This window comes from Helicobacter pylori NQ4053, from assembly GCF_000274605.1.
Lineage (GTDB): Bacteria > Campylobacterota > Campylobacteria > Campylobacterales > Helicobacteraceae > Helicobacter > Helicobacter pylori_CV.
The window spans coordinates 1-57,671 of record NZ_AKNV01000004.1 but is presented as its reverse complement, the minus strand read 5'-3'; the positions used below and the strand labels follow the sequence as shown (position 1 = coordinate 57,671).

At 38.7% G+C, this 57,671-nt stretch carries 55 protein-coding genes, 1 tRNA gene and 4 pseudogenes (1 of these 60 running past the window's edge); 29 read left to right on the top strand and 31 right to left on the bottom strand.

From position 1 onward, the window contains the following. A protein-coding gene (locus AYS37_RS03425) for a hypothetical protein (RefSeq protein WP_001012464.1) crosses the window boundary here: on the top strand, positions 1-174 show its end. Its footprint begins 564 nt before the window's first position; 174 of the gene's 738 nt are visible here — the last part of the coding sequence; the start codon falls outside the window, past its left edge; it ends in the stop codon at positions 172-174. A gap of 98 nt (positions 175-272) precedes the next feature. Here AYS37_RS03425 and flhB read toward each other — a convergent pair whose 3' ends face one another. Continuing rightward, on the bottom strand, positions 273-1,349 hold the full coding sequence (gene flhB / locus AYS37_RS03420) for a flagellar biosynthesis protein FlhB (protein WP_000796905.1): 1,077 nt from the start codon (positions 1,347-1,349) through the stop codon (positions 273-275). Next, positions 1,342-1,947, bottom strand: coding sequence for a molybdenum cofactor guanylyltransferase MobA (gene mobA / locus AYS37_RS03415; RefSeq protein WP_000795316.1), 606 nt, complete (start codon positions 1,945-1,947; stop codon positions 1,342-1,344). The genes flhB and mobA overlap by 8 nt, the downstream gene beginning before the upstream one ends. Positions 1,948-2,033: 86 nt before the next feature. Between mobA and moaA the strand changes: the two genes are divergently transcribed. From moaA to AYS37_RS08605, 5 genes are all read left to right on the top strand, one after another. After that, a complete protein-coding gene (gene moaA, locus AYS37_RS03410; RefSeq protein WP_033608202.1) occupies positions 2,034-2,999 on the top strand; it encodes a GTP 3',8-cyclase MoaA in 966 nt (321 codons plus the stop codon). Between the two features lie 256 nt (positions 3,000-3,255). Continuing rightward, positions 3,256-4,080: a hypothetical protein gene (locus AYS37_RS03405; protein ID WP_000892388.1), complete on the top strand. Its 825-nt coding sequence runs from the start codon at positions 3,256-3,258 to the stop codon at positions 4,078-4,080. Between the two features lie 10 nt (positions 4,081-4,090). After that, positions 4,091-4,399, top strand: a complete 309-nt coding sequence (locus AYS37_RS03400; protein ID WP_000392453.1) for a hypothetical protein — start codon at positions 4,091-4,093, stop codon at positions 4,397-4,399. Between the two features lie 140 nt (positions 4,400-4,539). Beyond that, positions 4,540-5,409 (top strand): hypothetical protein, encoded by an 870-nt coding sequence (locus tag AYS37_RS03395; RefSeq protein WP_000888866.1) that lies wholly within the window; start codon positions 4,540-4,542, stop codon positions 5,407-5,409. Next, positions 5,378-5,698, top strand: coding sequence for a YkgJ family cysteine cluster protein (locus AYS37_RS08605; protein ID WP_000392894.1), 321 nt, complete (start codon positions 5,378-5,380; stop codon positions 5,696-5,698). Before AYS37_RS03395 ends, AYS37_RS08605 begins: the two co-directional genes overlap by 32 nt. A gap of 8 nt (positions 5,699-5,706) precedes the next feature. Here the strand turns inward: AYS37_RS08605 and ftsY are convergent, their stop codons facing one another. Both ftsY and AYS37_RS03380 read right to left on the bottom strand, forming a co-directional pair. After that, positions 5,707-6,588, bottom strand: coding sequence for a signal recognition particle-docking protein FtsY (gene ftsY / locus AYS37_RS03385; RefSeq protein WP_000481550.1), 882 nt, complete (start codon positions 6,586-6,588; stop codon positions 5,707-5,709). Between the two features lie 6 nt (positions 6,589-6,594). Next, positions 6,595-7,152 (bottom strand): hypothetical protein, encoded by a 558-nt coding sequence (locus tag AYS37_RS03380; protein WP_001220410.1) that lies wholly within the window; start codon positions 7,150-7,152, stop codon positions 6,595-6,597. A gap of 97 nt (positions 7,153-7,249) precedes the next feature. On the opposite strand from AYS37_RS03380, the gene AYS37_RS03375 reads away from it, so the two are divergent. Continuing rightward, a complete protein-coding gene (locus AYS37_RS03375; RefSeq protein ID WP_080023662.1) occupies positions 7,250-7,924 on the top strand; it encodes a 5-formyltetrahydrofolate cyclo-ligase in 675 nt (224 codons plus the stop codon). Further along, positions 7,902-9,413: a ribonuclease Y gene (gene rny, locus AYS37_RS03370; protein ID WP_001874577.1), complete on the top strand. Its 1,512-nt coding sequence runs from the start codon at positions 7,902-7,904 to the stop codon at positions 9,411-9,413. The genes AYS37_RS03375 and rny overlap by 23 nt, the downstream gene beginning before the upstream one ends. Here the strand turns inward: rny and AYS37_RS03365 are convergent, their stop codons facing one another. The 15 genes and pseudogenes from AYS37_RS03365 to AYS37_RS03295 form a co-directional block, all read right to left on the bottom strand. Continuing rightward, positions 9,414-10,730, bottom strand: coding sequence for an MATE family efflux transporter (locus tag AYS37_RS03365; protein ID WP_241209038.1), 1,317 nt, complete (start codon positions 10,728-10,730; stop codon positions 9,414-9,416). After that, a complete protein-coding gene (locus AYS37_RS03360) occupies positions 10,730-12,043 on the bottom strand; it encodes a Na+/H+ antiporter family protein (protein ID WP_000892271.1) in 1,314 nt (437 codons plus the stop codon). The genes AYS37_RS03365 and AYS37_RS03360 overlap by 1 nt, the downstream gene beginning before the upstream one ends. 122 nt (positions 12,044-12,165) lie before the next feature. After that, on the bottom strand, positions 12,166-13,047 hold the full coding sequence (locus AYS37_RS03355; protein WP_000638540.1) for a carbon-nitrogen hydrolase: 882 nt from the start codon (positions 13,045-13,047) through the stop codon (positions 12,166-12,168). A 3-nt stretch (positions 13,048-13,050) separates the two neighbouring features. Further along, entirely contained in the window at positions 13,051-13,197 is a 147-nt protein-coding gene (locus tag AYS37_RS03350) for a hypothetical protein (RefSeq protein ID WP_000656207.1), read from the bottom strand. Next, entirely contained in the window at positions 13,163-13,870 is a 708-nt protein-coding gene (locus tag AYS37_RS03345; RefSeq protein WP_001294096.1) for a tRNA threonylcarbamoyladenosine dehydratase, read from the bottom strand. The genes AYS37_RS03350 and AYS37_RS03345 overlap by 35 nt, the downstream gene beginning before the upstream one ends. Positions 13,871-13,923: 53 nt before the next feature. After that, positions 13,924-14,163, bottom strand: a complete 240-nt coding sequence (locus tag AYS37_RS03340; protein ID WP_001087899.1) for a hypothetical protein — start codon at positions 14,161-14,163, stop codon at positions 13,924-13,926. Beyond that, the gene (gene fliS, locus AYS37_RS03335; RefSeq protein WP_001199081.1) at positions 14,150-14,530 is read right to left on the bottom strand and encodes a flagellar export chaperone FliS; all 381 of its coding nucleotides are present in this window, start codon (positions 14,528-14,530) and stop codon (positions 14,150-14,152) included. Before fliS ends, AYS37_RS03340 begins: the two co-directional genes overlap by 14 nt. A 41-nt stretch (positions 14,531-14,571) precedes the next feature. Beyond that, the gene (gene fliD / locus AYS37_RS03330; protein ID WP_001874576.1) at positions 14,572-16,629 is read right to left on the bottom strand and encodes a flagellar filament capping protein FliD; all 2,058 of its coding nucleotides are present in this window, start codon (positions 16,627-16,629) and stop codon (positions 14,572-14,574) included. Between the two features lie 39 nt (positions 16,630-16,668). Continuing rightward, positions 16,669-17,028, bottom strand: coding sequence for a flagella length regulator FlaG (flaG, locus tag AYS37_RS03325; RefSeq protein WP_000245949.1), 360 nt, complete (start codon positions 17,026-17,028; stop codon positions 16,669-16,671). 92 nt (positions 17,029-17,120) lie between these two features. Then, positions 17,121-18,323 carry a murein hydrolase activator EnvC family protein gene (locus AYS37_RS03320; RefSeq protein WP_000277354.1) on the bottom strand — a complete coding sequence of 401 codons (1,203 nt, stop codon included), beginning with the start codon at positions 18,321-18,323 and terminating at the stop codon, positions 17,121-17,123. Further along, positions 18,316-19,121, bottom strand: a pseudogene (locus tag AYS37_RS03315) (FtsX-like permease family protein). Before AYS37_RS03315 ends, AYS37_RS03320 begins: the two are co-directional and overlap by 8 nt. Further along, positions 19,108-19,779: an ABC transporter ATP-binding protein gene (locus AYS37_RS03310; protein ID WP_000111079.1), complete on the bottom strand. Its 672-nt coding sequence runs from the start codon at positions 19,777-19,779 to the stop codon at positions 19,108-19,110. Before AYS37_RS03310 ends, AYS37_RS03315 begins: the two are co-directional and overlap by 14 nt. After that, positions 19,776-20,957: a tRNA (guanosine(46)-N7)-methyltransferase TrmB gene (gene trmB, locus AYS37_RS03305; RefSeq protein WP_001119895.1), complete on the bottom strand. Its 1,182-nt coding sequence runs from the start codon at positions 20,955-20,957 to the stop codon at positions 19,776-19,778. Before trmB ends, AYS37_RS03310 begins: the two co-directional genes overlap by 4 nt. A 10-nt stretch (positions 20,958-20,967) precedes the next feature. Further along, entirely contained in the window at positions 20,968-22,215 is a 1,248-nt protein-coding gene (locus tag AYS37_RS03300) for a fibronectin type III domain-containing protein (protein WP_000731283.1), read from the bottom strand. Beyond that, on the bottom strand, positions 22,178-23,161 hold the full coding sequence (locus AYS37_RS03295; protein WP_001174372.1) for an RluA family pseudouridine synthase: 984 nt from the start codon (positions 23,159-23,161) through the stop codon (positions 22,178-22,180). The genes AYS37_RS03300 and AYS37_RS03295 overlap by 38 nt, the downstream gene beginning before the upstream one ends. 133 nt (positions 23,162-23,294) lie before the next feature. Here AYS37_RS03295 and AYS37_RS03290 point away from each other — a divergent pair, with 133 nt between their 5' ends. The 4 genes from AYS37_RS03290 to AYS37_RS03275 all read left to right on the top strand — a co-directional run bounded on the left by AYS37_RS03290 (position 23,295) and on the right by AYS37_RS03275 (position 25,700). Then, entirely contained in the window at positions 23,295-23,747 is a 453-nt protein-coding gene (locus AYS37_RS03290) for a GTPase (RefSeq protein WP_000400722.1), read from the top strand. A gap of 3 nt (positions 23,748-23,750) precedes the next feature. Continuing rightward, complete coding sequence (locus AYS37_RS03285; protein WP_001874573.1) at positions 23,751-24,494, top strand: YcjF family protein; 744 nt, start codon at positions 23,751-23,753, stop codon at positions 24,492-24,494. 22 nt (positions 24,495-24,516) lie between these two features. After that, positions 24,517-25,662, top strand: a complete 1,146-nt coding sequence (locus AYS37_RS03280; protein WP_080023677.1) for an FtsW/RodA/SpoVE family cell cycle protein — start codon at positions 24,517-24,519, stop codon at positions 25,660-25,662. Next, positions 25,624-25,700, top strand: a tRNA-Ile gene (locus tag AYS37_RS03275). Before AYS37_RS03280 ends, AYS37_RS03275 begins: the two co-directional genes overlap by 39 nt. Before the next feature lie 12 nt (positions 25,701-25,712). On the opposite strand, the gene AYS37_RS03270 is transcribed toward AYS37_RS03275, so the two are convergent. The 6 genes from AYS37_RS03270 to AYS37_RS03245 all read right to left on the bottom strand — a co-directional run bounded on the left by AYS37_RS03270 (position 25,713) and on the right by AYS37_RS03245 (position 31,019). Beyond that, the gene (locus AYS37_RS03270; RefSeq protein ID WP_000647445.1) at positions 25,713-26,669 is read right to left on the bottom strand and encodes a ribose-phosphate pyrophosphokinase; all 957 of its coding nucleotides are present in this window, start codon (positions 26,667-26,669) and stop codon (positions 25,713-25,715) included. 64 nt (positions 26,670-26,733) lie between these two features. Continuing rightward, on the bottom strand, positions 26,734-27,219 hold the full coding sequence (locus AYS37_RS03265) for an HIT family protein (protein WP_001164413.1): 486 nt from the start codon (positions 27,217-27,219) through the stop codon (positions 26,734-26,736). A 9-nt stretch (positions 27,220-27,228) separates the two neighbouring features. Next, on the bottom strand, positions 27,229-28,710 hold the full coding sequence (locus AYS37_RS03260; RefSeq protein ID WP_001191239.1) for a Mur ligase family protein: 1,482 nt from the start codon (positions 28,708-28,710) through the stop codon (positions 27,229-27,231). Further along, positions 28,697-29,422, bottom strand: coding sequence for a lipase EstV (gene estV, locus AYS37_RS03255; protein WP_001129442.1), 726 nt, complete (start codon positions 29,420-29,422; stop codon positions 28,697-28,699). Before estV ends, AYS37_RS03260 begins: the two co-directional genes overlap by 14 nt. Next, on the bottom strand, positions 29,423-30,466 hold the full coding sequence (locus AYS37_RS03250) for a D-alanine--D-alanine ligase (RefSeq protein WP_000393656.1): 1,044 nt from the start codon (positions 30,464-30,466) through the stop codon (positions 29,423-29,425). Between the two features lie 76 nt (positions 30,467-30,542). Beyond that, on the bottom strand, positions 30,543-31,019 hold the full coding sequence (locus AYS37_RS03245) for a phosphatidylglycerophosphatase A family protein (protein ID WP_000357238.1): 477 nt from the start codon (positions 31,017-31,019) through the stop codon (positions 30,543-30,545). A 148-nt stretch (positions 31,020-31,167) separates the two neighbouring features. Between AYS37_RS03245 and AYS37_RS03240 the strand changes: the two genes are divergently transcribed. The 11 genes and pseudogenes from AYS37_RS03240 (at position 31,168) to sabA (AYS37_RS03180) (ending at position 44,424) form a co-directional block, all read left to right on the top strand. Continuing rightward, complete coding sequence (locus AYS37_RS03240; protein ID WP_001874571.1) at positions 31,168-32,277, top strand: pyridoxal-phosphate-dependent aminotransferase family protein; 1,110 nt, start codon at positions 31,168-31,170, stop codon at positions 32,275-32,277. An 8-nt stretch (positions 32,278-32,285) separates the two neighbouring features. Further along, positions 32,286-32,747, top strand: a complete 462-nt coding sequence (locus AYS37_RS03235; RefSeq protein WP_000559398.1) for a phosphoribosyltransferase — start codon at positions 32,286-32,288, stop codon at positions 32,745-32,747. 1 nt (position 32,748) lies between these two features. After that, complete coding sequence (gene rimO, locus AYS37_RS03230; protein ID WP_001197316.1) at positions 32,749-34,068, top strand: 30S ribosomal protein S12 methylthiotransferase RimO; 1,320 nt, start codon at positions 32,749-32,751, stop codon at positions 34,066-34,068. 111 nt (positions 34,069-34,179) lie between these two features. Continuing rightward, a pseudogene (locus AYS37_RS08750) lies at positions 34,180-36,044 on the top strand (GTPase). Beyond that, a pseudogene (locus tag AYS37_RS03210) lies at positions 36,041-37,747 on the top strand (LeoA/HP0731 family dynamin-like GTPase). The pseudogenes AYS37_RS08750 and AYS37_RS03210 overlap by 4 nt, the downstream one beginning before the upstream one ends. 115 nt (positions 37,748-37,862) lie before the next feature. Then, complete coding sequence (locus AYS37_RS03205; protein WP_000491653.1) at positions 37,863-38,168, top strand: radical SAM protein; 306 nt, start codon at positions 37,863-37,865, stop codon at positions 38,166-38,168. Between the two features lie 8 nt (positions 38,169-38,176). Next, positions 38,177-39,244, top strand: coding sequence for an HP0729 family protein (locus AYS37_RS03200; protein WP_001016035.1), 1,068 nt, complete (start codon positions 38,177-38,179; stop codon positions 39,242-39,244). 35 nt (positions 39,245-39,279) lie between these two features. Next, positions 39,280-40,296, top strand: a complete 1,017-nt coding sequence (gene tilS, locus AYS37_RS03195) for a tRNA lysidine(34) synthetase TilS (RefSeq protein WP_000126891.1) — start codon at positions 39,280-39,282, stop codon at positions 40,294-40,296. Positions 40,297-40,387: 91 nt separating this feature from the next. Then, positions 40,388-41,374 (top strand): tRNA dihydrouridine synthase, encoded by a 987-nt coding sequence (locus tag AYS37_RS03190; protein WP_000346150.1) that lies wholly within the window; start codon positions 40,388-40,390, stop codon positions 41,372-41,374. Continuing rightward, positions 41,344-42,261, top strand: a complete 918-nt coding sequence (locus AYS37_RS03185) for an outer membrane beta-barrel protein (protein WP_000532481.1) — start codon at positions 41,344-41,346, stop codon at positions 42,259-42,261. Before AYS37_RS03190 ends, AYS37_RS03185 begins: the two co-directional genes overlap by 31 nt. A 225-nt stretch (positions 42,262-42,486) precedes the next feature. Further along, positions 42,487-44,424: a Hop family adhesin SabA/HopD gene (gene sabA, locus AYS37_RS03180; protein ID WP_206536010.1), complete on the top strand. Its 1,938-nt coding sequence runs from the start codon at positions 42,487-42,489 to the stop codon at positions 44,422-44,424. 139 nt (positions 44,425-44,563) lie between these two features. On the opposite strand, the gene AYS37_RS03175 is transcribed toward sabA (AYS37_RS03180), so the two are convergent. Continuing rightward, on the bottom strand, positions 44,564-45,610 hold the full coding sequence (locus AYS37_RS03175; RefSeq protein ID WP_001263517.1) for an asparaginase: 1,047 nt from the start codon (positions 45,608-45,610) through the stop codon (positions 44,564-44,566). Positions 45,611-45,685: 75 nt separating this feature from the next. Between AYS37_RS03175 and AYS37_RS03170 the strand changes: the two genes are divergently transcribed. Then, positions 45,686-47,017, top strand: coding sequence for an anaerobic C4-dicarboxylate transporter (locus AYS37_RS03170; RefSeq protein WP_000227251.1), 1,332 nt, complete (start codon positions 45,686-45,688; stop codon positions 47,015-47,017). 70 nt (positions 47,018-47,087) lie between these two features. On the opposite strand, the gene sabA (AYS37_RS03165) is transcribed toward AYS37_RS03170, so the two are convergent. The 3 genes from sabA (AYS37_RS03165) to AYS37_RS03155 form a co-directional block, all read right to left on the bottom strand. Next, positions 47,088-48,959, bottom strand: coding sequence for a Hop family adhesin SabA/HopD (gene sabA / locus AYS37_RS03165; protein WP_000542809.1), 1,872 nt, complete (start codon positions 48,957-48,959; stop codon positions 47,088-47,090). Positions 48,960-49,320: 361 nt separating this feature from the next. After that, entirely contained in the window at positions 49,321-49,779 is a 459-nt protein-coding gene (locus AYS37_RS03160) for a sialic acid-binding protein (protein WP_000709625.1), read from the bottom strand. Positions 49,780-49,807: 28 nt separating this feature from the next. Then, positions 49,808-50,230, bottom strand: a complete 423-nt coding sequence (locus tag AYS37_RS03155) for a DUF1104 domain-containing protein (RefSeq protein ID WP_001232177.1) — start codon at positions 50,228-50,230, stop codon at positions 49,808-49,810. 257 nt (positions 50,231-50,487) lie between these two features. Here AYS37_RS03155 and AYS37_RS03150 point away from each other — a divergent pair, with 257 nt between their 5' ends. The 5 genes from AYS37_RS03150 to AYS37_RS03130 all read left to right on the top strand — a co-directional run bounded on the left by AYS37_RS03150 (position 50,488) and on the right by AYS37_RS03130 (position 55,354). Then, on the top strand, positions 50,488-51,120 hold the full coding sequence (locus AYS37_RS03150; RefSeq protein ID WP_000498318.1) for a LysE family transporter: 633 nt from the start codon (positions 50,488-50,490) through the stop codon (positions 51,118-51,120). 66 nt (positions 51,121-51,186) lie between these two features. Continuing rightward, positions 51,187-52,974, top strand: coding sequence for a DNA polymerase III subunit gamma/tau (locus AYS37_RS03145; RefSeq protein ID WP_001197574.1), 1,788 nt, complete (start codon positions 51,187-51,189; stop codon positions 52,972-52,974). Beyond that, positions 52,971-53,372 carry a tRNA (adenosine(37)-N6)-threonylcarbamoyltransferase complex ATPase subunit type 1 TsaE gene (gene tsaE, locus AYS37_RS03140; protein WP_001202516.1) on the top strand — a complete coding sequence of 134 codons (402 nt, stop codon included), beginning with the start codon at positions 52,971-52,973 and terminating at the stop codon, positions 53,370-53,372. Before AYS37_RS03145 ends, tsaE begins: the two co-directional genes overlap by 4 nt. A gap of 12 nt (positions 53,373-53,384) precedes the next feature. After that, positions 53,385-54,107, top strand: coding sequence for an LPS export ABC transporter ATP-binding protein (gene lptB / locus AYS37_RS03135; RefSeq protein WP_000353245.1), 723 nt, complete (start codon positions 53,385-53,387; stop codon positions 54,105-54,107). A gap of 2 nt (positions 54,108-54,109) precedes the next feature. Next, positions 54,110-55,354: an RNA polymerase factor sigma-54 gene (locus tag AYS37_RS03130; RefSeq protein WP_000996446.1), complete on the top strand. Its 1,245-nt coding sequence runs from the start codon at positions 54,110-54,112 to the stop codon at positions 55,352-55,354. An 11-nt stretch (positions 55,355-55,365) separates the two neighbouring features. Here the strand turns inward: AYS37_RS03130 and AYS37_RS03125 are convergent. Together AYS37_RS03125 and AYS37_RS03120 are read right to left on the bottom strand one after the other, a co-directional pair. Next, positions 55,366-56,071: pseudogene (locus AYS37_RS03125) on the bottom strand (Fic family protein). Further along, positions 56,071-57,291 carry an HD domain-containing protein gene (locus AYS37_RS03120; RefSeq protein ID WP_000270612.1) on the bottom strand — a complete coding sequence of 407 codons (1,221 nt, stop codon included), beginning with the start codon at positions 57,289-57,291 and terminating at the stop codon, positions 56,071-56,073. Before AYS37_RS03120 ends, AYS37_RS03125 begins: the two are co-directional and overlap by 1 nt. Between the last annotated feature and the right edge of the window lie 380 nt (positions 57,292-57,671).

Here is a 57,671-nt window from a genome sequence, read left to right as displayed (position 1 = left end):
GCTAACACGCTTATTTTGATTGTGGGGCTTAGCGTGGTGGTGCTGTGCTCTAGCATGTTCATTCAAACTAAAGAATATTATGGCATGCGATTGGGTTTTTATTTTTTAGGCTTGTTAGGGTGGCTTTTAGAATATGTGCATAACACTTTAAGGCGTTTGGAGCATAAGATTTAAAGGCTTGGCTCTCATTCAATAGGGATTGTTAAAGTTTTTTGGTTGAGTATCCTTGATTGAGTGTCTTTTTAGGGCTTAAAAGCGGGTTTACAAAAATCTTAAAGAGGTTTAATAATCTTTTGTTTTTGGCGTTCTTGCTCTAATTTAGCCACTTGAGCAAAGACTATCGCCACGGCTTCAAACAATTCTTCTGGTATGGTAGCGTTTAATTTCACATCTTTATAAAGCTCTCTAGCGAGCGTTTTATTTTCTATAATTTCTATGTCATGCTCTCTAGCGATGCCCTTAATCCTAATGGCTAAATAATCCGTGCCTTTAGCCACCACCACAGGCACAGGGTGTTCTTCATCAAATTTGAGAGCGACGGCATAATGGGTAGGGTTAGTCACTACGACATTGGCTTTAGGGATTTCTTGCATCATTTTATTCGTGGCGTTTTTTACCATCATTTGGCGGATTTTGGCTTTGATTTCTGGGTTCCCTTCTTGTTGTTTGTATTCGTCCTTAACTTCTTGTTTAGTCATTTTTAAAGAGTTGGTGTATTGGCGGCGTTTGATGATTAAATCCACAAAAGCCAAGACAAAAAATAAAAATAAAAGCGAAGAAATGAGTAATAACGCCTTATTTTTAAACCACAACAACTGGCCTTGCAAATTCAAAAGAGCCGCATGGTTTAATTCCCCTAAAAACAAGGAGAAGATGAAAAACCCCAGAAAAAAAGCTAAAAAAACTTTTAAGGTGATCAAACTCCCATCAAGGAGTTTTTTTAAAGAAAAAAGGTTTTTGACGCCATTGATAGGGTTGATTTTAGAAAATTTAGGCTCAATGACTTTAGGGGCAAAGAGCCAGCCAAATTGCAAGACATTGGATAAAAACGCCACCACTACTAAAATGATTAAAATCGGTAAAAGCAATAAAAAAGTGTCTTTAGCCAGTTGGTTAAACAGCTCTTGAACGCTTTCTTTATTGAAATCTAGGGAAAAATCTTTCAACACATGGCGATACATTTCGCTAAAGCCATCCACCCACCATATAAAAAAAACAAAAATACTCATTAGCCCGGCTAATAACCCCAAAACCCCCACCACTTCCATGCTCTTAGACACATTGCCTTCTTCTCTGGCTTTTTGGATTTTTTTCGCGCTAGGGAGTTCGGTTTTTTCTTCTTCAGCCATTGGCCCTCTTTTTTAAAATTTGAACGGCTAATTCATAGTCTTTTAAGGTGTTGAGGTTTAAAAATTCTTCTTCTTTATCAAAATGGATAGCGACAGAAGAGGTATTTTTCACAAGATCGCTAAGGCGATAATTTTGTGTTTTAAGAGCGTAACAAAGAGCGTTAAGGATATTTTGATGCCACAGAGAAATTAAATAATGTTCTTTTGTAGGGCTTTTAGCATAGATTACGCTAAAATTTTCAATCCCACAAAGAGCCTTGATGCTCTCAAAGGACACTAAAGGCGTATCTATAGGGATAAAAAAAATATAAGGGGTTTGCAGCGTTAAAAAAGCGTTATGAATGCCAACAAGGGGTGAAAAAAGATCGCTCTCTTTTTCTAAAAGATAGGGAGCGTTTAGTTCATACGATTTTTTAGCGCTGATAATGACTTTTTTGAAAAGTTTTAAAAGGCGCGTGTATTGGTATTCTAAAAGGCTAGGATACGATTTTAAAGGCACAAGAGCCTTATTGATTTGAATGTTATTGATGGTAAAACGAGAGCTTTTGCCCCCAGCTAATAAAACGCAAGGAATGTTATCAATGATAGGGTTTTTCAAAAGATCTATCCTTGTTTAATGTTGTTAAGTCGTTGTTTATTATGTTACACTAAAAGCTTAAATAAAGGGCATAAGGGATAAAGGGAGTGTTAGTAGATAGTTTTAATAGGGTTATTGACTATATTAGGGTTTCTGTAACCAAACAATGCAATTTCAGGTGCCAGTATTGCATGCCTGCTACGCCATTAAATTTTTTTGATGATGAAGAATTATTGCCTTTGGATAATGTTTTAGAATTTCTTAAAATCGCCATTGATGAAGGCGTTAAAAAAATCAGAATCACGGGTGGGGAGCCGCTATTACGCAAGGGTTTAGACGAGTTTATCGCTAAATTGCACGCTTACAATAAGGAAGTAGCGTTAGTTTTAAGCACTAATGGTTTTTTACTCAAAAAAATGGCTAAGGGTTTAAAAGATGCTGGGTTATCACGGGTGAATGTTTCATTGGATTCTTTAAAAAGCGATAGGGTCTTAAAAATCTCTCAAAAAGACGCTCTTAAAAACACGCTAGAAGGGATTGAAGAGTCCTTAAAAGTGGGTTTAAAACTCAAGTTAAACACGGTTGTGATAAAAAGCGTTAATGATGATGAAATCTTAGAGCTTTTAGAATACGCAAAAAATAGGCATATACAAATCCGCTACATTGAATTTATGGAAAATACGCATGCTAAAAGTTTGGTTAAAGGCTTGAAAGAGCGAGAAATTTTAGATTTGATCGCTCAAAAATATCAAATCATTGAGACAGAAAAACCCAAACAAGTGTCTTCTAAAATCTACACGCTAGAAAATGGTTATCAATTTGGCATTATCGCTCCGCATAGCGATGATTTTTGCCAATCTTGCAATCGTATCCGTTTGGCTTCTGATGGCAAAATTTGCCCATGTTTATACTATCAAGACGCCATAGACGCTAAAGAAGCGATCATAAATAAAGATACAAAAATGATGAAAAGACTTTTAAAGCAATCCATCATCAATAAACCAGAAAAAAACATGTGGAATGATAAAAACAGCGAAACTCCCACAAGGGCGTTTTACTACACAGGGGGGTAGGGAAAATATTTATTATTTTAAACCTTTTTATTAAAAATAAAGCGGTTTGTTTAGGATTTTTGGTTATAGTGGCTAGGATTGAACAATAAGGAGGTCTTTATGGAAAAAGTCCTAGCGTTTTTTATCCCTAGCTTTTTTAGTCCTAGTCTTTCGGGGGGGGGTTACTTATAAGCCTACCATAAACCTTTTAGAATCCCCTAAATTTCTCACTTTTTTTAAATCTCACCTATTAACACCGCTAAAGAGAGGGTAATTCATGTTAGAAAACATGCAAGATATTTCGTTACAAAGCTCTCATGAAGCAGGGGTGGATATTACAGAGAGCAAAATGCTTATAAAATTTGCACCATTATTATTGATGAATTTATATGAATATGTTGGAAATGGAAAGGATTCCAAAGAAGCGTTCGATCAAGCCATGAAGGATGCAAAGGATGTGGTGCTTAGCTATGGTAGAGCAGCCTTTCTTAAAGACATGGTTTCAAATAGTCCAAACCAAACAATCCAAAGTTTTGATGGAGACTTAGAAGGTGTGATGCACTTAGAAAAAACTGGCATAGAATGTTATAAGATATTCATTGACTATGGTTCTCAAAAGATCGATGATGATGAGCTTTCTTGTCGTTTGTTACACACTGGCACGAAAATTTTAGGCACAAAAGCTATGGCAGTTGTTGGTCAAACATTCATCCCCATTCCTGGAGTTGGAGCGATAATTGGAAATTTTGTGGGTGCATTACTGAGCAAAACTCTCTGTGAAAATTTGCGAGATGCTCTAAAAGAGGCTAAATTGGCACGCCAAAGGCGTATAGAGATTGAAAAAGAATGCCGTGAGAGTATCAGACAGTTAGAGATGTATCAAAATCAATTTAATGAAGTGTTTAAGCAATATTTTCATGGGAATGTAAAATTCTTTAATGAGAATTTTAATAATCTTGAGAGGGCGCTTTATGCAGGCGATGCGAATTTGGCCATAAGAGTCAATAATAAGATTCAAGAAAGACTAGGTCAAAAGCCCTTGTTTAATAATACCCAAGAATTTTTGGAACTCATGAATAATGGTGTAAAAATAGAAATTTAAAGGAGAAATCATGGAAGAACAAAAAGATATGGGTCAAAGTGTGATCTTAACCAAAGTGCTGAAGTCGTTAGAAAAGGGTGGTTCTTTCAGTCAAAGAGATCGTGAGAAATTCGTGCAAGCCGCTAGAACGCATGGGATTGAAGATGGCGTTATTGAAGAAATTATTGATATTGGTCAAACGCTCAGCCTTATCTACCGCCATGAAGATCTTATTGATGCAAGCGATTTATCAAGAGAACAAAAGAAAGCCGTGTTATCTGAGCTTCAAAAAAGCATTGATGAAAATCTAGAAGTTTTAAAAAAAATCATAAACACATAAAGGATAAAACATGCCATTGCCACTTATTTTAGCTGGAGTGGCCCTAGCGGCAGCAGGATACGGAGTTAAAAAAAGTTGATGCAGACATTCTCAGCGAAGAGACCAATGAATATATTAAGTATATCAATGAAGGCAATGATTTGCTAGAGGAAGCAGAAGAAGTTATTAAAGCTGTGGCTTCTGATTGCGAGTTTGCTCTTGCGAGATTTGAAGAGAAAAAGTGTTATATTAGAAATCAAGTAATTTCAGAATTTTCGCACCATTTTAATCAATTAAAAGGATTTGAACTTAGCAACAAAAAAGATAGCATGGAAAATATCCAACTCTCTGTGTCAGATACACTAAAAATTATTGATAAAAATCTCAAGATGAGTTCCTTTGATATCTTTGGTGTCGTTGGAAATGCTGTGGGAAATTTCTCTGTGGGATTTGGTTTGGCTGCTGGAGGTATAGTTGGAAGTATGGGGCTTTTAGCCGGACCCGCACTCGCTATTTTTGGAGCTTTGAGAGCCGCTGAAATGGAAAAAAAGCTAGAAAATGCTAAGGCTCGCTACGAAGAGATCAGAGTGAGATTTGAGGAAGCGGTTGTGATGATTGATCAGTTTCAAGCTATTGAAAAAATGGCAATGTATTTCACTAGGCAGATCACAAAATTTGACGCACTGTTTTTCTCGCTTTCTCAAGAGGCAATCGCTACGATGAAAAAGCACAACTATGATGTTTCACATTACAATCAAAAAGAAAATGATCAGATAGCTACTACTTATTCAACTCTTATGACTTTGAGTGCTTTTTTGGAAGCCCCTATTATGGATGAACACCAAAAGCTCAATGAAGCTACACAAAGTAAGCTAGAGTTTATGCAAAGGGAGATGAATAGCCTAGAAACTGAGCATTATGATTTAATTAATTCAACTAAAATCAAATTTGGATTGGCACGCAGATTATTTGAATTTTTTAGATCGTTTTGGGGAAAAAATGGAAGAATCAAAAAAGCGAATAACTCTTAATCGCTTCCCTTGCACCTCTTGCGGGCTTTGCTGTAAAAATATCACCGGGATTATTGAGCTTATTGGGTTTGATACTGGCAATGGGGTGTGCAAGTTTTTGGATTTAGAAACCAATCTGTGCAAGATTTATGAATCGCGCCCGTTAATTTGCAGGATTGATGAAGCGCACAAAAAGCTTTATCCCCACATCCCGCTGAAGGAGTTTTATGCCAAAAACGCAGAGATTTGTAACGCTTTGCAAGAAGCAAACCACATGGATAAGAGCTTCAGGGTCATTCTTAGGAAATAATTTTTAATTTATTGTCCCACAAACACCGCATCAACCAAGTCTTCTATAAAGCGTTCTTCATCAAAAGCGATCAAATCGTCTTCTTTTTCGCCCATTCCTAAATAAAGAATGGGTAATTTCAACTCATACAGCACGCTTAAAATCGCCCCGCCCTTAGAAGTGCCATCAAGCTTAGTCATAATCACGCCATCTAACGCCAAAGTCTCATGGAAAATTTTCGCTTGCGTTAGCCCAGAACTCCCTTGCGTGCCGTCTAAAATAAGGAATTTGTAAAAGGGGGCGTCTTTTAAAACTTTAGAGCAGGTGCGCGCGATTTTAGAAAGCTCGTTTTTAAGGTTGGTTTGGTTGTGCAGCCTCCCGGCGGTGTCTATAAAAACTTCATCTATATTTTTAGCGATCGCGCTTTCTATGGTGTTATAAGCTAAAGAGCTTGGATCGCTCCCTTCTTTAGCGCTAATGACTTGAATGTTAAGCTTTTCGCCCCATAATTGGAGCTGTTTGACTGCGGCCGCTCTAAAAGTATCGCCGGCTCCTAAAAGCGTTTTTTTATGCTGTTTTAAAGAGAGTTTGGCTAATTTAGCGATCGTTGTGGTTTTGCCCGCCCCATTAACCCCCACGATCAAATGCACTAAGGGCTTTGTGGTGATAGTCTTTAGGCGGGTTTTATCATAATAGCTTTCCCCACGCACAAAACGCAACAAAGCGACCTCTAATTGCTTGGGCGTAACCAAATCGCCTAAATGCTGTAACAAGCTCTCTATCAAATCGTATTGGATGTCAAAGCCAATCAAAATTTCTTCTAATTCCTCTTTAGGAATATTTTCACGCTTTTTTTCTTTAGCCTCTTCACCCTTAATTTTATTGACAATTTTTTTGAAAAAATTAAACATGGTTTTTTAATCCTTTAAATTGGAAATATCAAATTGGAGCATTTCTGCTGGCACGATCCCTTGATACATTTTAATCAATTGGTGTTTGTGATATAAGAGCATGTTAAAGGAATGGTTTAAAGCGTTATGGTTTAAATGATCAAAAAGAGCGGTATCTTTAGGGTTTAAAATCATCAAATCAGCTTGAGAACGCACGCTAAAATCTTTGATTGCATCGCTTGAATAGGGTTGATTGAGTAAAATAAGCACCCTCAAACGATCTTTAAAAGTTTTTTTTAAGATGTTAAAGGTGGGGGCGTAATTTTTTAAAAAATCGTCTAAAGCGCTTAAAACTAATAGGGTAGGGGCGTTGGAATCCGGGCTGATGTTTAGGGAATCTAAATCGCCTGTGATCGTGTATTCTTGGTTATTCAGATCCATAGCGGTGTAGGTTTTAGGGCTATTTTCTTGTGGGGTATTGTTTTGAGAATCTTGAGGTTTTTGGGAATTTTTACAAGCGTTAAAACCCAACAAAACGATCAAAACCAGCGCGATAAAACGCAAAAAATAAGCCTTAATTCTCATTATAAACACATCCTTAAGAATAATAAAATGGTAACTAATAACCTAAAATTATACTATAATGTAAGTCTAAAATTTAAGGATTATAACCATTAAAACGATTTTTAGAGATTTTTGTAAAGAACGCTTGAAAAGGGCTAAACCAACTAAAGATAAAGCAGTCAGGGATAAACTGGCTTGCAAGCTTTTGTTTTGGAAACTCAAAGATTATCAAAATATTTTATTGTATAGCCCGTTAGGGCATGAGCTTGACATTAGGCCTTTGATTTTGAAGTTAAGACAAAAAAATAAGCGCGTGTGGTTGCCTAAAAGCATCAAAAAAGGTGCTCATTTTTCTAAAGAGGATTTTACTATCGCGCCCTTTAGGTTGCCCTTAAGGCGTTTGGGGTGGTTTGATGAGCCGAGTTTGTCGCACTATTATAAGCGGAAATTAGATTGTATTGTCGTGCCGATTTTAGGAATGGATACAAGCTTTAGGCGCGTGGGTTTTGGGCTAGGCATGTATGATAGGAGTTTACCCCAATTATTCAAAAGGCGACTAAAACGCCCCTTAATCGTGTTTGTGAGTAGGGAATTAGCGTTAGCTAATGGTGTTCTTACAGACGCCTATGACATTGAAGCGGATCTTTACATGAATGCTCGTATCGTTATGAAGAATAATAGAAGGAAACATTATGAGCAGCGGGTTAATTTACATTTCATTAGAAGTCTTAGTAGCGTGTTTGATTACCGCTCTAGTCATGTATTATGTGATGAAAAAGATCTATTATGCTAGAGGGCAAACCATTTTAAAAGGCGCTTCAGCTAAAGCCAAATTAATGGAGTTTCAAGCGAAATCTTTTGTGGAAGCTGAAGAGATACGCATGAAAAGCCGAGAATGCAAATTGCAGAAACAATACGAAAACAAAAATTTGCAACTCCAAACCCATTTTGAAAAAAAAGAAGCGCATTTGAAGCATTTAGAAGCGCAGCACAAAGAATTTGTAAGAGATGAAAAACGCTATTTGGAAAAGGAAAAACAAGAGCTTGAAAAAGAACGCCAAATTTTAGAGCAAGAAAAAGAAAATTTTAAAAAACAGCGCGCTGTTTGCAAAGAAGCTCAAGCCAAAGCGCTAGACGCGATGCTCAATTACATGGCTTATACCAAAGATGAAATTAAAAGCATGGTTTTAGAGCAGCTAGAAGAAGAATTAGAAGCGCAAAAAAGCGCGTTAATCAAGCGTTATGAAAAAGAAGCCAAAGAAGAGGGCAAGAAAAAATCGTATGCCATTTTAGCGGAAGCGACAGCCCGTTTTGCGGGTAATTACGCGATAGAGAATTTAACAAGTCGTATCGCTTTGCCTTGCTCAGATTATATCGGTCGTGTGATAGGCAAAGACGGGAAAAATATTGAAGCGTTTAAAAAAGTCAGCGGGGTGGATATAGAATTTAGCGAAGATAGTAGCGAATTATGTTTGTCTAGTTTCAATCTTTATCGGCGTGAAGTGGCGAGCGAGACGCTTAAGATTTTAATAGAAGACGGCCGTATCCAGCCTAACAGGATTGAAGAGGTTTATCATAGAGTCGCGCGCAACCTGGAAAAAGAATTGCTTTCTGAAGGGGAGAGCGTGGTGTTAGAGTTAGAACTTGGGGCTATGGAAGATGAGCTTAAAATTTTAATAGGCAAGATGCGTTACCGCTCTAGTTTTGGGCAAAACGCCTTACAGCATTCTAAAGAAGTCGCTCTTTTAGCCGGCCTGATTGCAGAACAGCTTGGGGGGGATAAAAAGCTCGCCAGAAGAGCCGGTATTTTGCATGATATTGGTAAAGCGCTCACCCAAGAGCTTGGGAGAGACCATGTGAATTTAGGCGTTGAAGTGTGCAAGCGCCATAAAGAAGACCCGGTTGTGATCAACGCGATTTATGCCCACCATGGGCATGAAGAGATTTTGAGCGTGGAGTGCGCGAGCGTGTGCGCGGCTGATGCGCTTTCAGCAGGGCGTCCGGGCGCTAGAAGAAAGAGCGATGAAGAATACGCTAAACGCATGCAAGCTTTAGAAGAGATCGCGCTAGAATTTGATGGGGTGGAAAAGGCGTATGCGATGGAGAGCGGGCGAGAATTAAGAGTGATTGTCAAATCCAACCAAGTTAGGGACAATCAAGTGCCTATTATTGCCAGAAAGATCGCTAAAAAGATAGAAGAGAGCGCTCAGTATGTGGGTGAAGTGGGCGTGCAAGTGGTGCGAGAAAATCGTTTCAAAACGACCGCTACGCTCAAGCAATGATTAAGCCTTTTTCCCGCACCTTTTCCAAATGCCTTTAGAAAAAACTTTATAGTAGATGAATGAGCGCAAAAAAGTTTCTGATGCGATCACCACAAAAATAAATTCCACCTTAAAATGATGAATTAAAAGCAAATAAATGGGCATGATCCTTAACCCCCATAAGCTTAGGGTGTTAATGTATAGTGAGACTTTAGAAATGCCAGCCCCCCTAAAAACTCCATCTAGCACAAAATACCCAATTAAGGGGGCTTGAGAGAGACCCACAGCGATCAGATAAGATCGCGCCACTTCCAAAACTTCTCCATCTTGAGAAAAAAGGCTCGCGAATTCTTTAGCGAATAAGACTAAAACAATCCCTAAAACCCCCATTAAACCCATAGAGATTTTTAAAATCAAATGCACGTATTCTGTGGCGATCTTTGGCTTGTTCGCTCCTAAATTTTGCCCTGTTAAAACCATCGCTGCGATCATAAACCCAAATCCGGGCATGAACGAAAAGGTTTCAACTCTAATGCCTATTTGCATGCCCGCTAACACCTTATCCCCATAGCTCGCTACAAATTTGGATAAGAGGATTAAAGAAAACAAACTCAATAAGCGCTCAAACCCGGCCGGCCAACCCACTCTAAACATGGTTTTTAAAAAAGAAAAATGAAAGGTTATTTTGAATTTTAAAGGGATTTTTTTGATTTGTATCCAAACGCCAAGCGTGAGTAATTCCCAATAAGAAACAACCACATTCGCTAAAGCAGAGCCTACAATCCCCATTTCTTTAAAACCAAAATCTCCAAAAATCAAGGCTTGATTCAAAAAAATGCATGCAATGACCATGATGATTTTAACAATAAAGGGGGTTAAGGTGTCTGAAAAGCTAGCGAGCGCTGAAACTAAAACATTTTTTAAAAAAATACTCGGTAGCGCGATAACTAAGACTTCTAAATAATCTTGCGTCAATTGGCGCGAAGGATTTTGTAATTGCATCCAATTTAAAAAAGGCTCAATCAAAAAATAAGAAGCAAACAGCACGCCCAAACAGATCACAAACGCCCCTATAAAAATACTGGAAAAAGCGTGATTGATTTGAGTAAAATCCCTAGCTCCCACGAGCCTAGACAGAATGGCGTTAGTGCCGGTGTATAAAATCGTATTGATGCCATAAAAAAGCATCAAAAATTGCAAGCCCACCCCTAAAGCCACAATGTGATGGTGCGAAATCTTACCCACAAAAAAAACCGAGAGCGCTACCACCAGCACATCTAAAAAAGCATTAACCCCAGAGGGTAAGGCTAAAGAAAAGATTTTCTTAACTTGATAGATTAGCCTAATAGTAACGCTCCAAGAACTCCAAAAACAATCAAAGGGAGGTTATAGACTAAGAAAGTCGGCACGCATGTGTCATAGATATGATTGTGCTGGTTGTCTGCGTTAAGCCCGCAAGTAGGCCCCATGGTGCTATCGCTAGCCGGTGAGCCTGCATCGCCTAAGGCTGCGGCTATGCCGATGAGTAAAATCGTAGATTCTATACTGAATCCTAATTTCGCGCATAAAGGGACATAAAACACAGCGATGATAGGAATCGTGCCAAAAGAAGTCCCTATCCCCATAGTGATAAAAAGCCCTACAACAAGCATTAAAAAAGCCCCTAAAAGCTTCCCTTGGACTACGCTTGTGATCGCATTCACTAAGCCCTCTATCGCATGCACTTTTTGCAACACTTCTCCAAACCCGCTAGCCACTAACATCACAAAAGCGATAAACGCCATCATTTTTACGCTATCGTCCATAAGCGAGTCTGTTTCTTTAAACTTAATGCCACGCCCCAGTAAGATGATCGCTAACGCTAAAAAGGCGGCTAAGGGCATCGAATCGGTAGCTAATTGGATCGCAAACGCCACGACAATCCCTATAAAAGTCAAGTAGTCATGGTAGTTTAATTGAAGCGAGGCGTAATTTTCTATATCAAAAGATTTTTTTTTGTAGTGCCTGGGTTTTTTGTATAGCGTTAATACCGCTAAAAGCAGCCCAACAACCATCGCTAACCCCGCTATCCACATCACTCCTGTGATTTGCGCTATGGTGGTGCTAACGCCATTAGCTTTTAATTGCTCTAAAATGGTGGTTTGAAAAATCAAGCCAAACCCTACAGGAAGCACCAAGTAGGGGGCTTGCAAGCCAAAGGTTAAAGCACAAGCGACCGCTCTTCTATCCAATTCTAGCCGGTTCATCAAATGTAAAAGAGGGGGGATTAAAATAGGGATAAAAGCGATATGCACCGGCACTAAATTTTGCGAAAAACATGCGATGAAAGCGATCAAAAAGCAAAAAGTGGATCGTTTGTAATCCATCAAGCCTATCAACTTACTCAAAGCGACTTTAATGAGGTTGCTTTTAGCGATCGCTACCGCTAAAGCCCCTAAAAGGATGTAGCTTAAAGCGATGTTTAAATTGCCTTTCATGCCGTCTATCATTGCATTAAAACTCTCCGTGATCCCAAGCCCTCCCATAAGCCCTGCTATGAGAGTCGCGCTAATCATAGAAAGCATGACATTGAGCCTTAAAAGGCTAAGAACGCACATGCAAATGATAGCCACAAAGGCAGGATTGCTCCATATAGAGCCATTTTCTAGCATTTTTGCTCCTTGTTAAAATAAAGATACCGCGCAAAAATGATAGAATTTTTGCACTTGTTTAGCGCAAAAAATTACACCTACCATGTTTAATCCTTTCTAACCTTAAATCTTAAATTGATTGACTAATTGATATAGCGTTTCAACAAATCGTTATAAAAATCAATGCGTCTGTCTCTTAGAAACGGCCACATTCGGCGCACTTCTTCGGTGCGTTCTAAATCAATTTCCGCATACAAAATCTCTTCTTTATCGCTCGCTTTAGCCAAGAACTCGCCTAAAGCCCCCACCACAAAACTAGAGCCAAAAAAAGTAATGCCTCCCTTAATTGCGCCGCTCGGATCTAACTCCACGCCCACTCTGTTAGTCGCAATCAAAGGCAAGCCATTAGCGATCGCATGCCCTCTTTGGATCGTCTCCCATGCGTTTTGCTGACGCTTTTTTTCTTCATTAGAATCTTCTTCTAAAAACCCTATCGCGCTAGGATAGATTAAAATTTCTGCCCCTTTTAAAGCCATGATCCTTGCTGCTTCAGGATACCACTGATCCCAGCACACCATAAGCCCTAATTTCCCCACGCTTGTAATAATAGGCTCAAAGCCCAAATCCCCCGGCGTGAAATAAAATTTTTCATAAAACCCCGGATCATCAGGAATGTGCATTTTGCGATACACTCCAGCGATTGAGCCATCTTTTTCAAACACAACCGCACTGTTGTGATACAACCCTTTAGCGCGCTTTTCAAATAAAGAAGTAATAAGCACCACTTGAAATTTTTGAGCTAAAGCGCTAAAAAAAGCCTTATCTTCTTCAAAATACTCGCCTAGATCAAAAAATTTAGGGTTTTCGCTCTGGCAAAAATAACTATAAGGGTTCAATTCTTGCAACACCACTAAATTGGTTTTAGGGTGTTTTTTTAGCGCTTGTTCAAGCAGGTTGGCTGTATGCTCTATGGTTTTTTTTCTAGAACCGCAATAAGCATGCTGGAGGACGCCTGCATAAATCATTTTTCACTCTTCTTCATAATCAGAGTTATAGTCTTCATAATCGTCATCATCATAGACATTCTTATAATCATTATACTCTTCATCTTCTTCTTCAAAGCCCTCTAATTCTTCTTCTTCAAAATCTTCCAATTCGTCTTCGTAATCTTTCATTCCACTGCCTTTCATTGTTGATAATGTCTTGCACGACTTCACTCGCTATTTGCAAACCAAAACTCGCCGTAACCGCATTAAAACTCCCAAGCTCTATGCAATGCGTAACTTCGGGGCTAAAAACCACTTTAAAATCCCCTTTAAAACGGCGTTTTTTTAAAAAATCCCTAAATTTACGCCCGAATTTATCGCCATAGCTTTCCCACACGCTCCCCACTTGGATGTGTTTAGGGTTCAAACGCTTCGCACTCCCCATAGAGCTGATAAATTTCCCGTAAGCGAAATTCTGGCATTTTATCGCTAGGCTTGTTTTAATAGGCAAATCGTCCATGCAATCTAAAATGTAATCATAATCTCTAAAATTAAATGAATTTAAAAACGCTTCATCTACATGCAAATTCAAAGCTTGAACGCCCTTATAGAGATCTTGCAACACCAACACTTTAGATTCTCCTATCCTTTCTGAGCCAATCTGGCGGTTTTGATTGGTAACATCAAACACGTCTTTATCAATGATAGTGATTTGCCCTATCCCCACACGATACAAAGCATCTAGCGCAAAGCCTCCCACGCCCCCCACGCCACAGATTAAAACCCTTTGTTGGCGGATTTTTTCAAAATCGTTTTTAAACAACCACCTTATGCGCGTGAATCTATCTATGGGTTCAGACAACCTTTAGCCTTCAATAAAAATAGTGCTTTTATTGTATCGTAGTTTAAAAAATCTTAAGACAAAAATTTTTGAATCTTCTTAGCCTTATGCATTTGTAATTGCAGTTCTTCTTTTTCTTTTTTTAATAGTTCAATGCTTTGGGCTATCATTTCCCTAAGGCTTAAAAGCGTGTCTAAATCTAATCTTTTTATTTGCTCTAAAGAAAGGCGCTCTATCAATGAAAAGGCTTGCTTAGAATCTTTTTTAACAAGAGCGATTTTAAAGGAATCTAATAACGCATTAGGCGAGTTCATCTGAATGGATTTCCCTCCAAGCTTCTAACAACCCCCTAGCCACATTCAACACCAAATCAATCTTACTCGCATCATTTTCCACATTGGCTTGCGTTAAAACTTTGATTTGATGGGTGTATAAGCCTGTAAGATACACCGCCACTTCCCCCCCTTTTTCATAGTCCAAAATATTCAACAATTCCGTGAAAATATCCGTAACCCTGTTAATATAATAAATCTTTTTTTCAATGTCTTCATTTTCAATACAGCGTTTGGCTTGCGAGGAAAATCTCAAAATCCCTTCATAAAGCATTTCAATGAGTTTTGCCGGGGATTCCACACTCACTCGGTTATGCTGGTAGGCTTGATAAGCGTTAGCGTATTGCATAATGTTCCTTTATCCTTTAAAATTGATAATTCTCTGTTTTTTTAATTCTTTTTAGCCGCCGCTTGATCGATCATCATTTGCACGGAATTGAATTTTTGATTCGCTTTAGAGATTTGGCTATCATAAGCGGCAAAGCGCTCCGCCATGATGTTGTAGCGGGTTTTTAAAAGCTCTTGAGCGTTTTCTTTGTCTTTGGTCAAGCTTTTAGCGTCTCTGTCTAGGGAATCTTCATAAATTTTTAATTTAGCGTTCCCTCCATCTATGAGATTGGCGATGACTTGATTGAATTTAGAAAAAATGCCCTCTTGGTGGATTTCTCTGCCTCCCATATCCTTGCTATCGCTCCCATAGAAAAAATCTTGAGTCGCTTTAGGGTTAGAATTTAAGGCACTACTCAATTTAGCCTCATCCAAACTCATCACGCCCTTATCGTCTAAACTAAGCCCGTATTTCATCAAGCTTTCTACCCCATTATCCGTATGTACGCTATAAGAAAACACATTATTAAGAGAAGATCGAATCGCGCGAATATCGCCCACGCCGTTAAAAATCCCGGCGATTTTAGTGTCAGCGTCATAACGAGTGTCTTCGTCTAGTTTAGGGATAAGCTCGTTATAGGCTTTGACAAATTCAGTAAGGCTGTCTATAATGGCTTGATTGTCCCTGCTCACGCTGATAATGGCAGGTTTATTAGGCTCTGTGGTTTGCTCTAAAGTGATATTAACCCCGCTAATCACATCATTGACCTCATTAGTGGGGCGTGTGATGCTCACCCCATTATAAGTGAATTCTGAATCGCTCGCTTTTTGTAAATTTTTAGACATAAAAAGCGTGTTTTGTGAAGCTTCATAGGATTGCACCATGCCAGCACTCAAACCCAAATCTTTCAAACTATTCTTGCCTAAAGCGTCCTCGCCCTTAATCGTTAGCATTCCGGTTTTAGAATTGATCACAAGCTTGTCTTCGGCGTTCTTAAATGCACTCAAGCCTTCTTTGGAATTGATCGCTTGAACGATAGCGTCTGTGTTTTCTTCGCTGGTGTTGCCCTCTTTGGTTAAGGCTTTTAAATCTAGTTTTTGACCATTCAAGCTAATTACCCCTTCTAATTTACCCTCTTTTATCGTGCGAGAGCTTTTTAATAAATCGCTTTCTTGGGTGGCGGTTTGCAAAAACCCAAGCTCTTTAGCCTTGCTCCCTTTAACTTCAATGTTTCCCCCACGCCTGTCATTAATGATTAAAGATTCCCCCCCATGAAGAGTGTCTATGGAAATATCCCCATTAGCGATCAAATCTTTAAAATTAGGGTCATTTTCTAAAGCCTGCTCCATCGCTTTTTGGATCGCTGTGTTTTTTTGTTTGATAGAAGCACTTTCAGGGAGTTCTAGCATGATAGGGACTTCATGCATGTTCCCATCAGCCCCCTTTAAATTCAAACTCACTTCACTCTTTCCGCTTCCATCAACCCCTAAAGAAAGGGCGTTTTTATTAGTGAGCGTGGATTGGAGGTGTGAGCCAAAATAGACTCGATTGTCTTCGCCGGTGTTTTTGGTATTCACCATTAATTGGTAGGGGTCATTCCCTCCTGTTTTCATCACAATGCCCATCACTTCGCCATTGGTAGCGTCCGTGATGCTTTGAGCCACATCGCCTAAAGTCATTCCTGCTTTAATATCAACGGCGTAGTCCTTGTTTTGCGTGTAAAACTTGAGCGTGGTATCCACTTGGCTAAAAATATCATCTCTTGAAGAAAATTTCGCCCCTAATTCGTTAATATCGCCTTGCGCTAAATTTTGCACATCCACTTTAATGTCTTGAATAGGCACGCCAGCCCCCACGCTCGCGCTCAACGCATCGCCTGTAACATTGCTTTTTCGGCTGATATAAGTGGAATAATCTGAAAGCGTTTTAACCGGGCCTTTTAGAGATGAAAGGAGCGTTTTAATTTCTACAAGGGCTTTTTGTTTTTCAACATTTTGCTCCATTTTCTTGTCTAGTGGGGCGATTAAAGCTTTTTCATCAGCATCCTTAAGCTTGTCAATCACATCGTAATTCAAAACCTTACTGCCAAGCCCTAATGAGCTTAATGAACCTATTGCCATGTCTAACCTCTAAACTTTCAAAACTTTTGATTAGCCTTTTTAGCCTCTCTTATCAAAGATAATGCCTATCACATCGCGCATTCTTTGCATAAGCTCCACGGCTTCTTTAGAGGGTATCTCTCTTATCACCTTATCCCCATTAGCGTCTTTGACTGAAACCACTAACCCCTTGATCGTATCGTTATAACTAAAATTAATATCCGTGCCAATGCGTTTCATTTCTTCATTCAGACGCTCGCTCAATAATTCTAGTTTGGGTTTGTATTGATCATGGTCTATTGTTGTCTTAGATTCATCAATAGTGTTTATAGTATTTGCACGACTGATCTCTTTTATAGGGGTTGTTTGAACGCTTGTGTGAGATGTGGGAATCCCAATCCCTTGAACTTCATTGACCATAAAAACCTCCAAATTTTTCCATGCCTACAAGTATAATGATTTTTTTGTTTGCATAAACTCTTTAGCCAATATCGGCAATAAAAATGATTTGTTTAATTGCGTGCGATGAGTTCTAAGGGGTTAATGTGCTTTTCTCTCATGGTAACTTCAAAGCCCAAGCGTTGATCAATGCGCCCTAAAACATAGCCTTTTTGGATGCGCATGCCGCTTTTAATGGTGGGGGCGATTTTATCTAGTTGAGAATAAATCGTGCGGATGCCGTTTTTATGCTCAATGATAACGACTTTTTTAAGCATGTTGATTTCTTTAGCGAACACGATTTTCCCATCTAAAACATTACGCACCAAAGCGTTTGGGGTTTTTGATACCAGCGTGATAGACTCGCTAAAAATTTTTAAATTATAAACCGGGTCAATATAGGGGCCAAATTTTTGCACCACTTCATAATCGTTCAAAGGAGCGATCGTTTTTGGCCCGTTATAGCTCGTGGTGTTGATATTTTGATAAGAGCTCGCCACTTGTTTGACTTCTAAGGCTTGAGAAGATTTTTTCAAACTGACCCTCTCTTCATTTTCTCTATTTTGTTTGATGATATTCAAGCGTTTTAAAAGAGCGTTCAAGTTCTGGCGCTCTTTTTCTAAAAGGGTTAGCCGTTGGTTATAGATCGCATAATCTTTTTGCATGCTCAAAATGAGTTTATTTTGTTCGGTTTGCAAGGATTTTAAGGTTACTTCACGAGTTTTTTGCTCATCTATGACAGAGGAGATTTTTTGAATGCTGCTTTTGACTTTTAAAGCTTGCACATTGAGTTCTTTTTCTTCTTGGCTCAGTTGCGACATTTTAGACAGAGTGCTTTGGTGCAAGTTTTCAAACGCTACTTGTAAAATCACATCATTAGAAGAGGCTAAATTCTGCCCCTTTAGGGCTTGTGAAAAAAGAAAATCCTCTAAAAGCGTATCAAACACTCTCTTTTGTAAAAATGATCGTTGTTTTTGCAAATGATCTAAAGACTTGCGGTAGTTGGTTAGGACTTTTTCTTGCGCCAAACTTTCGTTACGATTTTTTTCAAGACTCTTTTTTAAAGCGACCATTTGGCGCTCCATCTCAGCTTTTTGAAGCTCTTTAGAGCGGATCGCTTCGCCTAAAGAACTCAAACGACTGTTTAGTTGGTTTTTTTCTTCATGGGTTTTTTTCAAAAGGGTTTCTTTATGCTGGATATCTTTAGCAATATCGCTCACTTTTTGCGTGTTAGCTGATAGTAAGGTGGCTAATAAAAACACCCCTAATTTATACATGTCTAGTCCTCCAAGCTACAAGTAAAACAGAAACAAATGAGACCACAAGGCTAAAAAGCAGTCCCCATAAAAAATGGTTTAAAACAAACGCGCCTCCTATAATACCCAAAGTATCCATCGTTTTTTCAAAACCTTTTTGCGAAGTGATATAAAGCATGAGCATGGGGGCTAAAAAACTAGCGATTACAGAATCCATTAAAGCTATTTTATACAAAAACCCGTTTTTAAAAGACACTGAAGCCCCTAATAAATCCATGATCTCTAACCTCTCATGGTATTGATAGATCCAGATGCGGACTTGCTTAAACATCAATAAAACCGATAAAACAAAAACCACTAACGCAAAGATATAGACCGCTGCTTTAATAAAACTCAAGAGATCATACACTTGCATGTAAGTTTTGGCAAAGACTTCAACTTTTTGAACGCCAGGGATTTTGAGCAATTTTTCTTTAATGTTTTCTAAACGCTCTTGAGTTGGGAATGTGGAAAGTTGTAAAGAATAAAAAAAGGGTAAATTTTTTTTAATTCCTTAAGCCCGTCTGTGCCTAAAATTTTTTGAAGAGGTTCTAAAGAGTAATTAGGATCAATTTCTTTTAACGCTATGATTTCGCTAAAATTTTGACGCAACAATTCCAAGCCTAATTTTTGCGTGCTGGCTAACACGACTGAATAATCTTCAATCAATTTTTTTTCTTTTTGTTCTATTGCTTGATTGATAAACAACACACACTCCAAGCTAAACAATAACGCTACTAGGGGAATGATAAAGGCTAAATGCTTTTTAAGAGTATTCATAAACTTCCCCCTCTTCTATGTAAAATTTTCGGTGATAAGCGCTAAAATTTTTAGGGAATTTGTGCGTAACCACCACGATCGTAGCGTTTAATTGCGTGTTCATGCCCCTTAATAGGCTCCAGATTTTATCGCTAGAATAATCGTCTAAATTCCCGGTAGGCTCATCGGCTAAAATGAGTTCAGGGCAGTTCGCCATAGCCCTAGCCATAGCCACTCGCTGTTGTTCGCCCCCACTGAGTTCTTTGGGGTAGCGGTTAGCCTTATGGCGTAAATCAATATGCCCTAAAAGTTTTTCTAGCTGCAAGTGGCATTCTTCTTTTTTAACGCCGCAAATCACCATAGGTAGTTTGATGTTTTGCTCAATCGTATAATCTTGGATCAATTTATAATCTTGGAAAACCACGCCAATATTTTTACGCAAATCTAAAATCGTTGATTTTGAAGCGTTACTCATGTTGATATTGCAAACTTCTAATTTACCGCTAAAAAGTTTTAAATCCCCATAAAACGATCGCAAAAGCGTGCTTTTACCGCTCCCGCTAGGCCCTGAAATGAACACAAAATCCTTGCGTTTGATGCGCAAATTAGCATGCTTAATGACCGGTTCGTTTTGCTGGTATTGTAAGCATAGATTGTTCGCTGCGATGATCACACTCATCCAATTCCCTTTTGGCTTAGGATATTTTGAAGCAAAAGATGCGCTTTGTGGTTGTTTAAGGTTTTTAAGGGGCTTTTATTGAGATAAAAAATCTGATTTTCTGTCAATAAAACAAACAAACGCACAGGCCAATCAAAATCCCCCATACTCAATTCCACTAAAAAATCCCCCTTATTCTCATAAATATTACAAACATGCACAAAATACCCCTCTTGGATGATTTTTGGGGTTTTTAAAATCGCTCCAACGCTCTTTTTACTCATTGTTATTGTATCAAAAGAAAAATCAAATGCATGGTTATCAAAAGGGGTTTCATTCGATTCTAAAGAATAAATTCTTAAATCATAAATATCTTTTTTGAGTTTATTCCAACGCGCTTCATACTTGCTGACCACCGGGATTTGAGCGTTTTTTTTGATTTCTATCTCGCATTTAAGGTTTTTTAGGGCTAATTTTAAGCTGTCTTCAAAATAAAGACTATCATCGGTTCGTAATTCCAAAAACCCTCTAGGTTTTAAAACCCTTAAAGCTTCATTTAAAAATTTTTCGCTTAACACCCGGCGGTGTTTTTTCTCATTCCATGGCACAGGGAAATGCACAAAAATTTTCTCGCACCTGTGATTTGGCATGCTCTCTAAAATCAAACGGCCATCGCCTTGCAAGATGTGCAGATTTTTTAAATCCAACAATTCAATTTGCTTTAACGCTTGCGCGATAGAGTGGGTGTGAATCTCTATCCCTAAGCATGTTTTAGTGGGGTTGTTTTTGGCTAATTCTATCAAATGCCTCCCACTCCCAAAACCAATTTCGGCTAAAATAGGGGCTTGATTTTTTTGGATAAAGTCTTCAAAAGTTCCTAAATCAAGGGCTTTTTTTCCGCTCGCATGTTTAGAATTTTCTTGCAAATTATGCGAAATGACCTCAAAAGATTGCGAATAAATCCTTAAAGCTTGTTTTAAAACCTCTCTTTTTAAGGGCGTTGCTTTTTCGCTTTTGATTAAAAAATCATTCGCTCGCCTGATTTTTTGCAATAAAAAAATACGATCCTTAAAACTCGCATGCACACAGCTTTTAGTGGGGTTTTTTAAGCTTAAAAATTCCTTATGAAAACAAAAATCCCCTTCAATTAAGGGGTATTCTAAAGGCTTAAAATCCAGCTTGGCTAAAAAATGGGGCATTAAAACCCTTTTAGCGCTCTAAAAACAAACGCACTTCTTTGCTTGGGTGCGACTCTAAACCATCTTTATCCACGCTCACCACTTGATAGCGGTAAGCCACGCCCACTTTCATGTCCTTATCTACGAATTGGTTTTTGGTGATATTCCCAAAGCGCAAAGGGGTTTTAGAATTGGCTTCAAAACGATACACCGCATAAGTGGCTATTTTAGCGCTTGGGTTATTTTCCCATTGAATGAAAGCTGAAGAATCTTGAATAGTCCCTTTAGTGATGATAGGGGATTCGGGTCTGTCAGCGGTCTCACCCATGGCAGGCTCTTTGGGTAATGCCCCTTCAAGATGCGTTTTATCAAGGGCGACGACTTTATAATAACGCGTAAGGTTGTCTTTTTCTATTTTATCCACATAGGAAGTGTTGGTGGTTTGAGCGATGAATTTGTATTTATCGTTGCGGTTGTTGGAAGCGTAAATGCGATAAGCTATCACATCTTCTTGGGTGGATTTGTCCCAACTCAATTCAATGTGTCGTGTGAGGTTTTGGCTCACTCTAACATTAGTGATTTCTTTGGGTAAATCTTTGGTTTTCCCCTCCACTATGACGCTAGGCCTGGATTTATCCCCCATGAAATTTTCAGCAATGACTTGGTAGCGGTATTTTTTCCCATCCTCTAAATCTTTATCAAAAAACTCCACAAATAAGCGGTTTTTCACAGCCCCCACATTCAAAAATTTGCCTTCTTTATTCTGCCTTTGAATGATGTATTTAGAAACGCTGGGATTTGGGTGCGGGCTCCAAAAGACTTTCACGCTTTTAGGGTATTCAAGGCTTGCGAACACGCTTTCTACAGGATTGATAAAAGAGGTTTTTACTAAAATAGGATCTGAAAGGTTAGAGATTTTATCGCCCTTGTAAGTGGCTAATTGGTAAGTGTAAGAACTCTCTGTTTCTAGCCCCTCATCATAATAGTGGGTCGCATAAGGGTTTTTAATCGTAGCGATTCTTTTAAGTTTGGAGTCTTTTTTCAAACGATACAAAATAAACCCATCAATGTCATAAGTATCAGCGATTTTAGGCCATTCAAAACCCACTGAACTCACATCGTTAATGGTTTTAATAGAATGGACTACCGGAAGCTTAGTATCTATATTTTCTTGATTATTAAGGGCTGAAAAAGTATGATTCCTGGTAGAAGAACACCCTATAAAAACTGCTAATACCACACTACTTTGCAATAAAAGCGTGAAGTATTTTTTCTTCATCCAAGACCTCATCTAAATTCTCCTTGTTAAAAACTTTTTTAAGATATTCTAACATATCCTTTAATAGGGGAACTTTAAAGCGCAGTTTTTGCTCGCTTCTAGGGTGTTTGAACTCTATCAAATAGGCATGCAGCATGATTCTTATTTCTTCTTTAGAAAGCGCCCCATTAAGCCCGTAAAGATTATCGCCTATGATGTGTCTGTTCAAATATTCTAAATGCGCTCTGATCTGGTGCGTGCGCCCGGTGAATAGTTTAGCCCCTATCAAATCCATGCCATTTTGAGAAGTCAGCAAGCTAGTAAATTCGCTTTTAGAATAACGGCTTTTTTCTTTTTTAGCCGCTTTGAGCGCTATCATTTTCAAGCGGTTATTGGGGTTTCTTGTCAAATAACATTCCACGCTCATTTTTTCTTCTTTTAGGGGCGTTGAAAGCAAGGCGATATAATAGCGCCCCATCATTTTAGTTTTGAGTTGCTCGCTCAAATGAACATGGGTAAAATTGTTTTTAGCGATGACAATCCCTCCGCTCGTATCCTTATCCAAACGATGCACAATCCCATAGCGTTCTTTGAATCCCAGATTAGAAAGCTCGTAATTTTTAAATTCCAACCAATCCACTAAAGTAGGCTCTTTCACGCTTGGGGCTTTATGGACGACTAAATTAGGGGGCTTATTCAACACTAACAAGTCTTCATCTTCAAAAATGACTTCTATTTCTAAATCAAGCTCTTTTTTTAAGGGTTTGGGCACGATTTTGGGCGTTACAAGCGTGATTGCATCGCCCTTTTTTAAGGCTAGCCCCCCTTTTTTTACCCCCTTTTTTTGACAAAACACCAGCCCTTCTTTAATCAAATTCAACACTTGGTTCTTAGAAATTTGCAATTCTTTGGCTAGAAATTCATCAATGCGTTTGTAATGGGTAGGGGCGATGAAAACTTTTTGCATTCAAACTCTTTTTTGCATTTTTAAAAACCATTATTCTACTCAAAACCTTAAAAAAATCCTATTTCATTATTTGAATACGCTATAATCGGTGCACCAACATTTTGTGGCTCAAATCATTTTAAAAGGGGTTCTAATGGAACATAATGGGCATGATAAACTGAACGGCATTTTGCGTGGTTTTTTAGGCGACGCATTCACGCTTGATGGGAAAGAGGGAGGATTAAACATGAGCAAGATGCGTGAATTCATCAAAAAGGAAAAACCCAAGATGAACGTTTTGCTCATGGGGGGTACTGGGGTGGGTAAAAGCTCGCTCATTAACGCTCTATTTGGTAAAGAAATCGCTAAAGCAGGCGTAGGAAAGCCCATCACTCAGCATCTTGAAAAATACATTGATGAACAGAAAGGCTTGATTTTGTGGGACACCAAAGGCATTGAAGATAAAGATTACCACGACACCATGCAAAGCATTAAAAAAGAAATGGAAGATTCTTTTAAAACGCTTGATGAAAAAGAAGCCATTGATGTGGCGTATTTGTGCGTTAAAGAGACTTCTTCTAGGTTTCAAGAGAGAGAGAGTTATTAAGCTTTGCTAAAAATTGGAATATCCCAACGATTGTCGTTTTCACACACACAAGAAAAAGCCGGCGATGCGTTTTTCCAAGAAACTAAAGGGATCATAGATGAAGAATGGGGCTTTAAAGGTTTTGTCAGAGCTTATGTGAGAGTCAATTCCGTTGCCTTTTCATTTGGGGGGTTGGAAGTCCCTGTCGAAGGTTTAGAAGAATTGGTAGATGAAACGAAAAAATGTCTTTCAGACGCTATAAAAAACCATTTTTTGCGTGTTCAAAAAGTTAAGATTCAAGAAAGAAAACAAGCTATGATAGCTAAAAGTAAAAAAATTATTCATGTTGCATCAGGCCTTGCAGGAACGGCTGAGGCTAGTCCCATACCCTTTAGCGATATGCCCTTGATTGCAGGTGTTCAAAAAAGGATGATCCATGAAATGAATGACGCTTTTGAAGTGAGTTTGGGTAAATCTGCAACCCCAACATTTATAACAGAGATTTCTAGCATAATCGCTCTTGCGCATGTGGAGAGAACGCTCATTAATGGTTTCCTTAAATTCATTCCTGCTGCGGGGAGTGTTGCAGGGGGCGCAACCGCTGCCGTTATCACAGAAGGCATTGGGTTTGCTTATTTGAAAGTGCTAGAAAAATGCTTTAATAATGAAACAGGCGAAGTGGATTTGCCTGGTGAAGTTGACATGATAATCTCTCTCTTTAAGGAGAATTATCTCAACTTGGATACAATCAAGAAATTAACACAATAAGATTAGGGGTTATGAAAAACGCATGGCATTAGACAAAAGGATTTGGATGCATTTTGATCTTTTGCCTTTTGTGTTTATTATCCCCTTGTTGGTGGTTTCTTTTGTATTGATTTTTGAGAGCAGCGCGGTTTTGAGCTTGAAACAAGGGGTTTATTATGCAATAGGGTTTCTTCTCTTTTGGATCGTGTTTTTTATCCCTTTCAGGAAGCTCGATCGGTGGCTCTTTGTGTTTTATTGGGCGTGCGTTATTTTATTAGCGTTAGTGGATTTTATGGGATCTAGCAAGCTTGGGGCGCAACGATGGCTAGTCATTCCCTTTACTTCTATCACTCTACAGCCTAGCGAACCCGTGAAAATCGCTATCCTTTTATTGTTGGCGCATTTGATTAAAATCAACCCGCCTCCTTTTAAGGGCTATGATTGGGGTATGTTTTTAAAGCTCAGTTTTTACATTTGCTTACCGGCGGCTTTGATTTTAAAGCAGCCCGATTTAGGCACGGCCCTTATTGTTTTAATCATGGGTTTTGGGATTTTACTTATCGTGGGCTTAAGGACTAGGGTGTGGTTCCCTCTTTTTATCGCTCTTTTAGTGGCTTCGCCTATCGCTTATCATTTCTTGCATGATTACCAAAAAAAGCGCATCGCAGACTTTCTTTCTGAAAAGCCCAATTACCATGTCATGCAATCCATTATCGCCATAGGATCGGGCGGGTTTTTAGGCAAATCCAAAGAAGCCTGCACCCAAACCAAATTCAAATTCTTGCCTATCGCAACGAGCGATTTTATCTTTGCTTACTTCGTGGAGCGTTTCGGGTTTTTAGGGGCTATGTTGCTTTTTGCGATTTATATAGGCTTGAGTTTGCATTTATTTTTTTATCTGTTTGAGAGCAACAGCGATTGGTTTTTAAAGATTGTAGCCCTTGGGATTTCTACTTTAATCTTTGTTTATTCCAGCGTGAATATCGCCATGACTTTAGGGTTAGCCCCTGTGGTGGGGATTCCCTTGCCTTTATTCAGCTATGGGGGGAGCAGTTTTATCACTTTTATGATCCTGTTTGCAATCCTAGAAAACTTGCTTGCTTTTCGCTATATTTTTGGATACAATAGCAGACCATCCTTTGGGAATTTTGGATTCTTAGCTCAGCTGGTCAGAGCGCTCGGCTCATAACCGATTGGTCGTAGGTTCAAGTCCTACAGAATCCACCACTCCCGCTTTTTTTAAGTGAAAAGCGATTGGACGCTTTCGTTATGATAAATCCTTCTGATCACTTCCGCAAATAAGGACGCTACGCTTAAGGTGGTGATTTTATCGCATTTTTGAACTAAAGGGATAGAGTTAGTTACCACCACTTCATCTAACGCGCTTTCTTTAATGCGCTTGATCGCATTCCCGCTCAAAACCGCATGCGTGCCTAACGCCATGACAGAAGTCGCCCCTTGCTCTTTTAAAGCCAAAGCGGCTTTACAGATCGTGCCTGCGGTATCAATCATGTCATCCACTAAAATCACATCGCGCTCCTTGGCTGAGCCGATAATATTCATCACTTCGCTTTCATTAGCTTTTTCACGGCGCTTATCCACGATGATTAAATCTAAGCCCATTTGATTGGCAAAATACCTGGCTCTTGTAACCCCACCCACATCAGGGCTAGCGATCACAGGGTTTTTTAACGCTTTAGAGCGGATATAGTCTCTAAAGACGATAGATCCGTATAAATTATCCACCGGCACATCAAAAAAGCCTTGGATTTGCCCGGCATGCAAATCCATCGTAATGATCCTTTCAATCCCCACTTCTTGCATCAAATTAGCGACCATTTTAGCCGTGATAGGCACTCTTGGAGCTGCTTTCCTGTCCTGTCTGGCATAGCCAAAATACGGCAACACCGCTGTGATAGAATTGGCCGAACTGCGCCTTAAAGCATCTACCATGACTAACAATTCCATTAAATTGTCATTGACCGGCACGCAAGTGGGCTGGATGATAAAAATATCCTTACCGCGCACCGATTCGCTGATTTGGATATTGATTTCGCCATCGCTGAATTTGCCTATCACCGCTTTGGATAAGGGAAAGCCTAAATGCTTTGACACTTCTTTGCCAAATGCAGGGTGAGCGCTCCCTGAAAAAATCTTAAAACCACGCATCTTTGTCTTAAAACCACGAGCCTTCATCGCTGACACTCCCTAAAATGAATTAAAATCAATTGTAGCGCACCCAAACTAAAAGCGTTTGTTTTCAATGAAGCTCCTTTTCTAATAAGTTTTTTAACGCAAGATAGGTTTCATTTAAATCAATCCCGCACACCCTAGTTTGAGCGATAACGCTCATAAAATTGCTATCGCCTAAAAACCTAGGCACTAAATGCATGTGCAAATGCTCAGGGATTCCTGCTCCGGCGTTTCTGTGCAAATTCAAACCTAAATTGATCCCTTGAGCGCCATAAGCATACAACGCTTTTAACACTTTAGGCACTAATTTATTCATGTTCAGCCAAGTATTAAGCTCTAAAAGTTCAACGCTCGCTTGATGCGCATGAGGGACGATCAACAAATGCCCGGGGTTATAAGGGTAGGCGTTCATCACCACAAAGAGATCGCTATTTCTATAAAGCACTCTGTTTTCTGAATCTTTTGTAGTGTTTTGAGAAATTTCACAAAAGACACAACTCTTATTTTTCTCTTTCAAATAACTTTCGCGCCAAGGAGCGTATAAATGTTGCATGTTCATTTCCTAAATGTAATTAGGGGCGTCATTAGCGAATAAAATCAAATCGCCTTGAATCGTGGTGGCTTGTAAGATATTCTCCAATTGCGCCTTATCCTTGAGTAAGATTTTTTGGGGGGTTTTCAATTGTGAAGCAATCGTTTTGGAATTCAACTCCCCTGTGATGATAGCGACATCAAAAACCCCATCTATTTTTTGCGCTAAAATTTCATTACTTTCTGTATTGCTTTCCACTAAGCCCGGTGTTACGATGACTTTACGCCCTTCATACAAACTCGCCAAACGAATGCCCTCTAACATGCCCTTTAAATTCCCGTTAAAGCTATCGTCTATAATGATTTTTTGATTCACTTCCAACAGTTGCAAACGATGGTTAATAGGCTTAAGCTCAAAAACAAGCCGTTTGATCCTTTCTGTCTCTAAGCCTAAATGCTTAGCGATTAAAATAGCTGAAGCGATATTATAAGCGCTAAACTCCCCTAAAACCTTCGTTTCAAAGCTTTCCCAAACGCCATTGATAAGCGTTTCAAAAGAAGTGCCTTTTAAAGTGGATTGGATGTTTCTAACCAAGCTAGAAACATCTATTAAAGGGCTATCTTTAGGGGCGTAGGGCTTGATTTTTTCTATAGAGTAACAAAAGGCTTTTTCTAAGCGTTTGGAATCCAATAATTCCGCTTTAGTCTCGCAAATATTTTCTAAAGTTTTAAAATATTCTAAATGCTGTTCGCCCACTTCTGCGACCACGGCAAGGTGAGGTTCAATAAGGCGGGTGATTTCTTTAATATCGCCCTTATTCCTTGCCCCGGCTTCAGCGATATAGATTTCACTCTTATCGTCTAAATTCTGGTTAATATCGTTCGCAATGCCTAAAAGGGTATTGACGCTTTTGGGGCTTGCATGCGCGTTGAATGTGGTTTGTAAGATTTGAAGCAAGAAATTTTTGGTGCTGGTTTTCCCAAAGCTTCCGGTAATGGCGATGACTTTTAAATGTTCTAAAGAGGCGATTTTGTCTTTAGCGGTTTGTAAATATTGCTTGGATAAGGCTTTCTCAAAGATTAAAGAAGCGCTTAAAACGAATATAAATAAACACCAATAGCCAAGCGCGAGCGAAATCCCATTCAAAGGGACTAATTCTATATTTAAGATTTCATGCAAGATTAAAAAGAGTAATAAGAAGATGAAAAAGCGCTTCACCCTTGGCGTGAAAACTAAAGGCTTGTCGTTGCGTTTGGCCCAGATAATGAGCATGGGCATTTGAATCACGCCGCAAAAGAAATCAAAAACAAACGGCATCTTGAAAGCATACGATAGGATAAACACCCCCAAAGGCAATAAAAAATAAATCCCATGCCAACGCATTTTGTGGTGCTTGGTTAAGATCCTAAACACGCTGTAATGATACCATTGCAATAAAGTCATCATATAATAGCCAAGCCCTGTTATAAAGAGCCAACAAAACGCTAAATTCAGCCAACTAAGACTTTGCATGATGATAATTCTCCACTAGTTTTTCAATCTCTTTTGCTTGGTTTAAAAAAAAGAAATGATCCCCTTCTAACACGAATAATTCGCTCTTTTTCAACAAGGTTTGTATTTTTTGAGCGGAGCTTAAGGGGGTTGCTTTATCATCTTTACCCCAAAATAATAAAACTTCCTTCTCGCATCGTTTGAAATGCTCGCTAAAATCTTCGCTAATTACTTTTTTAAAGGTTTCATACATCACTTGATTAAGCCCCATAGCGTCCTTACTTCTCAAAAACCCTAAATTCAAGCCTAATTTTTTAAAGATTTTAGCTAAAAGGATTTTACAACGCACTTTTAAGGGTTTTGGCTCTAATATCCCAGCGCTACTCAATAAAACCATCCGTTCGTTTTCACACAAAATCGCCACTTTCCCTCCAAAACTATGCCCAAAGGCTACATGCGCTTTTTTACCCACGCTTTTTAAGAATAAATTAATGATATTAGCATAATCTTTAGTCTCTAAGACTTTTTCATCGTTAGGGCTTTGATTGAAGCCGGGCAAATCCACATACAAATGATTATAATTCAAAAAACAGCCTTGAAACGCTTGTTGCATGATTTCTTTAGAGCTCCCCCAGCCATGCAAAAACAAGGCGTTTAAAGGGCTATGGTTATCTATAAAAGTGTAGGAAATGTCAAAAACGCTATCCAAATAAGCGATACTGCGTTTGGCCATTCATTTATTCTTTTGGATTTGCAACAAATAAGAGTTTTTAACTTGGATTTTAGGGGTTTTGGGTAATGATTGCGCTAAATGTTCTAGCGTTGTTTTAAAATCATCAAACAAATAATTCGCCAAACTGCCAGGAATGGGGTTGATCTCATTAAGATACACTTCATTTTCTATAACAAAAAAATCGCAACGAATGATCGCGCCATCAAACAAATCGTTATAGAGTTTTTTAAAATTTTCTTTTAATTGTTCTTCTAGGGCGTTAGAAAGATCCGCTTTAGGGGCTTTGGTGCGTGAAAAATCCAAATATTTTTGTTTGAAATCCAAAAATTCCTGTTTGCTAGGCTCTTCAATATAGGAAAAACAAAAATCCTTTTTGATCTTACAGCCGGCTAAATTGTATTCTTTCACCCCCTGAATGAAAGGCTCTATTAAAACTTCTTTAGAATATTCAAACGCACTGTCTAAAGCGTAACTTAATTCTTTTTCTTCTTTCACAATATTCACCCCTAAAGAGCTTCCGGCGTTACTGGGTTTCACAATAAAGGGAAAATTAAACCCAATCAAATCCAAGGCGTTAGCGCGGTTTTTTTCATTCAAAAGCACATAGTCTAAAGCCTTTATTCCTAAATCTTTAGCGTAAAGCTTGGTTAAATATTTGTTATAACTCAGCACGCTCGCTTCAATCCTAGGGCCTATAAAAGCGATGCGATAAAATTCCAACAAGCTCGCTAATTTCCCGTCTTCGCCATCGCCCCCATGCACGAGATTGATTACTAGTGGCAGTTCTATAATCTTAGCGCCTAAAAACGAGTTTTTGAGCAAGCCATTATGCGTAAGGATTAGGGGGGGTAATTTTTTTTCTTTGATTTGAGCGAAGTATTTTGAATGCATGTTGGATTCTTCAATCAAATAAAAATGATGGTTTTCATCTAAAAAAATAAAATATTTAATCCTGTCTTTTAACACTCCTTTAAGCGCAATCGCACTCACAATGCTGATTTCATGCTCAAAACTCGCCCCACCAAATAAAACGCAAAACTCCACGATCAAACTCCCTAAAAACGATTGCAATCAAGTCTGTCTATTTTACCTAAAAAAAGGCTTTTGAATTTTCTTAAAATTAAAATTTAATGTTGAAAAATCCTAAAATATGGATGACTAATAACGCGCTCAAGCCGGCTAAAACACCCGCTAATGCGTCATCAGCCACAACCCCTAAACCCCCTTTAACTTCTTTGTCTATTTTGCCAATGAGTGAGGGTTTAGTGATATCATAGATCCTAAAAAAGATAAAACTCAAAACCACACCCGCTAACGATAACCCGCTAATCGCCATCGCAAGCCACATGCCCACTAACTCGTCTATCACAATGTAAGAGCCGTCATGCCTCTTACTCTCTTCTTCTTCCTTGTCTATTTGAGTAATAGCGATAAGCCCAACAAAAATCGCCCCTAAAAACAAAGTGTTAGCCGAAAAAGCTAAAACGGGTAAGCCTAATAACAACGCCACCAAACTCCCTATCGTTCCTGGAGCTTTTTTAGAATACCCGCTAAAAAAAAGGGTTAAAAAACATGCGCGGAGATTAAATTTATCCAATCATTGCCTTAAATTCTTTTTAAATCATGGCATTTTAGCATTTTATTTGCATTAAAAAGCGATTTTCTTAAACAATAAGGCTTAATTTTAAGCGCGTTTTAGTATGATAACTTTTAAATTCTCTCAAAAATTAAAGGTTAATTTTAAAATGTTGCTTTTCACTCCAGGCCCTGTAGCCATTAATGAAGAGATGCGCACAAGCTTTTCTCAGCCAATGCCCCACCACCGCACCAAAGATTTTGAAAAGATTTTCCAAAGCGTGCGAGAAAATTTAAAAAAAATGACCGGTTTAGAAGAAGTTTTGCTTTTAAGCAGCAGCGGGACAGGGGCTATGGAAGCGAGTGTTCTTTCCTTGTGTCAAAAAGAGTTGCTTTTTGTTAATGCGGGCAAGTTTGGTGAAAGGTTTGGCAAGATCGCTAAAGCCCATTTTATCAAAGCCCATGAATTAGTCTATGAATGGGACACACCGGCTCAAGTGGATAAAATATTAAACGCGCTTAAAGCCAACCCCAACATTGATGCGTTTTGCATTCAAGCATGCGAGTCTAGTGGGGGGTTACGACACCCTGTAGAAAAAATCGCTCAAGCGATCAAAGAAACTAACCCGAATGTTTTTGTGATTGTAGATGCGATCACCGCTTTAGGGGTTGAGCCTTTAGAAATAACGCATGTTGATGCGCTCATTGGGGGGAGTCAAAAAGCGTTCATGCTACCCCCTGCGATGAGCCTAATCGCATTGAGCCAAAAGGCGATTGATCGCATAGAAGAACGCAATGTGGGGTTTTATTTCAATTTGAAGAGCGAATTGAAAAACCAAAGGAATAACACCACGAGCTACACCGCTCCTATTTTACACACTTTAGGGTTGCAACGCTATTTTGAATTGGTGCAGAATTTAGGGGGTTTTGAAGCGCTCTATCAAGAGACTAAACGAGTCGCTTTAGCCACTCAAAAAGCCGTTTTAGCGCTGGGTTTGAAGATTTTCCCTAAAAGCCCGAGCTTGAGCATGACAACGATTGTTAGCGAGCATGCCAAAGAATTAAAAAACCTTTTGAAAGAAAAATACCAGGTGCAATTTGCGGGCGGTCAAGAGCCTTATAAAGATATACTCATTCGCATCAACCACATGGGGATCATTCCTGTTTATAAAAGCGCTTACGCTTTAAACGCCCTAGAGTTAGCCTTAAACGATTTGGATTTAAGAAAATTTGACGGTGTGGCGAACGCAACTTTTTTGAAGCAATATTATGAAATTTAAGGACTATAATGCATTATTCTTATGAAGCCTTTTTAAAAGACAGCCTGGAGTTAGCTAAACAAGTGGAGCGAATTTGCGGTATCCCAGAAGCCCTTGTGTGCGTGATGCGAGGGGGCATGACTTTGACGCATTTTTTGAGTTTGCACTGGGATTTAAGGGAAGTTTATGGCATCAATGCGATTTCTTATGACACTACTAAGCAACAAAACGCCCTAAAAATTGAAAATACCCCCACGATTAAAGATCATTTAAAAACCATTTTGGTGGTAGATGAAATCGTAGATAGCGGTAATTCTTTAGAGGCGGTACTTAAAGTGCTGCAAGAAAAACACCCTGATAAAAAGTTTTATAGCGCGAGTTTGTTCCAAAAGACAAGCGCGAAATACAAAGCCGATGCGTTTTTGAAAGACGCTCCTGAATGGATTGATTTCTTTTGGGAAGTGGATTTGAAAAATTTAAAAAGCCATTAACATGCAAGTTAAAGAAAACAAACAACTCTGCTTGATCTCATTAGGTTGTTCTAAAAATTTAGTGGATTCAGAAGTGATGTTAGGCAAGCTTTATAATTACACGCTCACTAATGACGCTAAAAAAGCCGATGTGATTTTGATCAACACTTGCGGGTTTATTGAAAGCGCTAAACAAGAGAGTATCCAAACCATTCTCAACGCCGCTAAAGACAAAAAAGAGGGAGCGATTTTGATTGCGAGCGGGTGCTTGAGCGAGCGCTATAAAGATGAAATCAAAGAGCTGATCCCTGAAGTGGATATTTTTACCGGCGTGGGGGATTATGACAAGATTGATATTTTGATCGCTAAAAAACAAAACCAGTTCAGCGAGCAAGTGTTTTTAAGCGAGCATTATAACGCGCGCATCATCACGGGATCGAGCGTGCATGCTTATGTTAAAATTTCTGAGGGCTGTAACCAAAAATGCTCTTTTTGCGCTATCCCTAGCTTTAAGGGGAAATTGCAAAGCAGGGAATTAGACTCCATTTTAAAAGAAGTAGAAGATCTAGCCCTTAAAGGCTATAAGGATATGACTTTTATCGCTCAAGATTCTAGCTCATTTTTATACGATAAGGGGCAAAAAGACGGCTTGATCCAGCTGATTAGTGCGATTGACAAACAACAAGCCTTAAAGAGCGCTCGTATTTTATACCTCTACCCCTCTAGCACCACTTTAGAGCTGATTGGCGCGATTGAAAGCTCGCTTATTTTTCAAAATTATTTTGACATGCCCATCCAGCATATCAGCGACTCCATGCTCAAAAAGATGCGGCGCAACTCCAGCCAAGCGCACCATTTAAAGCTTTTAGATGCCATGAAACAGGTTAAAGAAAGCTTTATAAGAAGCACGATCATTGTAGGGCATCCAGAAGAAAATGAGAGCGAATTTGAAGAATTGAGCGCGTTTTTAGACGAGTTCCAGTTTGACAGATTGAATATTTTTGCTTTCAGTGCTGAAGAAAACACGCATGCCTATTCTTTAGAGAAAGTGCCTAAAAAAATCATCAACGCCCGCATTAAAGCCTTGAATAAAATCGCCTTAAAACACCAAAACCATTCTTTTAAGGCTTTGTTAAACAAGCCCATTAAGGCGTTAGTGGAACATAAAGAGGGCGAGTATTTTTACAAAGCAAGGGATCTCAGGTGGGCGCCTGAAGTGGATGGGGAAATTTTAATCAATGACAGTGCCTTAACCACTCCTTTACAACCCGGGCATTACACGATTATGCCTAGCGCCTTTAAAGACAATATCTTACTCGCTAAGGTTTTAAGCCCTTTTTAAAAGTTAGCCATAAGGCTAAAAGTGCGGCTAGAGCGCACCTTGAGCGTGGGGGTTTGTCGTTTTTTTTTTTTGTTAAAATGCACGAGAAAAATCCGCTTGAGGCATGCAAAAATGAAAGACATTTATCTTGGCGTAGAAAAGAACATTAAAGATCTTCAAAATATCTTCAAAAACGCTGATGACAAAGATGAAAAACTAAAGCGATTCAATCAAGAAGCGTTGGAGGTATTCCAACAATTAGAACTTAAAAGTTTAAAAGAGCTTGAAAGCTTGAAAAATAATGAAGAGTGGGAAAATTTTACCATTGCTTTTTATGGGGAAACCGTGCGGGGAAATCAACCCTTATTGAATGTTTGAGGATGTTTTTAAAGAACAAAGCAAAGCAGATCGATAAGAACGATTCAAGCGGCTTTATTCCAATTACCAAAACAACTATCAAAATGATGAACGCAAAAAACAGACTATTTTAAACGAACCTCATTCATTGCAAGATGGAGCGATTATAGGCGATGGGAGGAGCGATTTTACTTTAAAAACACAATCTTATTCTTTCCAATACAACCATCAAAATTTTGTTTTGTTGGATGTGCCAGGGATAGAAGGCAGCGAACAAAAAGTGATTGATCAGATTTCTAACGCAACGCAAAAAGCCCATGCTATTTTTTATGTTACCAAAACGCCTAATCCTCCGCAAAAAGGAGAAGAAGGGAAAAGGGGAACGATTGAAAAAATCCAAAGACAGCTTGATTCGCAAACAGAGGTATGGGCGATTTTCAACAAACCGATCACTAGCCCAAGAGCCTTAAAAGATGGGCTTATTAATAAAAGCGAAAAAGAAAGCTTAAAAATTTTAAATAAAGAGATGAAAAACATTTTAGGCAAACACTACATGGGGCATCAAATAGTCAGCGCCCAAATGGCTTTTTATGGTCTTTCATCGGCTTTAATCCCAGAGAGTGATTTTTACAAAAACAAACAAAAATTTCTAGAGGTTTTTAAAGCGGAAGAATTATTATTGTATAAATGCCGTTTCCAACAATTAGGAGAATTTATAACCGAAGCGCTTCTTAAAAACTCACGCAACAAAATCATAGAATCCAACTGCAACAAAGCCTTAAAAGTGGTAGAACAATTGCAAAAAGCGATAAAAACCACGATTGAAAAACGGATCGATCCAATGATTAAAGAAGCACAAGAACACCAACAAGAAGCCCACTATAATCTGGATCGTTCTACAGAAAAATTTATATTAAATTTAACCAATTCAGTGTTCACAGAAACAGCGATTCAAATCTGATTTTAGAGAAGAAATGCATGCGCATATTGAAAGAGATATTGAAAATAAGGAATGTGAAGAAATTTTTGAAAATGAGTGCGAACAAAGAACTAAAAAATTGCGTAAAAACACAGGACGGCGGTTCAAAGAATGCGAGGAACGATTTGATGAAGAGATAAAAGAATATATTGAACGATTTAAAGAAAGGATTAAAGATTCTCTAGCAATGTTAGAGCGCATCAGTATTGATAGAGGCTTTAATCTTAATTTTGATACTGATAGCGGCATTGATGGAACAAAATTAGCCACTTCAATAGGAGGTTTGGGTTTGCTTGGGATATTTCACGCTTGGAATCCTATGGGTTGGCTTGCTCTGACCGCAGGGATTATTACAGGATTAATTGGAATAGCTAGCTCAATCTGGAGCTTTTTTAGTTCAAGATATCAAAGATCCCAACAAAAAAAAGAAGTGGATAAGAAATTAGATGAAGTTTGTGAAAAAATTGCAGAGAATGTGAAAAGCCGCATTGAAAGTTATAAAAAAGGCGCATCTGGAATGATTGAGAACTTAAAAGCCAGTCTTAACGATCTCGTTGTTTGTTACGAGCGCATGAGAGAAGGATTGATAAAAGCCGGCGAAGACTTATGGCGCTTAGATAACCGCATCAAAACCACATTAAAACAAAGGATCGCGCAATGAATGAAACGCTAGAACAATTTAAAAGAAATCAAAAGAAGAATCAAGAAAATCTTAAAAAATTACTTGATTTTATCCATACTGGAGAGAAATACGGCATCAAGGTTGAAGAGTCTCTCAAAGACAAGATCCATAATGCGATGAAAGATGTTTCTGGCCAAAAACTTAAAGTGGCTTTAGTGGGAGGTTTTTCTGAAGGGAAAACATCCATAGCGGCAGCTTGGATCGATCGGCTAGACAAGAGCATGAAGATAGACCACAAAGAATCCAGCGATGAAGTTAAAATCTATGATATAGACGATGAAATTGAGCTGGTTGACACCCCGGGACTATTCGGGTTTAAAGAAAAAATAACCGATAGCGGCAAAATAGAGTGCTATAAAGATATTATAAAAAAATATGTCAGCGAAGCCCATCTCATTTTATACGAGCTCAACCCGTCAAACCCCATCAAAGAAAGTCATAAGGACGACTTGAACTGGTTGTTCAGGACGCTCAATCTTTTATCTAGGACGATCTTTGTCATCAGCCGTTTTGATGAAGAAGCGGATATTGAAGATGAAGAAGATTACAACAAAAGATTTAAGATCAAAAAAGAAAACATTCAAAACCGACTGAATGATCTCATTTCTTTAAGCGAAGAAGAAAAAGAAAGTTTGATTATTGTCGCTGTCGCTGCAAACCCTTTTGATTTGGGGGTGGAACACTGGCTAAAGCATCAAGAAGAGTTTCAAAAGCTCTCACACATCAAAGCCTTGCAAGATGCGACGCAAAAAAAGATTAAAGAAAATGGCGGGAAATTAACCATCATAGAAGAAGCCAAAAAAAGCATCATTCAAGATGTTATCTACAGGCAAATGCCGCCCGCAAAACAAGCGTTGCAAGATATTAATAGAGAAATGGAATACTTGAATAAAACGCTTGAAAAAAGGCGAAAGGATCTTCAAAATTTAAATAGTGAAATTTCTTAAGCCCGCATTCATTTAAAAGAATTTATAACGAGGTATTTTAGCGATCTCATCCTTCAAGTTCTTGGCACTAGCCTAGAAACCTTTAATGATTTTGTTATTAGAGAAATAGGCGATAAAGGTATCAATATAGAAACAAAAGTCCAAAATGAATTTGAAAGGCAAACGCAAGGGATTGTAAATGAAATTTCTAAAATTGAAACCGGTTTTAATGCCGATATGAGTTTGTTTGAAAAGCATGCCGGAGCGTTTGGAAAGATTGGAATCGATCTTTTAAAACAAAGCGGTTTTATCAATGCAACTAACATCAAACTGGCTAGAGACGCGCTAGTGGCTACGGGAAAATTTGTGGGCATAGATTTGGCTTTAAAATTCAAACCTTGGGGCGCTGTAAACTTGGCAGGCAGCATAAACAAAGGTTTACCGCTTATCGGTCTTGCTATTGAAGTGTGGGATTCTTGGAAAGAAAGCCAAAAAATAGAAAAACTTGAAAAAGCTAAAGAAGAAATGAAATCTAATTTTAACAATCAAAAACAAGAAATCTTGGATCTCATCAACGATGAAACCAGATTCAAACAAACATGTTTCCCAATGGCGTTTGACCTGGAAAAATGCATTCAAGCATGCGAAGAAAATGTTAAAAAAACGCAAGAGTGCACTCAAGGACTGGAAAAATGGATTCAAGCTGGCGAAGATTTCATCAAGGGCGAAGATTTCATAGATGTTGAGCCTGAATAGGAATGAACTGAATTTGTGCTAAAATTTCAAAAACGCATCAAAAAGGCTTTTTGGCTGAGCTTGAAACGGGCTAATCCAACAAGCGGCATTTTAAATGTTTTAATAAGGAAAGGCGATGTTTTCTAAAATTTGCCCAACTCTTAAGCTTTTAAACGCGTTTAAAGGCTCTTTATTCAAACGCATTTCAAGCCCTGTGCAAACCACTCGCATTGCCAATATGATTTTGGATATAAAAAACGCTCTTGAGGGCGAAAACGATCCATCAAACAAGGCGGGCAAGACTTTGGATTTGATCGTGGGTTTTAAGAAAGAATACCCGCAGGATTTTGACGAATTGTTTGAAATTTTAAAAGAATTCATCCAAGAATACGAGCAAAATCCTGACGAGATCAAGCAAAACCTCAAAGAAATCCTAAAATAAGATAGGGCATGAACCACCTTTTAATCCTTTATAACCCTTACTATCAAAAAGATGTGATCCAACAACATTTAAGCGTTTTACAGGAAAAATCCCAAGTGGGCTTTGGTAAAATCCGATCAAAGCTCAACGATCAAGAAAAGCACGACTCCTTAGAAGAAATTTACAAAGCCACCAATGAAAAAAATTTTTTGCAGCTTTTTTTGACCGATTACGCTAATTTATTTGCCGCTAAGGTGATAAAGGTTTCTAAAGAGATTGATGAGGGTTTGATTCCTAGTTACTATAAAGAAAAAAATTTGGAAGTGGAAGACTTTTTTATTATCAGCGATTTAAGGGAATTAGTCAGGGAAGACTTCAGCCTTTTAAGGGATCAATTTTTAGCCAATTTCATCGCCCCAAACAACCACACTTACGCCATTTATGGGAATAATTATGTCTATCCTTTGCCGGTTAAGTTAAAAGAAGAGCGTTCTTATTTTTTAGGCGATGAAAAGCATTATCTGAGCGTGTATAAAAGCAAAGAATATTTAACCATGCAAGAAAATTTCATGCGTTTTGTTTTTGGAAAAAGGCTTTTTTACCTCTTACACCCTGATAGCATCAATAATATCATTCATGCAGAATTGGAGCTTTTACAAAGCGAAAACGATCTTTTGAATGATTTTACCAGCATCATCGTCAAATACACCAAAACCTTAGAATACGAAATTTATACTTTTGCTAAACAAGTTCTTTTAAAGGCTTGCGAAAACGATCCCAACCTTTATGATTTAGCTTATAAAGTCCAAGGAAAATCTTTGATACTTGAAGATTTTTTCGCTAAAAAGCCCAATCTTGGGACCATGAAATTCCTACTCAAACACGAAAAAGTCCAATACCATTTAGAAGAAAACTTAAAGAGATTCATCAATTATCCTTTTCAAAAAAGCCTAAGCATTATTCAAAACATCCGCAACGAAGCCGTCCATGAAAAAGCTCCAGGTTTGAATGAAGTGGAAAAACTCAGGAATGAAATTTTAGGCATAGAAGGCGCAAGCTTACTAAAAGGCATTTTAACCCACAAGGAAACTTCATAAAAGCGCAATCCATTCAGCATGCATTTAGTACCGATTTGACAGCGCGAGATTTTAAGCCCTATTTAGAGCCTTTAAGAGAGGGTCAGAATTTATTGGGTTTTTCAGGTGGGTTGGATTCTACTTGCTTGTTCCATCTTTTAGTTGGAGAAAACATCGCTTTTGACATCGCTTTAGTGGATTATAACACGCAAAAACAACGCCTTGAAATCATCCAACACGCTCAAAAACTCGCAAAAACACACCATAAAAAATGCTACATCCATCACGCTCAAAAAATCGCGCGCAATTTTGAAATGCAAGCGAGAAAAGTTCGTTATGATTTTTTTGAAACCTTAATCAAAGAGCATTCTTACAAGCATTTGATTTTAGCGCACCATTTGAATGACAGGCTAGAATGGTTTTTGATGCAATTGAGTAAAGGCGCCGGACTAAACACGCTTTTAAGCTTTCAAGCCTATGAAAAAAGAGAATCTTATGCGATTGTTCGCCCCTTGCTCTACACCCCTAAAGACACCCTTAAAACGCTCGCTAAAGATCGGGAATTTTTTGAAGACGATTCTAATTCTTCTTTAAAATTCAAACGCAATTTTTTCAGGAAACATTACGCTAACTCTTTGATGCAAGATTATTCTAAGGGCATTATCCAAAGTTTTAAATTTTTGGATCAAGAAAAAGAGCGGCTTTATTCTTTGATGCCCGTTTCACAAAGGCATGGGATCACTTTTTTTAAGTATTCGCAAAACGCGCTGTTTATGGTGGATAAAATCTTAAAGCAAAAGGGGTATGTGTTGAGCTTTCCTCAAAAAGAAGAAATCAAACGCCATTTTTTTAGCTTAGAAATCGCTCAAAAATTCATCATTGAAAGCGATAAAGAGCATGTGTTTATCGCTCTTAAACCCCCAAAAACTTTAAGCATGCCAAAGGATTTTAAAGACAGAGCTAGGAGGTTGGATATCCCTAAACGCTTACGGCCTGTTTTATACGCAGAGTTTTTAAAACAACCAACGCATGGTTTTTTAACCCGTTTCAAACAGAGTTTAATCAATCTATAAAAAAGCTTGATTTTAATCAAACGCTAATTTTAAAGCGCTTTTTAACCTTGATTGTGTCAAAATACAGCAAAAAACTTTGATATGAGAGCGGATGGACTTTAAGAATAAAAAATGGCTTTTTCTAGCCCCTCTAGCAGGCTATACGGATTTGCCTTTCAGGAGCGTGGTGAAAAAATTTGGCGTGGATGTTACCACAAGCGAAATGGTGAGCTCGCATTCGTTGGTGTATGCGTTTGATAAAACTTCTAAAATGTTAGAAAAATCCCCTTTAGAAGATCATTTCATGGCGCAAATTTCAGGCTCTAAAGAAAGCGTAGTCAAGGAAGCGGTTGAAAAAATCAACGCTTTAGATCATGTGAATGGGATTGATTTTAATTGCGGTTGTCCTGCCCCTAAAGTGGCTAATCATGGTAACGGGAGCGGGCTATTGAAGGATTTAAACCACTTGGTGAAGATTTTAAAAGTGATTAGAGAAAACACCAATAAAAAAATCACAAGCGTGAAAGTGCGTTTAGGTTTTGAAAAGAAAATCCCTAAAGAAATCGCTCATGCCTTAAATGATGCGCCGGTGGATTATGTGGTGGTGCATGGGAGGACACGAAGCGACAAATACCAAAAAGACAAAATAGATTATGAAAGCATTGCTTTAATGAAAAAGATTTTAAAAAAGCCCGTGATAGCCAATGGCGAAATTGACAGCGTGAAAAAGGCTTTTGAAGTTTTGCAAATCACTCAAGCGGATGGGCTAATGATAGGGCGAGCGGCCTTAAGAGCCCCATGGATATTTTGGCAAATCAGAAACAACACCACAAAATTGCCCGCAGTCGTGAAAAAAGATTTGGTTTTAGAACATTTTGATAAAATGGTGGAGTTTTATGGGGATAGGGGGGTGATCATGTTTAGGAAAAATTTGCATGCTTACGCTAAGGGCGAAATGCAAGCGAGCGCGTTTCGTAACTGCGTCAATACCCTTACAGAAATAAAGAGCATGCGAGAGAGCATAGAGGAATTTTTTAATCAAGAAATGTTGCAAAGTGAAGTGCCATTATGGGTAGAATTGAATCAAAAAAGCGTTTGAAAGCGCTCATTTTTTTAGCCAGTTTGGGGGTTTTGTGGGGCAATGCTACTGAAAAAACGCCTTTTTTTAAAACCAAAAACCACATTTATCTAGGTTTTAGGCTAGGCACAGGGGCTAACACGCGCACAAGCATGTGGCAACAAGCCTATAAAGACAACCCCACTTGCCCTGGTAGCGTGTGTTATGGCGAGAAATTAGAAGCCCGTTATAAGGGAGGTAAAAACCTGTCTTATACCGGGCAAATAGGCGATGAAATCGCTATTGATAAATACCATATTTTAGGCTTAAGGGTGTGGGGGGATATAGAATACGCTAAAGCGCAATTAGGTCAAAAAGTGGGGGGTAACACCCTTTTATCCCAAGCGAATTACAACCCAAGCGCGATTAAAACCTACGATATTGCTTCAAACGCTCAAGGCTCTTTGAATTTGCAAAAAACCCCAAACCCTCAAGATTTTCTCTTCAATAACGGGCATTTCATGGCGTTTGGTTTGAACGTGAATGTGTTTGTCAATCTCCCTATAGACACCCTTTTAAAACTCGCTTTAAAAACAGAAAAAATGCTGTTTTTTAAAATAGGCGTGTTTGGTGGGGGTGGGGTGGAATACGCAATCTTGTGGAGTTCTCAATATCAAAATCAAAATACCCATCAAGATGATAAATTTTTTGCAGCGGGTGGGGGGTTTTTTGTGAATTTTGGAGGCTCTTTGTATATAGGCAAACACAACCGCTTCAATGTGGGGCTAAAAATCCCTTATTATAGCTTGAGCACGCAAAGTTGGAAAAACTTCGGTGCTAGCAATGTGTGGCAACAACAAACGATCCGACAAAACTTCAGCGTTTTTAGGAATAAAGAAGTTTTTGTCAGCTACGCGTTCTTGTTTTAGTGTGGCTTCGTTCCCATTAAATATTGCTTATAAAATCCAAAAGATGGTTTCATTATTACAAAAATCAACGCTTCAAAGATAAATAGATTAAAATACTCCAAAATCTTTTTTTTTTTTGAAATCCAATCAATTTATAGTAAAATTAGGTTAATTGTAAATATATTATCACTTCATGATATTCTTACAACAAAAACATTACTTTAAGGAACATTTTATGAAAAAACGATTTTTACTCTCTCTCTCTCTCTCGCTTCATCGCTTTTGCGTGCTGAAGACAACGGCTTTTTTGTGGGCGCGGGCTATCAAATCGGCGAAGCGGTACAAATGGTCAAAAACACTGGTGAATTGAAAAATTTGAACGACAAATACGAGCAATTGAGCCAGTATTTGAATCAAGTGGCTTCGTTGAAGCAAAGCATTCAAAACGCCAACAACATTGAGCTGGTCAATAGCTCTTTAAATTATTTAAAAAGCTTTACCAACAACAACTACAACAGCACCACCCAATCGCCCATCTTTAACGCCGTGCAAGCCGTTATCACTTCGGTATTGGGTTTTTGGAGTCTTTATGCGGGGAACTACTTCACTTTTTTTGTGGGTAATAAGGATAGTAAACAATCCGCTAATGTCCAAGGTAACCCTCCTTTTAAAACGATTATAGACAACTGCTCAGGAATTGAAAACTGCGCGATGAATGAAACCACTTATAATGAGATGAAAAAGCTCGCTGAAAGCCTCCAAGCAGCCCAACAAAACGCTACCACTAAAGGCAACAATCTTTGCGCTTTATCCGGATGCGCTACAACACAAGGCCAACCAAGCTCAACCGTAAGCAGCGCTCTTGAAACCGCGCAAAAGCTTATGGATTTAATCGCAAGCACTAGGACGGCTATGATGTGGAAAAATATCGTCATCAGTGGCGTTTCAAATACATCCGGTGCTATCACATCCACTAATTACCCAACGCAATATGCGGTGTTTAACAACATCAAGGCGATGATACCCATCTTGCAACAAGCGGTTACGCTTTCTCAAAGCAACCACACATTATCCACTAGCTTGCAAGCTCAAGCTACAGGATCTCAAACAAACCCTAATTTCGCTAAAGACATCTACAATCTCGCTCAAAACCAAAAGCAAGTCATCTCTTACGCTCAAGATATTTTCAACCTCTTTAGTTCTATCCCTGCAGAGCAGTATAAGTATCTAGAGAAAGCTTATTTGAAAATACCCAATATCGGTCAAACTCCTACTAACCCTTACAGACAGGTGGTGAATTTAAACCAAGAAGTTCAGACGATTAAAAACAATGTGAGTTATTATGGTAACCGTGTGGATGCGGCTTTAAGCGTGGCTAAAGATGTTTATAACCTAAAATCCAATCAAGCAAACATTGTAACAGCCTATAGCAACGCTAATAATCTAAGCCAAGAGATTTCTAAACTCCCCTATAACCAAGTCAATACAAAAGACATTGTTACACTGCCTCACGATCAAAACGCTCCGGCAGCGGGCCAATACAACTACCAAATCAACCCAGAGCAGCAATCCAATCTTAATCAAGCTTTAGCAGCGATGAGCAATAACCCCTTTAAAAAAGTGGGCATGATCAGCTCTCAAAACAATAACGGCGCTTTGAATGGGCTTGGCGTGCAAGTGGGCTATAAGCAATTCTTTGGCGAAAGCAAAAGATGGGGGTTAAGGTATTATGGTTTCTTTGATTACAACCACGGCTATATCAAATCCAGCTTTTTTAATTCGTCTTCTGATATTTGGACTTATGGCGGTGGGAGCGATTTGTTAGTGAATATTATCAACGATAGCATCACAAGAAAGAACAACAAGCTTTCTGTGGGTCTTTTTGGAGGTATCCAACTAGCAGGGACTACATGGCTTAATTCTCAATACGTGAATTTAACCGCGTTCAATAACCCTTACAGCGCGAAAGTCAATACTTCCAATTTCCAATTTTTGTTCAATTTGGGTTTGAGAACCAATCTCGCTACAGCTAAGAAAAAAGATAGTGAGCATTCCGCGCAACATGGCATTGAATTAGGCATTAAAATCCCCACCATTACCACGAATTACTATTCTTTTCTAGGCACTCAATTGCAATACAGAAGGCTCTATAGCGTGTACCTCAATTATGTGTTCGCTTATTAAAAAATCTCCTTTTTAAAATAGGGGGAGCTTCATCAAATCTATTTTGATAGTTATCAATATTTGATGAAAATAAAGTCAAAAACAAAATAAACCAGATCACCCAATTATCTTTAATAATTGGGTGATCTAAGAGAATCGTTTAATACTCTTCAAACATTTCTTGGATTTTTGCCTTATCATTCGTTTTGGTTAGAGCGAGTTGTAAAAGCACCCTGGCTTTTTGGGGGTTTAAATTGTCGCTTGTGATAAAGGCCTTGTCATCAATCTCGCCTGAAGTAATCTCACCGCTGCCTACCCTGCTAGAACGAACAATAACCACCCCCATTTGGCTCGCTTCTTGCATCGCTTTTAACAACCCAGCGCTCACATTCCCATTACCCACCCCGGCTATCACAACGCCTTTTGCATGCGATTTCAGGCTCGCTTGGAATAAATCGGGTGTCATGCCAGCATGCGTGTAAATAATATCCACTTTAGGCAGGGGGGTTTTTAGCTCTAAAAGAGAAAATTCGCTCTCTATGGTGTGTTTTCTTAAAGGCTGCATGTAATAGCGCACTTTACCATAATACACGCTCCCTATCGCACCGCTATTTAAGGCTTTAAAGGTGGAAGTGTGGGTGGTGTGCGTTTTAATTACTTCTCTAGCGCTAAAAATAGTATCGTCCATCACCACCAACACGCCCTTATTCGCGCTTTTTTCATCGATCGCCACGCTCACAGCATTATATAAATTCAAAGCCCCATCCGCACTCAAAGAAGCAGCGTTACGCATCGCTCCCACTAGCACGACCGGTTTTGTGGAGCGTAAAACCAAATTTAAAAAATACGCGCTCTCTTCTAAAGTGTCCGTTCCATGCGTGATGACCACGCCTTGAATACGGCTATTATCTAGCAACTCTTGGGCGCGTTTGGCGAGTTTGAACCATACCTCTTCATTCATGTCTTGTGAGCCGATGTTAGAAACCTGCTCCCCTTGAATGCGAGCGATCTTGTTGAGACTGGGGATAGCCTTCAAAAGCTCTTTGACACCCAATTCACCGCTCTTATAACTACCCAAGCTCGCATCAACGCTACTCCCTGCAATCGTCCCCCCTGTCGCTAATAAAGCAATGGTGGGTAAATTTTGAGCCATAACTTGCCCCTTCAAACAAAATAAGAGAATCAAAAATTTCAAAAACACTCTCATTATAGACTACCTTTTGAAATTTAAAAGATTTTATAGTATAGTGAATCGTTGTTAAAATAAATTTAAAAAGAGTTAATGGTGGATGCCTTTTTTCAAATTGTAGTGTTACTTTTTTCGCTTTTTTTAGGGGCAAGGCTAGGGGGCTTGGGAGTGGGCTATGCGGGGGGCTTAGGCGTGCTTGTTTTATGCTTATTTTTGGGGCTAAACCCGGGCAAAATCCCTTTTGATGTGATTTTAATCATCATGGCAGTCATTAGCGCTATCAGCGCGATGCAAAAAGCGGGGGGCTTAGATTATTTAGTCCAAATCGCTGAAAGAATTTTAAGGAAACACCCCAAGCAAATCAATTACCTCGCACCAAGCGTGGCGTATTTTTTAACGATACTAGCCGGCACTGGGCATACGGTTTTTTCCTTGATCCCGGTGATTGTGGAAGTGAGCCAGAGCCAAAACATCAAGCCCAAAGCGCCTTTAAGCTTGGCGGTTGTTTCTAGTCAAGTGGGCATTACCGCAAGCCCGGTGAGCGCAGCGGTGGTGTTTATGAGCGGTATTTTAGAGCCTTTAGGGGCAAATTACCTCACCCTTTTAATGGTTTGGATCCCTACGACTTTTTTAGCATGCATGCTCACGGCGTTTATTATGGGTTTTACTAATTTAAAGTTAGACAGCGATCCGCATTATTTAGAACGCTTGAAAGCGGGCAAAATTTCGCCCCCTATGATGAAAAAAGAAAAAGAAGCCTCAAAAAGCGCGAAATTATCGCTATGGATTTTTATCGGTGGGGTTGTAGCGATCGTTTTTTATGCGAGCGCGATTTCCAAAAATATCGCTTTGATTAACCCGGTGGTTTTAGGCAGAGATCAAGCGATCGTGTCTTTCATGTTGAGCGTGGCGACTCTCATTGCGCTTTTTTGTAAAATCAACGCTAATGAAATCGCCCATTCAAGCGTGTTTAAATCCGGCATGCAAGCGTGCGTGTGCGTGCTGGGCGTGGCGTGGTTAGGCGATACTTTTGTGAGCAATCATATAGATGAAATCAAGCGATACGCTTCTTTTTTGATCGCTGATTACCCGTTTTTATTAGCCGTAGCGCTTTTTTTGGCTTCCATGCTTTTGTATTCGCAAGCTGCCACCTCTAAAGCGCTCATCCCAAGCGTGATCACAGCCTTAGGCATTAGCGCTAATCATACCGAGCATTTGTATATTATCGTGGCTTCGTTTGCGAGCGTTTCGGCGTTGTTTGTGTTACCCACTTACCCCACTTTACTAGGAGCGATCGCTATGGATCATACCGGCACCACCAAAATGGGCCGTTATGTGTTTGATCATGCGTTTTTGATCCCTGGGGTTTTAGTCGTGTTTTTGAGCGTGGCGTTAGGGTTTGTTGTCGCACCGTTGGTTTTGTAGCTTTTATAACCAGCGATAAAAAGCTTGACGATTTTTCTAAACCCCCCTTAAAAAAGAGGGTTTAAAGCATTTAATAAGCAAACACATAATTGAGATACACGCTATAAAGCCTTCGGTATTCTAGCTTAGTGCCTAAAAAAGAATAGTAATTGGTGTTAATGGTGGGGATTTTAATGCCTAGTTCAATGCCATGTTGCGCGGAACGTTCGCTGTCTTTTTTCTTAGCTGTAGCGAGATTGGTTCTCAAGCCGAGATTGAACAAGAATTGGAAATTGGAAGTATTGACTTTCGCGCTGTAAGGGTTATTGAACGCGGTTAAATTCACGTATTGGGAATTAAGCCATGTAGTCCCTGCGAGTTGGATACCTCCAAAAAGACCCACGGAGAGCTTGTTGTTCTTTCTTGTGATGCTATCGTTGATAATATTCACTAACAAATCGCTCCCACCGCCATAAGTCCATATATCAGAAGACGAATTAAAAAAGCTGGATTTGATATAGCCGTGGTTGTAATCAAAGAAGCCATAATACCTTAACCCCCATCTTTTGCTTTCGCCAAAGAATTGCTTATAACCCACTTGCACGCCAAGCCCGTTCAAAGCGCCGTTATTGTTTTGAGAGCTGATCATTCCTATATTTTTAAAGGGGTTATTGCTCATCGCCGCTAAAGCTTGGTTAAGATTGGATTGCTGCTCTGGGTTGATTTGGTAGTTGTATTGGCCCGCTGTAGGATCTTTAGGCGACATAACGATGTTTGTTACATTGACCTTATTATGCGGGAGTTTAGAAATCTCTTCGCTCAAATTCTTAGCGTTGTTATAGGCGGTTACGATTTCTGTTTGATTGGATTTTAGGTTATAAACATCTCTAGCCACGCTTAAAGCCGAATCCAACCGGTTACCATAATAGCTCACATTGTTTTGAACCGCATTGATTTCTTTATTCAAATTCACATTCTGTCTGTAAGGGTTAGTAGGCGTTTTACCCAAATGCGGCACTTTCAAGTAAGCGTTCTCCAAATACTTAAGTTGGTCTTTAGGAATGGAATTAAAGAGATTGAAGATATTTGAAGCGTTAGAAAGGATTTGCTTTTGGTTTTGAGCTAAAGCGTAAATGTCTTTAGCAAATTCACGATTTGTTTGAGATCCTGTAGCTCGAGCTTGCAAGTTAGTAGATAGGGTGTGGTTGCTCTGAGTTAGTTTGAGCGCTTCTTGCAAGATAGGTAGCATCGCCTTGATGTTGTTAAACACCGCATAGTCGGTTACAGGACCAGTGGATGTGATAGCACCAGCACCACCGGCTTTGTTTGAAACACCTGCGATGACTATATTTTTCCACACCATAGAAACCTTGGTCTGTTCGATCAAATCCATAAGCTCTTGCGCGGTTTTAAGAGCTGTAGTCATGGAAGTTTTGTTTTCACTTGATTGATTGCTAGAACATTCTGATAAGGCACAGAGATTGCCTTGAGCTTTTTGGAGGTTTTCAGCAAGCGTTTTCATTTTATTATAAGTTTCTTGGCTCATAAAACATTGTTGTAATCCTGTGCAGTTCCCATCTTTATGGATTCTTCCAAGAGGAGAATTAGATCCATCATGCAAACCGGTCACATGAAAACTGAGAGTGTTCCCTGCATAAAGACTCCAAAAAGCCAATACTGAAGTGATAACAGCCTGCGTGGTGTTGTAGATGGGCGATGTTTCTTTGTTTGTGTGGTTGTTACTCGCAAAGCTTTTTAAATCGCTTAAAGCATTGTTGACAGCCTGAATGTTGTTCGCCGTTTGAATGCTTCGTTTTAACGAAGCCAGTTGGGCTAAAGATTGGCTTAATTGCTCATATTTGTCGTTCAAGTTTTTCAATTCGCCGGTGTTTTTGACCATTTGCACCGCTTCGCCGATTTGATAGCCCGCGCCTACAAAAAAGCCGTTGTCTTCAGCGTGCAAAAGCGATGAAGCGAGAGAGAGAGAGTAGAATTGTCTTTTTCATAAAAGTGTTCCTTAAAGTAATTTTTTTATTGTAAACATGAATAGAAATGAAAATTTATTTACAATATGTTTAACTTTACCATAAATTTATTGGATTTCAAAAAAAAAAGATTTTTGGGTGTTTTTTAACTATTTATCTTTGGAGTGTTAATTTTTGTAATAATGAAACCATCTTTTGAATTTTATCATCAGTATTTATAATAAGAACAGAATTTTGATAACGCTTAACAGAACGCATTTATCCCAAACGCCAAAAGCGTTTAGGATTTCTGCTTGAAGGGTTTGAAGCTTTGATAGAGAAAGCGGTGTGGTTTAAGCTTTAGTGCTTATCGCTGTGATCTTCATCATGGTGGTCATGGTCTTTATCGTCATGATCTTTGTCATGTTTTTTGCCATGCTTCTTGCCATGCTTATCGTGTTTGTGCTTTTTCCCATGCTTGCATGATCTCAACCCAAAATCATCATCCATGTCTTCCATGTTACCTTTTTTAAGCGCTTCTTTAACGGCTTTTTGGCGGGCTTCAAAATCCGCTACGGTCATTTTGTCTGTGTTTTTAACTGCATATTCATGCAGTTGTTTATGGAACGCCTTTCTCTTGTCTTCAGGCATCTTTTCCATGCGCTTTTTCAACTCTTTTGTGTAATCCACAATATCTTGCGGAGCGACAACGCCAGCCATTTTAGCCAAATCTTCATCGCTTGTTTTACTGAAATCTTTGGCGTTCAAAGCCACAAATAGCAACGCGCTAACAGAAAGTATTTTCAACGCTTTTTTCATTTTTTATCCTTTTAAATTAAATTTTATCTCACTTAGGAGAACAATGTTCGTCTTTTTTCTTAACAGCCCTACACCAAACTTTTCTCGTATCGCCGCTACAAACGCTCACATTAAGTCCTTTTGCCTTAATTTCTTCATCGCTCAAACCTTTGGTTTTTTCTTCTAATTCTTTACGCACCTCTTCACGCATTTTTTTGAAATCCTCTTCGCTCATTTTGGAAAGATTCTTCCTAGCGATCCGGCTGAAATTCGCGCGGAATTTCTTAGCATCCTCAGCGTTTAAAGCTTTAAGGCGTTTAGACACTTCCATGCGATAATCAATCGCTTCATTAGAAGGCAGAGTGCCTGCTAATTTTAAAAGTTCTTCGTTTTTGAATTGCGAAAAATCCCTAGCACCTAAAACCTGTAATCCAAGCAAAGCTAACAGGCAAAAAGCCAAACTCTTTCTCATTCCCAATCCCTTGTTGTCTAAATTTTTGCCGCATGACGACAGCAAATTTCAGTATTTTAGCATGTCAATTTTAATCCATTATTAAACCACTAAAAGTATCAAAATGGCATTTTGGTTATTATCTGTTCTCATTTAATCTTATTCATAGCGATCATAAAGGTCATTTTAAACCCTAAAATTTTAAAATATCGTTTTTGAGTTTTTAATGGTAGCGTTATGGTTTTGGCTTATTTTGAGTGAAAGGATTTTGAATAAAGATGTTTGTGGTTTTTATAGAAGGCTTTGGTTTAGCGATTTCTTTGTGCGCGGCTGTGGGGGCGCAATCCTTGTTTATTATAGAGCGAGGCATGGCTAGGAATTATGTGTTTTTGATTTGCGCTTTGTGTTTTATGTGCGATATTGTATTAATGAGCATGGGCGTGTTTGGCGTGGGGGCTTATTTTGCTAAAAACCTTTATTTGAGTTTGTTTTTGAATTTATTTGGAGCGGCTTTTACCGGATTTTACGCTTTTTTAGCTTTAAAAACCCTTTTTCAAACCTTTAAAAAGAAGCAAGTCCAAACCCCTAAAAAATTATCCTTAAAAAAGACCTTATTATTCACTTTAGGCGTTACCTTACTCAACCCTCAAGTGTATTTGGAAATGGTGTTTTTAATTGGCGCGAGTGCTTTGTCTTTTGATTTAGCGCAAAAATTTGTCTTTCTAGCTGGCACTTTATCGGCTGCCCTTTCTTGGCTTTTATTGTTATGCACCCTATCTTTACGCTATGGCTCTAAACTCTTAAACAACCAAAAAATCTTTATGGGCGTGAATCTCTTTGTAACCGCTATCATGGGAACGCTTAGCGTTACTTTATTTAGGGATTTTTTAGCGCTATTGAGCAAAACCTAAAAAGGGGCTAGTTTTAAGTCATTTTGCATTACAATACTCCTAAATGAGTTTTAAGGATTAGGATCAATGCAAGTTTTAGCGTTAAAATACCGCCCCAAACATTTTAGCGAGCTAGTCGGTCAAGAGAGCGTGGCTAAAACGCTTTCTTTAGCCCTAGACAACCAGCGTTTGGCTAACGCTTATTTATTCAGCGGGTTAAGAGGTTCAGGCAAAACCAGCTCTTCTAGGATTTTTGCTAGGGCTTTAATGTGTGAAACAGGGCCAAAGGCTGTGCCTTGCGATACTTGCATCCAATGCCAGAGCGCTTTAAACAACCACCACATAGATATTATAGAAATGGATGGGGCGTCTAATAGGGGGATTGATGATGTCCGTAATCTCATAGAGCAAACGCGCTACAAACCAAGCTTTGGGCGCTATAAAATCTTTATCATTGATGAAGTGCATATGTTCACCACCGAAGCGTTTAACGCGCTTTTAAAGACTTTAGAAGAGCCTCCTAGCCATGTGAAATTCCTTTTAGCGACAACGGACGCTTTGAAATTGCCAGCTACCATACTCAGTCGCACCCAGCATTTCAGGTTTAAAAAAATCCCTGAAAATTCCGTTATTTCTCATTTAAAAACCATTTTAGAAAAAGAACAAGTGAGCTATGAAACAAGTGCATTAGAAAAACTGGCTCACAGCGGGCAAGGGAGCTTGAGAGATACGATCACTCTTTTAGAGCAAGCCATCAATTATTGCGATAACGCTATCACAGAAAGCAAAGTGGCTGAAATGTTAGGAGCGATTGATCGGAGCGTTTTAGAAGATTTTTTTCAAAGCTTAATCAACCAAGATGAAGCGCGATTAAAAGAGCGTTATGCTATTTTAGAAAACTATGAAACCGAGAGCGTTTTAGAAGAAATGATGCTTTTTTTGAAAGCGAAATTATTAAGCCCTGATTCGTATTCTATCCTTTTGATAGAGCGCTTTTTTAAAATCATTATGAGTAGTCTCAGCCTTTTGAAAGAAGGGGCAAACGCTAGTTTTGTGCTGTTGTTATTGAAAATGAAATTCAAAGAAGCTTTAAAACTCAAAGCCCTAGACGATGCGATTTTGGAATTAGAGCAAAGTAAAGAAAGCGCTTTTCAGCCCTTAAATCAAAACGCTAACGCCCCTAAACAAGAATCTAAAGGCACAGAAAAAATAGAACAAGCAGAAAGGATAGAGGGAACAGAAAAAAGAGAAAAACTAGAAAAAAGAGAGAACGCAGAAGCCCTACAAACTCCAATGCTTTCAGCTAAAGATCGCATTTTTCACAACCTTTTCAAGAAAGTTCAAACATTGGTTTATGAGCGCAACTACGAATTAGGGGCGGTGTTTGAAAAAAATATCTGTTTCATTGATTTTGACAGCCGGACTAAAACCTTGACTTGGGAGTCTTTAGCCGCTGATAAGGATAAAGAGCTTTTAAGAGAGCGATTTAAAATCGTAAAAGGTATCGTTGATGGGGTTTTTGGTAAGGGCGAAAGTATCAAAATCGCTTTAAAAAATCATTTGGAAAATAAAAACGCTCCAGAAGAAACTAAAGAGTTTAAATTCCCCCCCTTAAAGCCCCAACCAATCACCGAAACGACGGCTGAAATGCAAGAAAACGATACTAAAGAAGCGGTTGGAAAAGCGCTTCAAACGAAAGAAAACGACACTAAAGAGGTTCAAGAAAAAGAGATTAAAGAAAACGAAACTAAAGAGACTAAAGAAGCCAAACCCAAAGAAGCCCCAACAGCGTTGCAAGAATTTATGGCTAACCACTCTGAGCTGATTGAAGAAATTAAGAGCGAGTTTGAAATCAAAAGCGTGGAATTGTTATGAGGGCGAATTTAGATGAGTTGGACAAAGTGGCGGCTGTAATTTTAAAAGATGATTTTAAGGGAGTGGTGCTTTTAAAGGGCGTTGTGGGGAGCGGTAAAACGACCTTAGTTCAGGCGTGCTTGAAACATTTGGGTTTAGACATTCAAGCGACTTCCCCAACCTTTAGCTTGATGCATGCTTATAGCGAGAGCGTGTTCCATTACGATTTTTACATGCGCGATTTAGAGGCTTGCTTGGAGCTTGGCATGTTGGAGTGCTTGTTAGAAAAGGGGATCCATTTTGTGGAATGGGGCGATGAAAAATTAGAAAAAATTTTAAAAAAATACGATTTAGCTATTAAGGTTGTGGAAATCAAAACCGAATCAACTAGCCGTTTTTATACGATAAAGATCGCTTAAAGGGTCGCTTGAATGGATATTTTAAAAGCAGAGCATTTAAACAAACAGATTAAAAAAACCAAAATCGTTTCAGATGTTTCTTTAGAAGTGAAAAGCGGCGAAGTGGTGGGGCTTTTAGGGCCTAATGGGGCGGGTAAAACCACCACCTTTTACATGATATGCGGGCTTTTGGAGCCTAGTGGGGGGAGCGTTTATTTAAACGATGTGAATTTAGCTAAATACCCCTTACACAAGCGTTCTAATTTAGGCATAGGCTACTTGCCCCAAGAATCCAGCATTTTTAAAGAATTGAGCGTGGAAGAGAATCTGGCCCTAGCGGGGGAGAGCACTTTTAAAAACTCTAAAGAGAGCGAAGAAAAAATGGAAAGCTTGTTAGACGCTTTCAATATCCAAGCCATAAGAGAGCGTAGGGGCATGAGCTTGAGTGGGGGAGAAAGAAGGCGTGTAGAAATCGCTAGGGCTTTAATAAAAAACCCTAAATTCGTGCTATTAGATGAGCCTTTTGCGGGCGTGGATCCGATCGCAGTGATTGACATTCAAAAAATCATTGAAAGCTTGATTGGATTAAATATCGGCGTGTTGATTACTGATCACAATGTGCGAGAGACTTTGAGCGTGTGCCATAGGGCGTATGTGATTAAAAGCGGCACGCTTTTAGCGAGCGGGAACGCTAATGAAATTTATGAAAACGCTTTGGTGCGTAAGTATTATTTAGGGGAAAATTTTAAGGTGTGAATATGGCGATCTTACGCACAAACCTTAGCCCTAAAAACAAATTAAACGCTACCTTAAAAGGGTGGCTCCCCATTTTACAAAGTGAGCTTGAAGATTTAGAAGAAGTGTTGAAACAAAACGCCCTAGATAACCCCTTAATCAAAATTGAAAACAAACGCATCAAAAATTTTAGCGATCGCTTTAGCGCTAAAAGTAGCAGCGATCATTTAGAAAATTTCGCAACCGCATCTAAAAGCCTTTTTGAAACTTTAGAGGCTCAAATCATTCCCCCCCTTTTTCCTACTGAAACCTCTCAAAAAATCGCTATGGATATTATCAGCGGGCTGGATAGTGAAGGGTATTTTGAAGAAAATATTGAAGAAAGGGCTAGAATTTTAGGGGTAGAGAGCGAAGTTTATGAAAAAGTGCGCAAGCGTTTTAGTTACCTTAATCCCGCTGGCATTGGCGCTAAAGATGTGAAAGAGAGCTTTTTATTCCAGTTAGAGAGTAGGGAATTAGACGATAATGAGCTTTATGAAGAAGCGCGAAAAATCATTTTAAATTTAGAAAAACACCATGAATTTTCTAAAGATTTTTATTACGAAAAGGCTTTAAAGATTTTAAAATCCTTTAAAAACCCCCCAGCCATTGAGTTTTTAGAAAAAGAAATAGAAGTCATTCCTGAGCTTTTTATTTTAGAAGTGGATAATGAAATGATTGTGCGTTTGAACGATGAGAGCTACCCGACGATCAGTTTAGAAGAAAATCGCTTTAAGGATAGCGGCTATTTAAAAGAAAAATTAAAAGAAGCCAAAGATTTGATTGACGCATTAAATTTGAGAAAAGCCACGATTTATAAAATCGGTCTGATGCTTTTAGAGTATCAATACGATTTTTTTAAGGGTAAAAAATTACGCCCTTTAAAGCTATTAGATTTAGCCAATGAGTTTAATCACTCTGTAAGCACGATTTCAAGGGCCATTTCTAATAAGTATTTGGCATGCGAAAGGGGGGTTTTCCCTATTAAACATTTCTTTAGCATCGCCTTAGACAACAGCGAGACTTCAAACGCTGTGATCAAAGACTATCTTTTAGAATTGATTAAAAATGAAGACAAAAAAGAGCCTTTGAGCGACGCTAAGATTTTAGAACTCATTGAAGAAAAATTCCATTTGAAAATGGTAAGAAGAACGATCACCAAATACCGCCAACTGCTCAACATCGCTTCTTCAAGCGAGAGGAAAAGGCTCTATTTGATGCGCGCTTGAAAACCATGATTTTAGGGCTTATTCTTATTGAGTATCATTTGCCCTTGTATGCGTGTGAGTTCAAACTCTTGGGATACTTTGGCGAGTTGGTATAAGCTTTCTGTATTGCGCGTGTCTAAAGCCTTAATGTAAGCCTCTTTTTGTTCTTTGGTGATCACAAATGGTATTAAGTTTTGCTCTAAAACGCTATAAAAGATTAGCATTCTGCCCACCCTACCAATTACCATCGCTAAAAGGGTGTATCCTTTCAAACAAAATGTGTTGTTCTAAAATAGCTTTTAGTTTTTCTTCTTTATCTTGTAAGGTCTTCATCTTATAATTGAGGTTATCGCACCATTCTTTCATAGCCATAGGCACTTGAAAATGGGGGGTCATTTCAAAACCAGCTCCTAAAATGGTATTATCAGTCGTTTTGAAAACCCCCTTATTAGGGAGTAAAAAATTCATTAAAATCCCATGCAACTCTCTTATAAAAAAGCTATCAACGCTTTGTCCTTTGTTCAGATTTTCTAACAGAAAGAAGAGCATGTTTTGATAGTTTTTCACTTCAAAGAAAGCTCTTTGGGGCATTTCTCTAGGAATGTATTCAGTGGTTAAAATACTTATAGTTTCAGCAAGGCTCAAAGGATTGTTTTCAATAGCAGTGCTATGATGAGCTGTGCGAGTGGTTAAATCCATAGCGTAATCGTTAAATTCTAATAATTCTTTATAGTTCATTATTTAAAATCCCTAAACAATTTCCCTAAATCCAAATCAAGCAGTTCTGTTTGGGATCGCAATTCTAAAAGGTTTTGAGCCCCTTTAATCAAATCGTTACTGGAAATGCCATGAGAAAGAGAGATTTGGGCTTCTAAAAACGCGCTCAAATGATCGCACACCTTTAAAAGCTCCCCACAAACCCCAAGATATTCATCGCTGTTATAAAGCGTGAATAATTCTTCAGCGTCTTTAGTGAAAACAATTTGATGAGACTTGTCTTTGTAGCGGTTTTTAAACTCGTTTTCGGTGAAATATTTCAAATCTTCTTGAACGCCCAGAGAAACAAAGGAATAGACTTTGTTTTGCATTTCTTTTTTTTCAATCTCTTTAATGCAATGATCAAGCCCTGCAACGCTTTGTTTGATGGGCGTGATAATGTCTCGGGTTAAAATCTCGGGTAAATCATGGAAAAGCCCGCCCAAAAAATGATTGATCCGCATGCTTTTACAAGCTTTTAAATCAAAGCTCAACAAATACCCCATAATCGCCACGCATAAGGTATGCCCTAAAACGCTAGTTTGTGGCACTCTTGGGGTCTGGCTCCAACGCTTTTGGAAACGCAACTGCCCAAACATGCTCACCAATTTTTTCAAATCTTCTTTTTCCCCAAAAAGCCCTTCAAACAAATGATCGTTATTGTGGAGTTGCTTGTCAATTTTATCTTTAATTTCTTTCACGCCATACATGTTGGGGTTAAAATGATAAATAATATCAAACTCCCACTTAGACGCATAAAAATGCGCGCTCTCTAAAATTTGAGTTTCTAAAATTTGGGGCCTGTGGCTTAAATACTCTTTGAGTTCCTCTAAAGAAAAATACGCACTGATTTCATCTTGCAAACTTTGCACGACATAAGAGGCTAATTCTTGGCTGTGCGTTTGTTGGAGGGCGTAAAAAATAGGGGGTTTAATATCGGTTAAAACCAAGCGCTCCAAAAATTCAAAGCAAAAGAACTTGATTAAAAGATCTAAATCTAAGTCATTACCCCTGTCTTTTAAATCTTTAGCGAGCAAATACGCAATCATCGCTTTATGGGCTTGCTTGTCTAATTCCACAAATTCCAAAGGGCATGCTTGGTCATTCCAGCGCCTAATGGACGCCCCCACAAACACACGCCTTAAAAATTTAGTTTTGAGTTTAGGGGCTTTTAGGGGTTTAATAGGATGAGCCGCATACATGACTTTCCTTTTTATACTATTTTGAATATTTAAAACTATGAGCTTATTAAGAAGTGTTGATTTTATTGCACAAGATTGAAAAATCTTAACGCACCACTATCAATACTAACTTAAATTTTATTATACGAAAAAAAGATAAAAATAAGGCTTTTATTTAAAAAAATATTATTTCTGTCATGGATTTCGCGCTTAATGGATTTTATACTCAAAACACCCATCCGTAATTAAAAAACACCTTAAAATGGCTAGCCCCTTCATTAAAAACAAAAGAGTTCGTGTAATCGCCACCACTAGAAACGACGCTAGCTTTTCTTTGGATTAAAGGGATGCTAATCCCTACAGAATATTTAGAATGCTTATAGCGGTAATTCAACCCAGTA

Excerpts from the sequence above, each read along its gene's own strand:
- AYS37_RS03320 (WP_000277354.1), bottom strand. The coding sequence starts at position 18,323 with ATGTATAAATTAGGGGTGTTTTTATTAGCCACCTTACTATCAGCTAAC.
- AYS37_RS03380 (WP_001220410.1), bottom strand. The coding sequence starts at position 7,152 with ATGAGAATTAAGGCTTATTTTTTGCGTTTTATCGCGCTGGTTTTGATC.
- AYS37_RS03155 (WP_001232177.1), bottom strand. The coding sequence starts at position 50,230 with ATGAGAAAGAGTTTGGCTTTTTGCCTGTTAGCTTTGCTTGGATTACAG.
- fliD (WP_001874576.1), bottom strand. The coding sequence starts at position 16,629 with ATGGCAATAGGTTCATTAAGCTCATTAGGGCTTGGCAGTAAGGTTTTG.
- AYS37_RS03120 (WP_000270612.1), bottom strand. The coding sequence starts at position 57,291 with ATGTATGCGGCTCATCCTATTAAACCCCTAAAAGCCCCTAAACTCAAA.
- AYS37_RS03185 (WP_000532481.1), top strand. The coding sequence starts at position 41,344 with ATGGGTAGAATTGAATCAAAAAAGCGTTTGAAAGCGCTCATTTTTTTA.
- fliS (WP_001199081.1), bottom strand. The coding sequence starts at position 14,530 with ATGCAATACGCTAACGCTTATCAAGCCTACCAGCATAACCGAGTGAGT.
- AYS37_RS03190 (WP_000346150.1), top strand. The coding sequence starts at position 40,388 with ATGGACTTTAAGAATAAAAAATGGCTTTTTCTAGCCCCTCTAGCAGGC.
- AYS37_RS03265 (WP_001164413.1), bottom strand. The coding sequence starts at position 27,219 with ATGCAACATTTATACGCTCCTTGGCGCGAAAGTTATTTGAAAGAGAAA.
- AYS37_RS03145 (WP_001197574.1), top strand. The coding sequence starts at position 51,187 with ATGCAAGTTTTAGCGTTAAAATACCGCCCCAAACATTTTAGCGAGCTA.
- AYS37_RS03150 (WP_000498318.1), top strand. The coding sequence starts at position 50,488 with ATGTTTGTGGTTTTTATAGAAGGCTTTGGTTTAGCGATTTCTTTGTGC.
- tsaE (WP_001202516.1), top strand. The coding sequence starts at position 52,971 with ATGAGGGCGAATTTAGATGAGTTGGACAAAGTGGCGGCTGTAATTTTA.
- lptB (WP_000353245.1), top strand. The coding sequence starts at position 53,385 with ATGGATATTTTAAAAGCAGAGCATTTAAACAAACAGATTAAAAAAACC.
- AYS37_RS03240 (WP_001874571.1), top strand. The coding sequence starts at position 31,168 with ATGTTGCTTTTCACTCCAGGCCCTGTAGCCATTAATGAAGAGATGCGC.
- AYS37_RS03295 (WP_001174372.1), bottom strand. The coding sequence starts at position 23,161 with ATGCAAAAAGTTTTCATCGCCCCTACCCATTACAAACGCATTGATGAA.
- AYS37_RS03130 (WP_000996446.1), top strand. The coding sequence starts at position 54,110 with ATGGCGATCTTACGCACAAACCTTAGCCCTAAAAACAAATTAAACGCT.
- ftsY (WP_000481550.1), bottom strand. The coding sequence starts at position 6,588 with ATGTTTAATTTTTTCAAAAAAATTGTCAATAAAATTAAGGGTGAAGAG.
- rny (WP_001874577.1), top strand. The coding sequence starts at position 7,902 with ATGAAAAAGATCTATTATGCTAGAGGGCAAACCATTTTAAAAGGCGCT.
- AYS37_RS03170 (WP_000227251.1), top strand. The coding sequence starts at position 45,686 with ATGGTGGATGCCTTTTTTCAAATTGTAGTGTTACTTTTTTCGCTTTTT.
- AYS37_RS03360 (WP_000892271.1), bottom strand. The coding sequence starts at position 12,043 with ATGCTAGAAAATGGCTCTATATGGAGCAATCCTGCCTTTGTGGCTATC.
- AYS37_RS03400 (WP_000392453.1), top strand. The coding sequence starts at position 4,091 with ATGGAAGAACAAAAAGATATGGGTCAAAGTGTGATCTTAACCAAAGTG.
- AYS37_RS08605 (WP_000392894.1), top strand. The coding sequence starts at position 5,378 with ATGGAAGAATCAAAAAAGCGAATAACTCTTAATCGCTTCCCTTGCACC.
- AYS37_RS03160 (WP_000709625.1), bottom strand. The coding sequence starts at position 49,779 with ATGAAAAAAGCGTTGAAAATACTTTCTGTTAGCGCGTTGCTATTTGTG.
- AYS37_RS03260 (WP_001191239.1), bottom strand. The coding sequence starts at position 28,710 with ATGCAAAGTCTTAGTTGGCTGAATTTAGCGTTTTGTTGGCTCTTTATA.
- flhB (WP_000796905.1), bottom strand. The coding sequence starts at position 1,349 with ATGGCTGAAGAAGAAAAAACCGAACTCCCTAGCGCGAAAAAAATCCAA.
- flaG (WP_000245949.1), bottom strand. The coding sequence starts at position 17,028 with ATGGTCAATGAAGTTCAAGGGATTGGGATTCCCACATCTCACACAAGC.
- AYS37_RS03405 (WP_000892388.1), top strand. The coding sequence starts at position 3,256 with ATGTTAGAAAACATGCAAGATATTTCGTTACAAAGCTCTCATGAAGCA.
- AYS37_RS03235 (WP_000559398.1), top strand. The coding sequence starts at position 32,286 with ATGCATTATTCTTATGAAGCCTTTTTAAAAGACAGCCTGGAGTTAGCT.
- AYS37_RS03205 (WP_000491653.1), top strand. The coding sequence starts at position 37,863 with ATGTTTTCTAAAATTTGCCCAACTCTTAAGCTTTTAAACGCGTTTAAA.
- AYS37_RS03355 (WP_000638540.1), bottom strand. The coding sequence starts at position 13,047 with ATGATTTATGCAGGCGTCCTCCAGCATGCTTATTGCGGTTCTAGAAAA.
- AYS37_RS03200 (WP_001016035.1), top strand. The coding sequence starts at position 38,177 with ATGAACCACCTTTTAATCCTTTATAACCCTTACTATCAAAAAGATGTG.
- AYS37_RS03350 (WP_000656207.1), bottom strand. The coding sequence starts at position 13,197 with ATGAAAGATTACGAAGACGAATTGGAAGATTTTGAAGAAGAAGAATTA.
- AYS37_RS03280 (WP_080023677.1), top strand. The coding sequence starts at position 24,517 with ATGGCATTAGACAAAAGGATTTGGATGCATTTTGATCTTTTGCCTTTT.
- AYS37_RS03310 (WP_000111079.1), bottom strand. The coding sequence starts at position 19,779 with ATGAGTGTGATCATCGCAGCGAACAATCTATGCTTACAATACCAGCAA.
- AYS37_RS03300 (WP_000731283.1), bottom strand. The coding sequence starts at position 22,215 with ATGAAGAAAAAATACTTCACGCTTTTATTGCAAAGTAGTGTGGTATTA.
- trmB (WP_001119895.1), bottom strand. The coding sequence starts at position 20,957 with ATGCCCCATTTTTTAGCCAAGCTGGATTTTAAGCCTTTAGAATACCCC.
- estV (WP_001129442.1), bottom strand. The coding sequence starts at position 29,422 with ATGGCCAAACGCAGTATCGCTTATTTGGATAGCGTTTTTGACATTTCC.
- AYS37_RS03175 (WP_001263517.1), bottom strand. The coding sequence starts at position 45,610 with ATGAGAGTGTTTTTGAAATTTTTGATTCTCTTATTTTGTTTGAAGGGG.
- AYS37_RS03290 (WP_000400722.1), top strand. The coding sequence starts at position 23,295 with ATGGAACATAATGGGCATGATAAACTGAACGGCATTTTGCGTGGTTTT.
- rimO (WP_001197316.1), top strand. The coding sequence starts at position 32,749 with ATGCAAGTTAAAGAAAACAAACAACTCTGCTTGATCTCATTAGGTTGT.
- AYS37_RS03270 (WP_000647445.1), bottom strand. The coding sequence starts at position 26,669 with ATGAAGGCTCGTGGTTTTAAGACAAAGATGCGTGGTTTTAAGATTTTT.
- AYS37_RS03340 (WP_001087899.1), bottom strand. The coding sequence starts at position 14,163 with ATGAACTCGCCTAATGCGTTATTAGATTCCTTTAAAATCGCTCTTGTT.